Source organism: Cupriavidus sp. GW821-FHT02F09, assembly GCF_059421605.1.
Genome location: NZ_JBWKVH010000045.1, coordinates 1 through 57393, shown reverse-complemented (window position 1 = coordinate 57393; position 57393 = coordinate 1). Strand labels below are relative to the sequence as shown.

Genomic DNA, 57393 nt, shown 5'->3' with positions numbered 1-57393 from the left:
CGCCTTTTTTGCCTACTTTTTTGGCAAGACAAAAAAGTAGGTCGCCGCCCCGCAGGGGTGGTGAAACTGCAGTTGAAGTTGACGTTAAGCCGTTGCAGTTGTAGCTGCAGTTGCAGGCCAGCAGTGTCCGCAGTATCCGCCCCACACCCTAAAACAACTTCCCAATCACCAACGCCACCATCGACAACAAAACCGTCGAAGCAAACGGCAACACAAACTCCCGCCCAAACAACCGAAACCGCAAATCCCCCGGCAGCCGCCCCAACCCCAGCTTCTGCAGCCAGGGCAGTGCCGCGGACAGCACGATGACGGCCAGGAAGATGGTGAGGGTCCAGCGCAGCATGTGGGCGTGCCTAAAGGATGAGGTGAGATGCGCGGACTATAGCGCGTGGCTGCGATCGCCGCGTGCGAAGCCTGCCAGCGGCAGCGCCGCATCAAAGTCGCGGGTCAGCGCGATCACCTTGAACAGTTCGCCCATCTCGGCCTCGGACAGCAGCTTTTGCACCGCGTTGGCGGCGGGCAGGAAGTTGCGCGTGTCGTTGGGGTCCAGCGCCATCAGCAGCTCGGTGATGCCGGCGTTCATCAGGAAGCGCGCCTGCGAGGCGAAGCCGGCCACCGTCAGCCCGGCATCGGCCGCGGCGTGGGCGATGCCGCTGAAGTTGACGTGGGCGGTGATGTCCTGCAGGCCAGGGTAGAGGAAGGGGTCCGGGTGGGCGTGATGGCGGTAGTGGCACATCAGCGTGCCGCCGACACGCTGCGGATGGTAGTACTCGGCAGCGGGGAAACCGTAATCGATCAGGAACACCGCACCCCGCGTGAGCATCGTGCCCACTGCGCGCATGAAGCCTTCGGCCTCGGCGTGGGTTTCGGTGACGATGTCATGGTCTCCGGCCACGGCATGCAGGGATGCGGGCAGGGCGTCGGCCGCCACAGGACGGTCCGAGAAGCCGAAGGCTGCATCGGATGTGTCAGATGCGTCAGCATCGCTGTCCCGGCGGGCTACGCCGCGCTCCAGCCAGCGGCCGTGGCTGCGGGCGAACAGCCGCACTGGCATGGCGTCCAGCACTTCGTTGCCGACCACGATCCCTTCGAAATGCTCGGGCAGCGTATCCAGCCAGGCGACGCGTGGGGCCAGATGCGGCGCGCGCGTGGCCAGCGTGGCCTGCTGGCGCGCGCGCAGCTCGCCGGAGAGCTCGACGATGGCGTAGCGCTCGGGCAACTGGCCTTCCTGCTCCAGGGCCAGCAGCAGGTCGGCGGCGAGCCGACCGGTGCCGGCGCCGAATTCGAGGACCTGCGACAGGCCCTGCGCCAGCAGCGGCGCGAACTGGCGCGCGAGCGTACGGGCGAAATACGGGCTGAGTTCGGGGGCGGTGATGAAGTCGCTGCCATCGCGCGCGTCGCGGCCGAACTTGGCCGCGCCGCCGCTGTAGTAGCCCAGCCCGGGCGCATATAGCGCAAGCGCCATATAGCGGTCGAAACCGAGCCAGCCGCCCGCGTCGTCGATAGCCTGGCCGATGTGCGCGCTCAGCGCGGCGGACGCCGACAGCGCGTCGGCGGGGGGAAGGGGTAAACTAGCGCCTTTGTGCATACCGCGATTGTAGCAATGCCAGCCTCCGAATCCCCTGACTCCGCATCGCCTGCCGGCGCTACCGTTGCCGCCGCAGCCTCCGCTACCCCCGCGCGCGGTATCGCGCTCGTCACCGGCGCCGCGCGCCGGCTCGGGCGTGTGATCGCGCTGGAACTGGCCCAGCGCGGCTGGGACGTGGCGGTGCATTGCCACCGCTCCGTGGCCGAGGCCGAGGCGCTGGCCGAGCAGATCCGCGCCGGTGGCCAGCGTGCCGCCGTGCTGCAGGCTGACCTGGCCGACGAGGCGTCCACCGCCACGCTGATCAAGGCGTGCACCGATGCGCTGGGCGTGCCGACCTGCCTGGTCAACAATGCCTCGCTGTTCCAGTACGACGTGGCCACCAGCTTTTCCTATGCCTCGCTCGATACGCATATGCGCACCAATGTGGCCGCGCCGCTGCTGCTCGCGCGCGAAATGCACCGTGCCATGTCGGACACGCAGCGCGGCGTGGTCATCAACCTGCTCGACCAGAAACTGGATAACCTGAATCCGGACTTCCTGTCGTACACGCTGTCCAAGGCGGCGCTGCAGACGGCTACCGTGCAGCTGGCCCAGGCGCTGGGACCCAAGCTGCGCGTGGTGGGCGTGGCGCCCGGCATTACCATGGTCTCGGGCGACCAGTCCAGCCCGGGCTTCCGGCGCGCCCACCGCATGACGCCGCTGGGGCAGTCGTCCACGCCGGAAGACATCGCGCAGGCGGTGGCCTACCTGGCCGAAGCGCGCGCCGTGACCGGCACCACGCTTTACGTCGACGGCGGCCAGCACCTGATGCCGCTGGCGCGCGACGTGATGTTCCTGACCGAATGATCGAATAACGTACCCGGCGCGCGCGCCAAGTCCGCGCGCGCCCTCTCCCTCTTTTTTCCTCTCCCCATCATGACCATGCTCGCCGCCCTCACACATCCCAGCCTGCAAGACTGCCGCCGCATGTTCTTGCGCAACTACGAAGTGCAGATCAATATCGGCGTGCACGAATTCGAGAAAAAGGGCGAACAGCGCGTGCTGATCAATATCGACCTGTTCGTGCCGCTGGCCCAGAGCACGCCGCAGGACGACAAGCTGCAGGAAGTGGTGGACTACGACTTCATGCGCAATACGGTCGCCGAGCGCATGGCGCAGGGCCACGTCCACCTGCAGGAAACCCTGTGCGACGACGTGGCGCGCGCCATGCTCAAGCACCCCAAGGTGCGCGCCGTGCGCGTATCGACCGAAAAGCCGGACGTGTACCCGGACTGCGATTCGGTCGGCGTCGAGGTGTTCCACATCAAGAGCGAGCCGGCTGGCCAGTAAGTAAGCCGCCCTGGCGGGCTGCCGGCGCAGGGTGGCGGCTCACGGTAAAATGCCGGGTTCTCCGGCCCCCGCAGCTTGCATGTGATGCAACTGCCGCATTGCGCGCCGTTTTGCCCTTGCTTTGCCGTACCCGATCGCCCCTTCGCCCCATCACCCCATCGCCATGACCGCCACCACGCATTCCAAGAACTTCTTCCGTCTGGAGACCTATCTCCAGTCGCAGACGGGCCGCGCCATCGGCGATTTCAAGATGATCGAGGATGGCGACACGGTGCTGGTGTGCCTCTCCGGCGGCAAGGACTCGTACACCATGCTGTCGGTGCTGATGGCGCTGCAAAAGCGCGCGCCGGTCAAGTTCAAGCTGATTGCGATGAACCTGGACCAGAAGCAGCCGGGCTTTCCCGCGCACATCCTGCCGGCTTACCTGAAATCGGTGGGGGTGGAGTACGTGATCGTCGACGCGGATACCTATTCCATCGTCAAGGAGAAGGTGCCTGAGGGCAAGACCACCTGCTCGTTGTGCTCGCGCCTGCGCCGCGGCGTGATCTACCGTACCGCTAAAGAGCTCGGCGCCAACAAGATCGCGCTGGGCCACCATCGCGACGACATCATCCAGACCTTCTTCCTGAACCTGTTCTTCGGCGGCAAGATGAAGGCGATGCCGCCCAAGCTGGCCACCGACGACGGCCAGCACATCGTGATCCGCCCGCTGGCCTATTGCCCTGAAAAGGACATCGCCAGCTACGCGCGCGCGATGGAATACCCGATCATCCCGTGCAACCTGTGCGGCTCGCAGGAAAACCTGCAGCGCAAGAAGGTCAAGGAGATGGTGCTGGAGTGGGAGCGGACCAATCCGGGGCGCACCGACAATATCTTTGCCGCGCTGCGCAGCGTGGTGCCGTCCCATCTGGCCGATACCGATCTGTTCGATTTCAACGGGCTGGCAACTGGACTGGCCAAGGTGGACGAGGCATCGCTGTTCGGCGAGACCACCTTCTCCCAGCAGCCGCTGGTCTTTGCGGGCGGCATGGAAGAGAACAAGCTGGAATTCGTGCGCTTCGAGAAGTCCGCGCCCGCCAGCCCGGCGCAGCCTGCCGCCGAATAGGCCACGGGCCGGCCTCCCGGCCTCCTGGCCCCTGTCAGTTCTCAGCGCGCGTTGGCCGGGGCGCCGCCGCATTGGCGGTGCCATCGCGCATCAACGCGTTCGCGTCATCGATCCATTTCTGGAAGCGATCCGCCGCGTGGGCTTTTTGCTCCGGTGTGGTCAGGTTGGCAATGGTGGCGGTCAGCGCCAGCCCGGCCTCGTTGTTGGCGTCGTAACGGGCATTGCGCTCCCGCGTGGGCGGGTTCTGCCAGTGATCGCCATAGCGCCTTAGCATCTCCACGACCTGGGCCTTGGGCGGATGCTCGGCCTGCACCTGGCGCACCAGCGCTAGCCATTCCTGCTGGCGCTTGACGCGTTCCGCATAGCGCGCCTCGGCGCCTTGTACCACGGGCGCCATGGCGCGGCGGATAGTGGCCTCCTGGTCACTCGAGAAGCGCCCATAGACCAGCCGCGCGTAGTCCATCACCTTGTCGAACCGGGCTTCCTCGCGGGCCGCCGGGTCGGGGCGCAGGTATTCCTTGCGGTATTTGGCGTTGGCATCGGCGAATTTCTTCTCCATGCGGGAGATCTGCTCAGGGGTCAGCGTCAGCAGCAGGTCGGCCACGTCGGGCGTGGAGCGATCGAAGGCAACGCGTGCCAGGCGCTGGGCGTCCTCCTGGATCTTGCCTACCGCGGCGGCGGAGACCGGCTGCTGTACCTCGCTCTTGGCCTGGCGCAGCAGGCCGGCGATCTCAGGCAACTGGTCCTTGCGATGCCAGGCAAAGAAGCGGGCGATGGCATCGCGGGTGAGGGGTTCCTGGCTGGCGGAGACGTCGACGTAATTGTCGATCCACCAGTAGGCGAGCCGGTCGCCCTGCTGGTAGCCTAGCTTCAGGGCATTGCAGGCCGTCAGGGCGACCACGGCTGTGACCAGAAGGAGACGCTGGATACGGTCCCCGCGCAGGAAGGGATAAGCGGTCAAACGGTGCAAAACCCCCATGATAGAATCCTTTTCCGCGCGTTTTGGCAGCTGATCGTGCCCGCGATTCCCAACCGTTGCTGGCTTTGCCGCCGGTTTCGGGGTTCGGGCCAGGACCCTGGCCAACGCTGCTGGCCCCCGGGCTCGCCGAGGGGGTGAATCATACTGTTTGCTGGACACACTCACTTAGGACCCTCCTTGTGAATATCGTCATTCTCGCTGCAGGAATGGGCAAGCGGATGAACTCCGCGTTGCCCAAGGTCCTGCATCCTCTCGCTGGCCGGCCGCTGCTTGCTCATGTGATTGAAACGGCACGAAAATTGTTGCCGACCCGGCTCGTGGTGGTGGTTGGGCATGGCGCCGACCGCGTGCGCGAGGCGGTTGGCGCGCCAGACGTTGCCTTCGCCCTGCAGGCAGAGCAGCTTGGCACCGGCCATGCCGTGGCGCAGGCGCTCCCGCTGCTCGACGACAGCCAGCCTACGCTGGTGCTGTACGGCGATGTGCCGCTGACCGAAGCCGCCACGCTGCAGCGCCTGGTGGCCGCGGCCGGCAGCGAGCGCTTCGGCATCCTGACGGTCGAGATGGAGGACCCCACCGGCTATGGCCGCATCGTGCGCGAGGCGGGCAAGATCGTGCGCATCGTCGAGCAAAAGGATGCCAGCGAGCCGCAGCGCACTATCCGTGAGATCAACACCGGCATCATCCTTGCACCCACCGGCCCCCTGCGTCGCTGGCTGTCCACGCTGCGCAATGACAACGCCCAGGGTGAGTATTACCTGACCGACGCCGTTGAGCGCGCGGTGGCGGACGGCATGGAAGTGGTTTCCGCGCAGCCCGATGCGCTGTGGGAAACGCTGGGCGTGAACAGCAAGGTGCAGCTCGCCGAGCTCGAGCGCATCCATCAGCGCAACCTGGCGCAGCGCCTGCTTGAAGCCGGCGTGACGCTGCTGGATCCGGCGCGCATCGATATCCGCGGCGAGCTTACCTGCGGGCGTGACGTCACCATCGACGTGAACTGCGTGTTCGAAGGCCGCGTGCACCTGGAAGACGGTGCCCATATCGGCGCCAACTGCGTGCTGCGCAACAGCACCGTGGGCGCTGGCGCGCGGGTGCAGCCGTTCTGCCATTTCGAGGATGCCAGCGTTGGCGCGGCCGGCCGCATCGGCCCGTACGCGCGCCTGCGTCCCGGCACGGTGCTGGGCGAGGATGTGCACATCGGCAACTTCGTCGAGGTCAAGAACAGCCAGATCGCCGCGCACAGCAAGGCTAACCACCTTGCCTACGTAGGCGACGCCACGGTTGGCTCGCGCGTCAACATCGGCGCGGGCACCATCACCTGCAACTACGATGGCGCGAACAAATACCGCACCGTCATCGAGGACGATGTCTTTATCGGTTCCGATACGCAGCTGGTCGCGCCGGTGACCGTGCGCCGCGGCGCCACCATTGGCGCCGGCACCACGCTGACCAAGGAGGCGGCGGCCGACAAGCTGACGCTGTCGCGCTCCAAGCAGATGACGCTCGACGCGTGGCAGCGCCCGGTCAAGCAAGCCAAGAAATAAGCCCCGCCGCCGCCTGGCCGGGATACGGCCGGGCGGCAATGGCAACTCGCGGGAGACGGCAGCGCCGTCCTCGCGCCAATCATCCGGTGCGGCCGTGTCCGCGCCCTGTGGGAGAAGAATATGTGCGGCATCGTCGGCGGGGTTTCCTCGCGCAATATTGTTCCGGTCCTGATCGAAGGACTGCGTCGCCTCGAGTACCGTGGCTATGATTCCTGCGGCGTAGCGGTAGTGCGCGACAACGCGCTCGAGCGCGCCCGCACGGTCTCGCGCGTGGCCGACCTGGACGAGCAGACCCGCGCGTCCGGCCTGACCGGCATGACCGGCGTGGCGCATACGCGCTGGGCCACGCATGGCAAGCCCGACACCACTAACGCCCACCCGCATTTCTCGGGCGAGTCCATCGCGCTGGTGCACAACGGCATCATCGAGAACTACGAGCCGCTGCGCGAAGAGCTGCGCGCCGCCGGCTATGGCTTCGAGTCGCAGACCGACACCGAAGTGGTGGCCCACCTGATCCACCAGGTCTACACCTACCCGAGCAGCGCCACGCGCGGCGACCTGTTCGCCTCGGTGCGTGCCGTGACCAAGCGCCTGCACGGCGCCTACGCCATTGCCGTGTTCTCCAAGGACCATCCGGAACGCGTGGTCGGCGCCCGCGCCGGCTCGCCGCTGGTGGTGGCGCTGGGCGACAACGAATCCTTCCTGGCTTCCGACGCGCTGGCCGTGGCGGGTACCGCCAACCGCATCATCTACCTGGAAGAAGGCGACGTGGTGGAACTCACCCGCGAAGGCGCTACCATCCGCGACGTGCACGACCACCTGGTCGAGCGCGAAGTGCGCGTGGTCGAGACGCACGCCGCGGCGGTAGAGCTGGGCCCGTACCGCCACTTCATGCAGAAGGAAATCTTCGAGCAGCCGCGCGCGCTCGGCGATACGCTGGAAGGCATCGACGCCATTACTCCGGAACTGTTCGGCGAGACCGCCCAGAGCGTGTTCAGCGAGATCGACAGCGTGCTGATCCTGGCTTGCGGCACCAGCTATTACTCGGGCTGCACCGCCAAGTACTGGCTCGAATCCGTGGCCAAGATCCCGACCCAGGTCGAGGTGGCAAGCGAGTACCGCTACCGCGAAACCGTGCCCAACCCGCGCGCGCTGGTGGTGGTGATCTCGCAGTCTGGCGAGACCGCCGATACCATGGCTGCCCTGCGCCACGCCAAGTCGCTGGGCCACACGCATACCCTGGCTGTGTGCAATGTGTCCACCAGCGCCATGGTGCGCGAGACCGTGCTGCGCTTCCTGACGCGTGCCGGCACCGAGATCGGCGTCGCGTCGACCAAGGCCTTCACCACCCAGCTCGCCGCGCTGTACATGCTGACCCTGGCGCTGGCCAAGGTACGCGGCAGGCTCACGGCCGAGGCGGAAGCCGCGGCGCTGACCAACCTGCGCCACCTGCCCGTGGCCCTGCACGGCGTGCTGGCGCTGGAGCCGCAGATCATCTCCTGGTCCGAGGACTTCGCCCGCCGCGAGAACGCGCTGTTCCTGGGCCGTGGCCTGCATTACCCGATCGCCCTGGAAGGCGCGCTCAAGCTCAAGGAAATCTCGTACATCCACGCCGAAGCCTATCCGGCCGGCGAGCTCAAGCACGGCCCGCTGGCGCTGGTGACCGAGGCCATGCCCGTGGTCACGGTGGCGCCCAACGACGCGCTGCTGGAAAAGCTGAAGTCCAACATCCAGGAAGTGCGCGCCCGCGGCGGCCGGCTGTATGTGTTCGCCGACAGCGACACCCACATCCATTCCACCGAAGGCATCCAGGTGATCCGCCTGCCCGAGCACTACGGCGACCTGTCGCCGATCCTGCACGTGGTGCCGCTGCAATTGCTGGCTTACCATACCGCCTGCGCGCGCGGCACCGACGTGGACAAGCCGCGTAACCTGGCCAAGTCGGTCACGGTGGAGTAACGCAAGGGATAGCTGCGAGCCGCGCCGCACGGCATGGCCAGGAACGCCTGGCCGGCCGGGCGGCATGGCCGGCATGGGTAAGCACGTATTCATGCCAGTTGCCGGTGGAGGGCGCGCGGCCAGGTGGCCGGTTCCGCGCCGATGCTGGTTTCAGCATGGCCTTTTGGCTCGCCGCCCGCTATCGGTGAGTTGCCTACTTCGCTATCGGCTAACGCCGCGGGTTCGCCTCGTCCGTTTGGCTGACTTGAATAATCCCGGCCAATAGCCAAAAATCTCGCTCGGTTGCGTTCTCGCCGAAGACGTGCCCGGCACCGGGCCTCCTGCAGATCCAGATCAGCAGATCAGCAGATCAGCGGGAAGAAGACAAAAAGATAAAAAGATAAAACACCAAATACGATAATGCGGACCAGGTGCTCTAGGAGTCCCGCCGCACACCTTGCCTCGGGAATGACTGAAGATTGGCTTGCCGGGCGGCTCCTCAGCCACCCAGAATTGCTGGCGCGCCCAGTCGGCGGCGTCACGCGCCTGCAGCCTCGCAATTCTCGTAATTCTTGCTGTTCCAGCATCCCGGCAGCGGACGGTCACGGCCATGCGCCACGCAGTGCCGCAGGATCGGTCCTGTGATCCGGCTGCCTGGTTTCGCCGCATGAGCGCAGCCAACCCGCCCTGGCACCACGGCGCTGGCGTCATGCTGACCCGCCGCCTCCATGCGGCCGGTCTCATCGGCATGCTGGCCTGGCTGCTGGTGGCGCGGGCCTGGGCCTCCGATGCCGGCCCGCTGCCCCTGCAAAACCCCGACGTGTCCTGGTTGCGCGATCCGGGCGGGCGACTCACGATCGCGCAGGTTGCCGCGCATGCCGATGGATTCCAACCATTGCGCGGTGGCCTGAACGAGGGTTTTACCCATGACGTGGTCTGGCTCAAGGTGGTGCTGTCCGCGGCGGCCCAGGGTGGCGAGCGCTGGCTGGAGATCTGGCCGGGGGCGCTTGACGATGTGCGCCTGTACCAGGCAACAGCGAACGGCGCCTGGGCGGAGCGCCGCAGCGGCAACGCGCTGCCCTTCGATGCCCGCGACGGACCCGATGGGCGTAGCCGCAACCTGGCCTTCCGGCTTGTGCAGCCGCAGCCGGGGGATGTGCTCTACCTGCGCATCCGGACCACCGGCACGATGGCGGTGGCGTTGCGGCTGTGGCATGGGTCCGAGCTGCGCGTGGCAAGCGCGGCCGCCAACATCGGCTATGGCATGCACCTGGGTTTCATGGCCACGGCGGTGCTCTTCTACCTGGCAGGCTGGCTGCTGACCCGCCGCGCGCTCTACGGGGCTTTTTCCTTGCTCGTGGCCGTGGCTACCCTGCGCTGGTTTGCCGCTGACGGCCTGGCCAGCCAGTTTCTCTTTCCGCACGATGCCACCGTGCCGCTATTGGCCGCCAAGGCCCTGGTGGGGCTTCAATGGGCATGCGCCAGCTTGTTCGTGATCTGCTTGCTGCAGTTGCGCGAGCGCGCGCCGCGCCTGCTGCGCTATCACCGGGGGCTCATGCTGACGGGTCTGGTGGTCGCCTTGTCGTCATCGAGCGATCACTACGGTACCGCGGTTTCCGTGCTCTATACCGGGGTGTTGCTGGGGCAATTGTTCTCGATTCCCGTCTATCTTCACCTGTGGCGCACCGGAGGGGCTTCCGGACGGCTGGTCGTGGCTTCGCTTTTGCTGTATTGCCTCATCATCCTGCCTGGCTGCCTTGGCGCGTTCGGCCTGTTGCCGCTGTGCGCCATCACCACGCAAAGCGTACACCTGCTCGACCTGCCGCTGATGCTGGCGCTGCACCTGACCATTGTGCTGCGCGTGCGCGAAGCGGAAAGCGAGCGCAAGAGCGAGCGGCAGCAGGCCCGCGAGGCCATGGCGTCTTCCCTGCGCGAGCGGCGTGCGTTCGAGGAGCAAAGCCGTTTGCTCGCGATGATGACGCATGAGGTCCGCACGCCGGTGGCGGTGATCGATGCCGCGGCCTATAGCCTGCGCCTGCTCGATGACATCGGCGGCGACCGCGTGCAGCGCGAGAGCCGCTACCAAAGCATCCAGCTGGCCGTGCGGCGGCTGAAGCTCCTGATGGAGCTGGCCGAGGCGCGCGAGCGGCTGGTGCCCGGCGAACAGCACCTCGACACTGCGCCGTTCGGCTTCGCCGAACTCAGCCGGGACGTGCTCGCGTCGATCGAGCCGCAAGCGGCGGCCCGGGTATCCCTGGAGGCCGGCGCCGGGTTGCCCCAGCTCGATGGGGATGTCCGCCTGCTGCACTTCGCCTTGCTCAACCTGCTCGACAACGCGCTCAAGTACGCTTACCCGGCCAGCCGCATCCTGATCGACATCGCCGCTGGCATGCGCGAAGGCGTGCGCGGCGTGGCCTGGCGCATTCGCGACCAGGGGCCCGGTGTGCCCTTGGGCAAGGAAGACGTGATCTTCGAGAAATTCCGCCGGCTCGGTGAGATTGCCGACCAGCCCGGCCTCGGGTTGGGCCTGCCGCTGGCGCGCAAGATCATGGAGCTGCATGGCGGGACCCTGTGCTGCGATCAGGGCTGGCGCGAGGGGGCCTGCTTCGTGGCGTGGCTGCCGGAGGCCGCATGACTGTCGCCGCCGCTTCCGATGCCGCCGCAAGCAGGATGTCCGAACGGGTTTCCATTGCGCTGGTCGAGGACAACGAGCGCCTGCGCACGGAGCTGGCCTTTCACTTGACCCACGCCGGCTATGCCGTCGCGAGCCTGGCCGATGCAGCCGCGCTGGACGCGCACCTGGCCAGCCAGCCGTGCCGGCTGCTGATACTGGACCTGGGTCTTCCGGATGAGGACGGGTTGTCGATCTGCGAGCGCCTGCGCCGGACCCGGCCCGACTTGGGCATCGTCATGCTGACCGCGCGCGGCATGGCCCACGACCGGCTCGCCGGGCTGCGCGGCGGCGCCGATGGCTATCTCGTCAAGCCGGCGCGCACGGAAGAGCTGCTGCTGGTGATCGCCAACCTGCTGCGCCGCCTCGGTCCCGTGACGCCTGATCTGCCTCCGCCGCCGCTGGCCGGTGCGCCCGCGCCGGCCTGGTGCCTCGATGCGCGCCGTCTCATGGCCATCACGCCGGATGGCAACCCGCTCCTGCTCACGCGCATGGAAGGCCAGCTGCTGCAGGCCTTGCGGCGCAGCGCGCCGGATCCCGCCGGCCGCCGCCAATTGGTGGAAGCGCTGGGTGGCAACTACCTTGACTTCGACGAGCACCGGCTTGAGGTCGCCATCAGCCGGCTGCGCGGAAAGCTCTCGCAGGCTTGGCCGCATGGCCCGGCGATCCGCACGGTGCGTGGCGTCGGCTACCTGCTGGCGCAGCGCTGGCTGGGCCAGGCTGAGGGATAGCGCTGGGAGGCCGGCGGCGAGCGGTTTTGGGCTTGTCGCGTGCTTGCGAGTATTTGTGCGTATTTGTGAGTATTTGTGAGCTTTGCCGGCGTGGATTTTTGTATGCTCACCCCCCGTCACGGGGCTGGCCGGTTGGCTTAAAGGTGTCGTCGGCCGCGCGGGAAACCTCGATGCCCGCCACACCCGGGAAGAAGCATCAGAAGCATAAGTAGCGTGGAGCAAGAATGAGGCAGAGCGAGCTATTGGGAAGAGTGGCCAACGGGGCGATCCTGCGCATCGCTCGCGATCCCTGGGGCAGGCTCTTGCCAAGCGTCGTGCTGATGGAACCTGGCGCGCAAGGCAATGACGAGGTCGTTCACCGCTGGCAGATCCGCAAGATGATGGATTCAGGCTTGCTGCAGCACGACGGCAGCACGGCCGAGGACTCCAGCATGTATGTCCCGACTTCCGCCGGGCTTGCGATTGGCAATGCGTGGAACCGCGCGAAGGCGAGAGCCGCGGCGGCCGGGGCACCTGCCGCCGGCCCGGCGCAGGGCTCGGGCTAGATCAGTCCTGGCTCGCCACGCAGTTCCTGCCCGCGGCCTTGGCCTGGTAAAGGGCCTTGTCGGCCGCTGCCAGCACATCGTCCAGCGTGCCCCCGGCGCCAGGCAGCGTGGCGCAACCCAGACTTACCGTACAGCGGATGTCCACGCCATTGAAGTGGAACGCGTGCTGCTCCACCGCTTGCCGGATGCGCTGTGCCGTCGCCCTGGCGCCATCCGCATCGGTCGACGGCAGCAGCAGGGCAAACTCCTCCCCGCCCAGCCGGGCAATGATATCGATGGCGCGCAGCACGCCCTGGCAGCAGGCGACCAGTTCCTTGAGGACATGGTCGCCCGCCGCGTGGCCGAGGTTGTCGTTGATGGCCTTGAAATGGTCGGCGTCCAGCATGACGACCGACAAGGGTTGCCGCAGGCGCCGGGCACGCACCACTTCTGCCTCGCCGACGTCGAAGAAATGCCCGCGGTTGGCGGCCCCCGTCAGATGGTCCCTGGTGAGCAGCTCCTTGACCTTGTCGATGCTGAGCTTGCGTTCCGTGACATCGCGCAGCACGACCGAGTAGCCGGAAACCTTGCCGTCGATCTCCTCCAGTGCCGCCACCAGCAACTGGCCCCAGTAACGCCGGCCGTCACGGGTGACGCACCATAGCTCTTCCACATGCCAGCCGCTTTCGCGCGTGAGCCGGAGCTGCTCGTCGAGCCGCGCGGGGAAGTCGCTGTCCGGATGGCAGAACAGGCGCAGCGTGGCGCCTTCCACGTCCTGCGTTTCGAAGCCGGTCTGGCGCTGGCCGGACTGGTTCCAGCTGTCGATCCGGCCGGTGGCGTCCAGGGAGAAGTACGCGAAATCATTCACCGCCGAATAGACCGCGGCGAGCCAGGATTCGGTCTGCTTGAGGTTGCGCTCCTGCGCGACCACCTTCGAGATGTCCGTGAGCACCACCATCGTGCAGTCCTGGGCGACGCGCAGCATGGAGCAGGACAGGACATTGGGCTCCTGCTGTTTGCGCGTGGGCAGGAAGATGCGATGGTTCTCGCAGATATAGCCGCGCTCATGCGCGAACGTGGCCGCCATGCTCCTTAGCTCAGGAGCCAGGTCCTCGAATACGGCAAAGAGATTGTCCAGGCTGCCCGTGCGCGAGATGGGCATCAACACCTGGGCTGCCTTGGGGTTTGCCATCGCCACGTTGCCGGCTGCGTCGATGCGCAGGATGCCTGCCGGAGACATATAGAGGAAGGTCAGCAATTCCTCGTTCTCGGCCGCGAGAGCGGCCAGGTCGCCCTGGCTCTCCCCGGGATGTGCCATTGCCATGGCGCGCCTATCGCTGGATCAGCACATAGAGCCGGTCGCGGCCGGGACTCTTGAGCAAGCGGAGCTTGACCGGCGTGGGGCGCATGCGCAGGGTGAGGACATAGTCGATGGTTTCGTCGAGCGAATCGGCATCCTCGAAGCGCTGGGCCACCATGAAATTGTTCATGCAGATGGCCACCTCGGCAAAGAAATGCCGGCCAAGCACCCGTTCCGGGGACAATCCCGCGAGCCGCGATTCGGTGGCGTTGTAACGCTCGACGATGCCCGTCGACGCAAAGCCGATGGTGCCGAAGGGCAGTGCGTCGGCGTCCTGTGCCGAGAGGCTATCCAGCTGCTCCAGCGAAATCTCCGAAAAAATCATCCTCATCCTAATTTTTCAATCCGGGGGTAACAATGCCTGCGGCCAGCACCGCGCCTACCTGTGCTCGGCAGACCTGAGGAAGCTCGCCGAGATCTCCCGCGTCAGCAGGCTGATGGCTTCCATCTCTCCATCGGACAGCCCGCCCGTGCAGGCCGTCGGGCCCCAGTCTCCGCAGATCATGGCGACGCAGCGATTCTTGATCATCACGGGCGCCAGCAGGATGGAGCGGGCATCGGGCATCTGTTCCCGATACCAGCGGGGCACGCGGTGCGCCACCTCTTTGTCAAAGGAGTCTTCGAACAGCAGCGGCTTGTTGCCGATGGCGGCGAAGTGAAAGATATCGGGGACGAAGCCCTCTTCGAAGGATAGCGCTTCCATCTTCTCGCGCATGCCCTCGCCAAATCCAACCCGTGCGCCAAAACGCTTCGCCATGGGGTTGAGCAGCATGAGGAAGCAATGCGAGAAGTTCAGCGCCCGCATGGCCGATTCGAGCACCAGCGGCGCCAGCTCGGAGACCGGCAGCTCGCCGCCCTCGCGCTGTACTTCCTGCAGGCTTTGCTGAAGGCGCTTGAGGGCATCCTTCGGCTTACCGGCATTCAGGGCGGGGGTGGCCTTGGCCGCTTCGGGTGACTCCGCATTGGTCATGGAGACGTTCAGTGCCAGGGCCTGCAGGACTGCGCCATCCACCGCACCTGCTTGCAGGCCCAGTGCATCGGCGTGATCCAGCAGCAAGGCCTGGACCTCTTCCTGCGGCGCGTCCCTTGCCACCAGCGTGGCGGCCCGGGAGGAGATGTTGGCAATCGCGCCCAGCCAGTCGGCGTGGGATTCCAGCACCGAATCCGAGTCGAAGCGCTGGCAGCGCATCGACGTCGCGATCAGGCTGGGCAACTTCCATTTGATCGCCGCCGCTGCCGCGATGTCTTCGAGGGTGACGCCCAGCACTTGCTGGCACGCTTCGCTTTCCTTCTCGGAATCGCCCTTGCACAGGGCCTGGATCTGTTCCCACTCCTCGGCAAAGTAGAAGACCAGAAGCAGGCGGCTCATGTGGTGCATCAACGTGCAGACCACGGCTTCTTCCGCCTGCCTGATGCCTTGGGCGTTGCTGAGCGCGCGCGTGAACTCGCCGGCGATCAGGGCCTGCTTCAGTTCAGTGGTGGCCTGCGGCCGGTTGATGGCTACCCCGGAGAAATAGTCCAGCAACTGGACCCCGAGCGTGAGGTGGCTGATCGCTTCAACCCCCAGGACCAGGATGGCGCGCGACACCGTCGTGACTTCGCCCCCGAACGAGCGATACATGGCGGAGTTGGCCAGGCGTATGACCTTTTGCGACAAACTGAAATCGCAGAGCACGCCCGCAGCCATCTCGCCGACGCTGGTGTCGCTGTTGAGCGTCTTGAAAACGTTGTCGATGCAGAACTGCAGCGTGGGGAAATCCCCTTGCTGCGCCATGCGGCTCCATAGTGTCTCGAAGAGCGTATTGCTTTCATTGTTTGACATGGCGGCGCCTACTTCGAGAACACTTGGGCATTGCCAAGCTGCAGCGTGCCGGCTTGCGCCAGGTCCACGAACTGGGCCGGGCTCATTGCCTTTGCATAGCGCCAGCCCTGCACCAGCTCACAGCCTTGCTCGGCCAGCAACTGGCTTTGCTCGTCCGACTCCACGCCTTCGGCGATGGCCACCAGCCCGAGTTCCCGCGCGAGCGACAACACGGCAAACACGATGGTCCGCGCATGCGGGGAGTCCATCATGTCGGCCACAAAGCTCTGGTCGATCTTCAGTGCCGAGAGCGGGAAGCGGCGCAGGTACGACAAGCTGGAATACCCCGTGCCGAAGTCGTCGACCGCGAACCGCACGCCCAATGCGCGCAACTCCGTCAACAAGTCTTGCGCTGCCTCGGGGTCGGTCATCAACGCGCCTTCCGTGATTTCCAGGACCAGCCGGTGCGAGCTGACGCCGGCATCTTTGATGGCCCGCCTGACGCTGTCCGCGAAGCCGGGGTGCCTGAACTGGACCGGAGAGACATTGACCGATATGTATCCCACGTCCAGCCCGAGCGCGTCCCAGCTGGCCAGCTGCGCACAGGCGCAGCGCAGCGCCCACGCCCCGAGATGGTTGATGAGGCCGTTATGCTCCGCAACCGGGATAAACACGCCCGGCGGGATGGACCCCGTCGGGTGTTGCCACCGCATCAGCGCCTCGACCGCGCAGACCTTGCCGGAGCCGGGCCACACGATCGGCTGGTAGTGAAGCAGGAACTCGCCGTTCTGGACGGCCTCGAACATGTTCTGTTCGATCCGGAACTGCTCGTCCAGCCGATGCTCCAGCTCCGGCGTGTAGACACAGTATCGATTCTTGCCCTGCGCCTTGGCGTCATACATGGCCAGGTCCGCACGCTTGAGCAATTGCGACTCGGACTGATGGGCCAGCGTGCCGAAGGTGAGCCCCAGGCTGGTGGTGACGCGGATCTGGCAACCGGCCAGGTGAAAAGGCTGCCTGCAGACATGGATCACCTTCTCCACGATGCCGATGGCGGCCGCTTCCGAGGCGATCCCGTCGAGCAGCAGCACGAACTCATCGCCGCCCAGCCGCGCGACCATGTCCGTCGGGCGAACCGCCCCGAGCAGCCGCACGCTGACTTGCTTGAGCAAGGCGTCGCCAAATTCATGGCCGAGCGAGTCGTTGACCTTTTTGAACCCGTCGAGGTCCATCAGGGCAAGCGCAAATGGCGCCTTTGCCGTGCCATCTTCGGCAAAGTACCCGGCAATGCGTTCGCGCACCATGGCGCGGTTGCCTACGCCGGTGAGCGGGTCGCGAAAGGACGCCTCGATGAGCCGTTCTTCGTTGTCGACCCAGTCGGTCACGTCGTAGCCAAACAGCAGCAAGCTCGGGTTGCCGTCCTCGTCGGCATGGCGGCACACGCGCAGGTCCAGCCAGCGGCTTTCGCCGACGCCGCCGGAGAAGCGGATGCGGCCGGTCTTGCACGGCGCTTCCTGCTCGCAGGCACGCAGCAGCCCGGCGAGCTGCTCGCGCTGCTCGAACGAGACGACATCCAGGATCGAGGATTTAAGAAGGTATTCCCGGGGATAGGCAAGCAACTGCGCCGAGGCTTCGGTTGCCAGGATGATGTTGCCCGCGACATCGATCTGCAGGGCGAGCGCGCCCGAAGCCTCGAGCAATGCCCAGGCATCCCGCGCCGATCCCCCGGCGGATAACAGTGGGTTCCGGTCGGAGGATGGCCATTCAGGGGGCTCGTCCGCTAGAACTGCGTCATACGTAAACGACGTCATGGAACTCTGGTTGAAGCTCGGGCCGAATTGAGCGTCTGGTAATCGAGTGCCGCCAGCGCAACCGTGCCAGGCTGGCTCGCGCATTAATGTGATTTTAGGTGCATGTTAACCATGCTGCGCATGCCAGTTTAACGCTTAACCGCAACATCCGATCACCCGAATGCGTTGCCTGGCAAGAGTTTGTGGCGCCGTTGCACAGTGGGATCCGATACATCGATGGCCCAAGCGTGGCCGCCCCGAATCGGCCGGGCACGCGCCGCCCCGCGAACGTCCGCGGACTACTGCCTTTAGAATGCAGCACAAACCAATCGGAGACCGTGCATGCTGTGGAAATCACCCCCCTCCCTGAAAGACCTCCAGGCTCGCCACAAGGACACCGCTGTCGAGCAACTGGGCATCGAGTTCACCGAGATCAGCGAGACTTCGCTCAGTGCACGCATGCCGGTGGACCGCCGCACCGTGCAGCCGCATGGCATCCTGCACGGCGGCGCTTCGGTACTGCTGGCGGAGACGCTGGGCAGTTGCGCCGCCAGCCTGTGCCTGGATAGCGAGACCCAATATTGTGTCGGGCTCGACATCAATGCGAACCATGTGCGCGCGGCGCGCACGGGCTATGTCACCGGCACCGCCACGCCGGTGCATATCGGCCGCACCACCCATGTATGGGCCATCGAGATCCGCAACGAAGAAGGCAAGATGGTGTGCGTCTCCCGGATCACCATGTCCATTCTTTCGCGCTGATCGCCCCGGCCTTCGGCAAGCGTGCGGGCGCCGTTGTGCGCCCCGTGCAGAGTTTCTCATTTCCGGCTAAACTGCGCCCCGCACTGTAAGTGGGCGCCAAAGCGCGGCGTCCCGGCAGCGGCGGGGTGGCAGAGTGGTTATGCGACGGTCTGCAAAGCCGTACACGGCGGTTCAATTCCGTTCCCCCGCCTCCAGTATTGCGGTCATGGCCAGGGCGATCGCGCCATGCAGCCGGGCGCCGCGATACTTCGCGCTCCTTTCCATTTCCCTTTGTTCTTTCCCTTTCCCGTCAAGCTATTTTGCCTTGGCCCCGCCTCATTCATTCGGTGGATAAGGCGCTGCTTATGCCGTTTTCCCCGCTGGAACAAGTCGCTCGAATCATGTAGTGTGAAGTCAGCGCAGTCCATCCATGACAACCTCCGCCATCGTGCGTGGCGGGGAGATAATTGCAATGACAAGAGATCTGCGTATCCGCGCCGCACAACCGGCCGATTGGCCGGCAATCGCGGAAGTCCTTGAAGCATGTGGCCTCGCCAGCGCCGATCTCGATCCCTCGCTGGCGTTGTTCCATATTGCGGTGCTCGACGGCGGCATTGTCGGTTGCGCTGGCGCCGAAGGCTATGGCGACACCGTGGTCGTGCGCTCGGTCGCTGTGTTGCCGCCTTATCGCGATCGCGGCATCGCCTCCCATATGGTTTCCGCCGTGCTCATGCGCGCCCGCGCCAACGGCTGCACGCGCGCCGTGTTGCTGAGCGCCAGTTGCCCCAGCTACTTTGCCCGCTACGGCTTCTCGCTGATCTCGGCGGATCGCCTGCCGCCGGAAGTACGCGCGTCGCGCGAGTTCCGGCAGCAAGAAGGCGCGCTGCCGCTATGCATGTGTTGCGAGCTGAAATGATCTACCCGACGAACCAGACCGAACCGACCCAGCCGCCGAGCACTGTCCCCTTCGATTGCCTGGTCTATATCGGCCGTTTCGAACCCTTCCACAATGGTCACTTCGCCATGTTGCGCCAGGCGCTGGCGCAGGCCAGCACGGTGATCGTGGTGCTGGGTTCCGCCGGCGGCGCCCGCACCGTCAAGAATCCGTTTTCCGCGGATGAGCGTCGCCAGATGATCGAGGGCGCCGTCGCGGCATGGGACGCCGCGCGCGTTGCCGACCTGCGCTTTGTGGTGGTGCGCGACTACTACGAAAGCGCGCGCTGGACAGCGGCGGTGCGCGCCGTGGCGGGCGCGGCGATCGAGGCTTGCGCGCAAGGCACGCCGCGCGTTGGCCTGTTCGGGCATTTCAAGGATGCCTCGTCGGGCTACCTGAATGACTTTCCCGGGTGGGAGCTGGTGCCGCAGCCCAGCTTCGGGCAGCTCAACGCCGCCGACGTGCGCCGGCAATGGTTCGAGCAGCAGGGCGGGCTGGAGGGGTTGCAGAGCGTGCTGCCGCAGCCGGTGGCCGCCTTCCTGCGTGAGTTCGCCGGGCGCGAAGCATTTGCGGCCTTGCTGGCCGAGTACCGCTTCCTGCAGGACCACAGCCGCCGCTGGGCCGCCGCGCCGTATCCGCCGGTCTTCGTGACCGTGGATGCGGTGGTGCGCTGCTGCGGCCAGGTGCTGCTGATCCGCCGCGGCGGACAGCCCGGCCGCGGCGCCTGGGCGCTGCCCGGGGGTTTCCTCGACCAGCATGAGCGCGTGGCCGACGCGGTGCTGCGCGAGCTCGACGAGGAGACGCGCTTCGGGCTGCCCAAGTCGGCGTTGCAGCAATCCTTGCGCGACCAGGCGTTGTTCGATCATCCCGAGCGCAGCCAGCGCGGGCGCACGCTGACCCACGCTTTCTTCTTCGACCTGCCGCTCGATGCGCTGCCTGCCGTGGCCGCCGCAGACGACGCCGCCGCGGTGCGCTGGGTGCCGCAACAGGAGCTGCTGGCGCTGGAAGGGCAGATGTTCGAGGATCACCTGCTGATCCTCGATCGCTTCCTGCACCTGTTCGACGGCGAGGCGCAGCCGGCGGGCTGAGCGGTTCGCCGCCGGGTTCAGTGCCCGCCCAGGTACGCCTGCGCCAGCGCGGGATCCCGCGCCAGTTCGTCCGCCGGCCCGCTGGCCACTACGCGGCCTTCCTCCATCACATAGCCGCGATCGGCCAGCGCCAGTGCCAGCGCGGCCATCTGGTCCACCAGCAAGATGCTGATCGAGGCCTCGCGCAGCTGGTCCAGCGAGGCGAACAGCTCCGCGATCACCTTGGGCGCCAGGCCCAGCGATGGCTCGTCGAGCAGCAACACGCGCGGGTTCGACATCAGCGCGCGCCCGATCGCCAGCATCTGCTGCTCACCGCCGGAGAGCAGGCCGGCACGCTGATGCTGGCGCTCGCGCAGCCGCGGGAAGCGGGTCAGCATGGCTTCGACCCGCTTGACCATTTCCATATGGGACAGCGGACCGGACGGAAACGCGCCCAGCCGCAGGTTGTCGAGCACGGATAGCTCGGGGAACACCTGCCGGCCTTCCGGCACCAGCACCACGCCCATGGCCGCGATGCGCTCGGCGTCCAGCCGCGCCAGGTCCACGCCGTCGAAGGTGATGCCGCCCTGCACCGGGCGGTGCAGGCCAGACAGCGCACGCATCAAGGTGGATTTGCCCGCGCCGTTGGCGCCCAGCAGCGCCACCAATTCGCCTTCGCGGACCTGCAGCGCCACGTCGTGCAGCACCGGCGCTGCGCCGTAGCCCGCGCTGAGTGCATTTACACCCAGCACTTCGCGCAGCGCGTCGGACGGCACCTTGCGCGGGCGGGCTGCCTGGGCGCTGTCTTGCCCGGGCAACACCGTGGCCTCGCCCAGGTAGGCGCGGCGCACGTGCGGATCGCTGCGGATGGCCGCCGGCGTGCCCGCCGCCAGATGCTGGCCGGCATCGATGACGACAATGCCGTCCGACACGTCCATCACCAGCGACATATCGTGCTCGACCAGCCCCACCGCAATGCCGCTGTCGGCAATCCTGCGCAGCAACGCACCCAGCCGCGCCTTGTCCTCGCGCGACAGCCCGGCGGCGGGCTCATCGAGCAGCAGCACCGCGGGGCGGGTGGCCAGCGCGCGCGCAATTTCCACCAGGCGCTGGTCCACGTGCGCCAGGCCTGCCGCACAGGCGTCCGGGTCGCCGGCATAGCCGCACGCGGCAAGCAGGTCCAGCGCTTGCTGGCGCACCGCCGGCGCGGTGAAGCCCGCGATACCCAGCAGCGCGCCAAGCCGCCCGCGCCGCAAGGCGATGGCCACGTTGTCGGCCGCGCTCATGCCGGCGAACAGCTGCGAGGTCTGGTAGGTGCGGGCGATGCCGTTGCGCGCGCTATGGCAGGCGCCGCGCGCGGGCAGCGCGGCCTGGCCCAGGCTGCGGCCGCCGGCGCGCGGGCGGTAGTAGCCGGACAACAGATTGAGCACCGTGGATTTGCCCGCGCCGTTGGGGCCGATCAGGCTGGTCACCGCGCCGGCGGGCATGACGAAGGAGAGATCGTCGACCGCGCGCACGCCGCCGAACACCATGGACAAGCCCTGCGCGGAAAGCCCGCGCTGCCTGGCGGCGGGCAGGGCGGCCAGGGAGGGGAAGGCGGGCAAGCTGGCATCGGCACCTTCACCCGAGGCACGATGCCGCGCACGGGCGCGTTGCCATAGCTGGCCGATCACACCGGCGATGCCGCCCGGCGCAACCCACAGGACCAGCAATAGCAGGCCGCCGAAAAACAGCAGGCGCAGGTTCTCCAGGCTCGACAGCAGCTCCGGCAAGACGCCCACCACCACCGCGCCCAGTACCGGCCCGGCCACCGTGCCCGCGCCGCCGATCATGACCACCAGCACGAACAGGATCGATTGCAGGAAGGAGAACATGCCCGGCGTGACCATGCCCTGCAGCGGCGCGAACAGGCCGCCGGCCAGCCCGGCGAGCGCGGCCGAGAAGGCAAAGCCCACGGTCTTGACCACGAGAGGATCGATGCCGATGGACGCCGCCGCCGTCTCGCTGTCGCGCACCGCGCGCATGGCCGCGCCCCAGGCGCCGCGCGAAATCCGCGCATAGGCCGCGAGGGCAATCGCCAGCACCGCCAGCGCAATCAGCGCGAGCGCGCGCTCGCCGCCATCCACGCCCGGCAGCGAAGGCTGGGCGATACCCATCAGGCCGTTCTGCCCGCCGGTGAGCGCGCGCCACTCGACCGCGCCGTGCTCCACGATAAAGCCGAAGGCGATGGTCACCATCGCCAGGCCGGGCCCTTTCACGCGCAACGCCGGCAGCGCCAGCAGGGCGCCAGTGACCGCGGCGATCAATGCGCCCACCGGCCACGCCGCCCAGAAGCTCCAGCCGGCCGGGCCGGTGAGGATGGCCACGGTGTACGCGCCAATGGCATAGAAGGCCACGTGGCCGAACGAGATCTGCCCCGTCAGCCCTAGCAGCAGGTTCAGGCCCACGCCGCAGATCGCCAGCATGGCCACCCCGGCGATGACGAAGACGAAGTAACCGTTGACCAGCAGCGCGGCGGCACCGGCCACGATGAGGGCCAGCGCCATCGCGCTTACCTGCAGCGGCGTGCCCAGGCCCAGCAGCGGCGAGCGCGCGCTCGCAGGCGCGGCGTGCGGTGAGGCGGTGCGCGGCGCGCCACCGCGCGTGGATGTCAGCGTGGAATCGTTCATACCTTGCGCACCTCCGCGCGTCCGAACAAGCCGTCCGGCCGCATGGCCAGCAGCAGGATCACCAGGGAGAAGGTGATGATCTGGGTGTAGCCGGAGCCGAGCGAGGCCGTCACCAGCGCCTCCGCCACGCCGAAGATCAGGCCCGCCACCATCACGCCCCAGGCGCTGCCGAGCCCGCCCAGGATGGCAACGGCGAAGGCCTTGAGGCCAAACACCGTGCCCATGTCGGACTGCACGTTGAACAGCGGCGCGATCAGCACGCCGGCGATGCCGGCCAGCAGCGTGGACAGCGCGAACGCCGCCGCTACCAGGCGCCGGATCGGAATGCCCATCAGCCGCGCGGCGTCGCGGTTCTGCACCACCGCCAGCATCGCCACGCCCCAGCGCGAGCGGCGCAGCACCAGGTGCAGCACGCCGGCCAGCGCAAGCCCGATCACCGGGATCAGCAACTGCAGCGGATACACCCCGAGGCCCGTGTCGCCGAGCCGCATCGCGGAGGTGGCAAGCGGCGAGGGCAGGCTGCGCGGCTCGGTGCCGAAGGTCAGCATCACCACGTTATCGAGCACGATGCCCAGCGCCACCGTGGCCATCAGCCAAGCGTTGGAGCCGCGGCTGGCAAACGGGCGCACCGCCAGGAACTCCACCGCCAGCCCGTACAGCGCGCACAGCGCCAGTGCCAGCACCACCGCCAGCGGCATCGGCCAGCCCAGCGTCTGGGCGAAGGTGTAGGTCAGCACCGCGCCCAGCATCATCGAGCTGCCCTGCGCGAAGTTGACTGTGGCCGAGACCGCGTAGGTAATGTGAAAGCCGAGCGCCATCAGGCCGTACATGCTGCCCAGGCCGAGGCCGCTGATCAGGGCGGAGATCCATAACATGGTGAGTCCTTGTTGTGACGCCAGCATCTTGTTGAAATGACCGCTTACTTCGCCACCGGCACGATCCGGTTGTCGATGAACTGCGCCCACACATAGTCGTTCTCGCTGAGCGCGTCGTGCGACTCGAGCGAAAACGGTTTCACATACGTCTTGATCAGGCCTTCATAGCGGTCGATTTTGTAGAAGCCCTCGCGTACCGCGTCGCCCTTGGTCGAGCCGGCGCGCGCAATGGCCAGCGCGGCAAGCTGCGTGGCATCGTAGGCATTGGCCACGCCCACGGCCGGCGTGATGTCGTCCGGACCCTTGATGTCGCTGTACTTCGCCTTGAGTTCCGCCACCACGCGCGTGCTGACCGGCGAGGGCGAGCCGAAGAAGCTATACGTCTGCACGAAGTGCACGTTCCTGGCATTAGGTCCGGCCAGCTCGGTGAAGCGTCCGCCGGCGGGGCCCCAGTGCGATACCACCGGCACCTTCCAGCCCATGCGGTCCAGCGACTTGACCACCTGCGCCGACGGCCCCACGTTGCCGACCATGAACAGCACGTCGGCGCCGGCCGCTTTCAGGCGTCCGAGCTGCGGCACCACGTCCACGTCGTTGGCCTCGAACTTCTCGATGCCCGCGGGCTTCATGCCCTTGGCGGACAGCGCCGCCACGATGCCCTTCTCGTTCGATTCGCCCCAGGGGTTGTTGACGAGGATCAGGCCGGGCTTGCTGGCATTGAAGCGCTTCTGCGCGTACTGCAGCATGGCCTTGTCCACGACCTCATCGACTGCCGAGACGCGGAAGGCGTAGTTGGGGTTGGCGCCATTGCGCGTGATCGGCGTGCCCGCTGCCCACGGACCCATGAACGGCACCTTCTCCTGGTTGGCGACCGGCACGATGGCCATCGACACCGGCGTGTCCAGCCCGCCGAACAGCACCGCCACCTTCTCCTTGTAGATCAGCTCGCGCGCGGCCAGCACGCCCTTGGCGGGATTGCCTTCATCGTCGCGCCGCACCAGCTCCAGCTTGCGCCCGCCCAGCAGGCCACCCTTGGCGTTGATCTCGTCGATGGCGATGGTCATGCCGCGCGTGAGCGACTCCCCAGCGCGGGCGGACTGGCCGGACAACGCGGTGACCAAGCCGATCTTGATGGTGTCGGCGGCCAGCGCGGGCAGGGCCGGCATGGCGCAGGCGGCAATGGCGGTGGCGGCGAGCAGGGCGCGGCGTGAGACGGTGGACATGGCGGTTCTCCGGAAAGGAATGCGGCAAGAGGGAAGGGTCGGCGACGCGTGGTGTCCCGCTCGCAAGAGCCATGCCATACGTCGACAAACCACTCGAATATCGTTCAGCGATAGTGAAATCAATGTGTCTACGATATGGCCTAATTTTTGCGAACGATATGCATGACAACTTGCATACGATCAACCCGGTGCCATGCCTGCACGATGTCGGTGCCGGATGCCCCCGGATGTCCCCCCGATGCCCCGGATGGCGCCAAAGCGGGGCATGGCCGGCGCTGGCGGTTCCCCTGCATTGGCAAAGACGCATTGAGGCGATCCAGAAGATGACGCATAACCCGACCCCTTCCGCCGCCCAGGCACCCGGCGGCCCCCACGGTGCGGCGCCCGGCCCCGAGTACGGGCCGCTGCGCACGCACGGGCGCTTTGGCTACCGGCCCATCACCGATGTGGACGCCTACCGCTGGCCCGGCGGCGCCAACCTCGCGGTCTACCTGGGCTTCAATATCGAGCACTTCGCTTTTGGCGAGGGGCTGGGTGCCAACCTGGGACCGGTCGCGCCGCAGCCCGACGTGCTCAACTACAGCTGGCGCGAGTACGGCAACCGCGTGGGCGTGTGGCGCTGCCTGGAGTTGTTCGACCAGCTGGCGCTGCCGGCCGGCGTGCTGATCAACACCGCGCTCTACGATCATTGCCCTGAGGTGGTCAGCGCTTGCCTGGCACGCGGGGACGAACTGATCGGGCACGGCCACACCAACGCACGCCGGCAAAGCGACCTGGACGAAGCCGGCGAGCGCGCGTTGCTGCTGCATTGCCGCGAGCGCATCGCCGCGCACGCAGGCGCCGCGCCATCGGGCTGGCTGTCGCCCTGGATCGCCGAGACCGCACTCACGCCCGACCTGCTGGCCGAGACCGGCTACCGCTACACGCTCAACTGGTGCCACGACGACCGCCCGGTGCGCATGGAAACGCGCGGCGGCCCGCTATGGTCGATTCCCTATCCGCAGGAGCTCAACGACATCCCGATGATCGTGGGCCGCCATCTGGACGGCAGCGCTTTCGCCGACATGATCATCGACCAATTCGACGAGATGCTGGCGCAGGCCTGCCACGCGCGGCATCCGCAACCGCTGGTGATGGGCATTGCCTTGCATCCCTACCTGGTGGGCCAGCCGTATCGCCTGCGCCACCTGCGCCGCGCGCTGGCGCATATCGCCTGCAGCCGCCGGCAGGGCAAGGTGTGGTTCACCACGCCCGGCGCAATTTGCGACCACCTCGACCAAGTGGCGCCGCTGGCCGCCGCTTCGCGCTAACATCATGCGCTCCATGTCCCCGACCAACGTCATGCCTCGCATCGCCTCGCCCCGCACCGCCCAGCCGAAAGCGGCAACGCCAAAAGCCGTCAGACAGAAGCCCGACGCGGCGCCCGTTGCTGCAACCTCGAAGGACGCCGGCGCCGAGCTCGGCGGCGACGCTGACGCGCGCATCTACCAGTCCATCTTCGATGGCGTGCTCAACCACCGGCTCACGCCCGGCACCAAGCTGCCAGAGCCGGAGTTGTGCCAGTTGTTTGGCGTAGGCCGCGCGGTAGTGCGCCGCGTGCTGGAAAAACTGGCGCACGATGGCATTGTCGACCTGCGCCCCAACAAGGGCGCGGTCATCGCCGAGCCCACGCCGGCCGAGACCAGCCAGATCTTCGAAGCGCGCCGCGCCATGGAGCGCGTGCTGGTGGAGCTCGCCGTGGCTCGCGTCACGCCCGCCGACCTGCGCGAGCTACGCCAGCAACTGGCCGCCGAGCACGAGGCCATGCACCGCTTCGACCAGCCCTCATGGGCGCGGCTGGCAAGCGGCTTTCACCTGCGCATCGCCGCGCTCGCGCGCAACCCCGTGCTGCAGCGCTACCTCACTGAACTGGTCTCGCGTTGCTCGCTGATCGTCGGCCTGTACGAGCCGCCGGGCCATGCGCCCTGCGAGCACGACGAGCACGCCGCCATCGTGGACTGCATCGAGCGGCGCGACGCCACCGGCGCCGTCGAACGGATGGAGTCGCACCTGCGCGAGCTGGAGCAACGCATCGAAACGTCCCGCATGCAGGGCGAGAAGAGCCTTGCGCAGATGCTGGGCCTGGCCGGGGAGTAAGGCCGAATCACAGGAAACAAGCATGGAAATCGATTTCGAGGCCATCACCGAATACCAGCGCTACAAGCTGATGGCCAGCCTGATCGTGCCGCGCCCGATCGCACTGGTCACCACGCTGTCGGAAGACGGCACCGTCAATGCCGCGCCGTTCTCGATGTTCAACATGCTGGGCGAGGAGCCGCCCATCGTGATGATCAGCATCAACCGCCTGCACGACGGCGCGCTCAAGGACACCGCGGCCAATATCGTGCGCACCGGGGAGTTTGTCGTGCACCTGAGCGATGAAGCGATGGCGGAGAAGATGCATGGCTGCGGCGAGCGCTTGCCGCCGGAGCAGAGCGAGCTCGCACGCGTGGGGTTGACGTCGCTGCCATCGAGCGCGGTGGCGCCGCCGCGAATTGCCCAGGCGCCGGTGGCGTTCGAGTGCACCCTGTGGGAAACGCTGGAGACGACCAGCCGGCAGATTTTCATAGGCCGCGTGCTGCGGCTGCATGCGCGCGACGATCTGATCGATACGCAGGCCTGGCGCGTGCGGCTGCAGAACTACTTTCCGGTGGGACGATTCGGGGCCAGCTTCTACGTCACCACGCGGGATCGGTTCTCGATGGAGAAGGAAGCGGGCGTGGTGACGGCGACCACGGCGGTGGACGAGATGTGAGCTGGCTGCTCTTGCAACAAGGATCAATGGCTATGCATAAGATGTCAGATGAAGACTACTTCGAATCGAGCGATGGTTCGATAAGGATCTGGATCGAGCAAGATTCGTCCATCCAGATCAAGGTGGTTGCTAAACATGATGACCCCGTGGAGCTTTCGGCGCAGGAGGCTATTGCGTTGGCAACCGTGCTTCAAGCGTTTGCGGGGCGGATCTAGCCCAAGCGCAGGCCAATCACATCCGCCCGACCGGCACTGGCAGCTAGTGGCTGATCATCCAAGGACGCCCGGCAGGATTCCCCTTCGGCGCATTTGCCGCCGCCGCCGGCGCCCCGGCCAGGTTCACCTTTTTCCCACAACAGCCACACCCCGCCCCATGCCCACCGCGCGCCGACTCCCTCGGCGCAGCGGCACTGCGTTCATTAATCGCATGCGCTCGCCGCGATGCGGCCGGCATGCTGGCCAGCGATGGCGCCGCAACCAGCGCCCGTTCAGAGAAGCTGCCGCATGACGGGCAAGCGCAAGGCTCATCGCGCCGAGCGATGGGCCGCATCACGGCAAATACGCCGCAATCCTGGCAGCGGTAATCGTAGGTCGGCATCCGGCACTCTCCGCTAGTTGTTTCATGACAGGCAGCCGGACGCGCCATCGCGCGATGGCGCGTCCGGCAGGGCATCACACGTCCTGCGAGATCGGCAGATCCACATCGCCCCCGATGTGTTTGACGGGCCCTTGCGCGCTAGGTCGGATATCGAAGTCGAAGATCTGCGTCGGCAGCCACAGCGTGGCGCAGGCGTTGGGGATGTCGACCACGCCGCTGATGTGCCCTTGCACCGGCGCCGTCCCGAGGATCGAATAGGCCTGCGCCCGCGAGTAGCCGAACTTGGTCATGTACTCGATGGCATTCAAACAGGCTTGGCGATAGGCCACATGCACGTCCAGGTAATGCTGCTGGCCGGCTTCGTCCACCGAGATGCCCTCGAAGATCAGGTAGTCGTTGTAATTGGGCGTGATGGGGCTGGGCTTGAAGATCGGGTTCTTGATGCCGTACTTGGCCATGCCGCCCTTGATCAGCGACACGCGCATATGCACCCAGCCGGCCATCTCGATGGCGCCGCAGAAGGTGATTTCGCCATCGCCTTGCGAGAAGTGCAGGTCGCCTACCGACAGGCCGGCGCCATCGACATAGACCGGGAAATACACTTTGGCGCCGCGCGAGAGGTCCTTGATGTCGCAGTTGCCGCCATGTTCGCGGGGGGGCACGGTGCGGGCGCCGTGGGCAGCTGCCTGGTCGCGTGCGTCGCCTTGCAGGCGGCCCATGTGGGCGGTGGCGGCGAAGGGCGGGTTGGCCAGCGGCGGCACGCGGTCGGGTTCGGTGGCGATGAAGTCGATCTCGCGCTTGTTCCACGTCTCCAGCAGCGCCTTGTCCGGCATGCAGCCGATCAGGCCAGGGTGGATCAGGCCGGCGAAGTTGACGCCGGGGATGTGGCGCGAGGACGTGTAGAGGCCGTGGAAGTCCCAGATGGATTTTTGCGCGAGCGGGAAATGGTCGGTGAGGAAGCCGCCGCCGTTCTGCTTGGAGAAGAAACCGTTGAAACCCCACTGGCTCTCCGCCTTGGCGCCGATATCTAGCAGGTCCACCACCAGCAGGTCGCCGGGCTCGGCGCCTTCCACGCCGACGGGGCCGGTCAGGAAGTGGACGATGGACAGATCGATATCGCGGACGTCGTCGGCGGAGTCGTTGTTCTTGATGAAGCCACCGGTCCAGTCGTAGGTTTCCAGGATGAAGTCCTCGCCAGGCTTGACCCAGCAGGCCATCGGGATGTCCGGGTGCCAGCGATTGTGGACGTTGGGATTCTCGTACGGGGATTCGGCCAGATCGACCTTGATCAGTGTGTCCGTCATGACATGCCTCCTGATGGGTGTTGGGTGTGAAGAAGGTGAAGAAGGTGAGGAAGGTGAAGCAATCGCAGAAAAACGCCGCTGCCTAGACCGACAGCAGTTGCCGGATGCGCTCGACATCGGTGGCGTCGCGGTGCGTCTCGTGCACGAAGCGGCCCCCTTCGATCACCAGCAAGCGGTCCGCCACGTCGAGCGCAAAGCTGAGCACCTGCTCGGAGAGGACGATGGTGATGTCGCGCGTGCGGCGGATCTCGTTGAGCGCACGCGCGATGTCCTTGATGATCGATGGCTGGATGCCTTCGGTGGGCTCGTCCAGCAGCAGCACCTTGGGGTTGGCCACCAGCGCGCGCGCAATCGCCAGTTGCTGCTGTTGCCCGCCGGAGAGGTTGCCGCCCTTGCGCCGGCGCATGTCGAACAGCACCGGGAACATGGCGAAGATATCCTCGGGGATACGGCGGCTCCTGCCTTGCTCCATGCCGGTGAGGATGTTCTCTTCCACTGTGAGGTGCGAGAAGATCATGCGGCCTTGCGGCACGTAGGCCAGGCCCGCGCGCACGCGACGGTAGCTTTCGTCCTGCGCCACGTTGCGGCCATCCACGCAGACCTGGCCGGAGCGCACGGGCAGCATGCCGATCATGGCCTTGAAGAGCGTGGTCTTGCCCATGCCGTTGCGACCCACGATGGCGATCGTCTCGCCCTGCGCGGCGGCGAAAGACACCCCGTGCAGCGCTTCGCTTTGGCCGTAGTTCACGACCACGTTGTCGACTGTGAGCATGCTAGCTCTCCTAGGGTTCGGTGTCAGATCAGTGGCCAAGATAAACGTCGATCACGCGCGGATCGTTCTGCACCTGCTCCATCGAGCCTTCGGCGAGGATCTTGCCCTGGTGCATTACGGTGACCTTGTCGGCAATGCGCTTGACGAAGTCCATGTCGTGCTCGATCACGATCACCGCGCGGCCTCGGCTGATGCGCTTGAGCAACTCGGCGGTCTGCTCGCGCTCGCGCACGCTCATGCCGGCAATGGGCTCGTCCAGCATCAGCAGTTGCGGCTCCTGCATCAACAGCATGCCGATCTCCAGCCACTGCTTCTGTCCGTGCGAGAGTTGCGCGGCTTCGCGCTCCAGCGCATCGGCCAGGCCGATCTCGGCGGCTACGTCGGCCACGCGCTGGCGCACCTCGGGCGTGGTGCGGAAGCTCAGCGCGCCGAACACACCACGGCTGCGGGGGAACGACACGGCCAGGTTCTGGAACACGCTCAAGTTCTCGTAGATGGAGGGTGTCTGGAACTTGCGGCCCACTCCGGCGCGCACGATCTGGTATTCGGGCAGGCCGGTCATCTCGCGGTTGCGGAATTTGATGCTGCCGCCGGTGGCGCGGGTCTTGCCGCAGACCAGGTCGAGCAGCGTGGTCTTGCCGGCGCCGTTGGGGCCGATGATCACGCGCAGTTCGTCTCGATCCACATAGAGCGTTAGCTTGTCGATGGCGCGAAAGCCATCGAAGGACACGGTCAGGTCCTCCACCGCCAGCATGAAATCGGTATTGCTCATGGTGTCTTCCTCGCTTCGGACGGATGGCTTCAAGCGGTACGGCCGGGGATGTCTTCGGCGGGCGGCGTCGCCGTGGCCGGCTCGGCCGAATTGGCAGAATTGGCCGGCTGCGACGGGCTTGCGACGGCTTTGCGCCGCGACATGTATTTGCTATAGAGCCCGGCCAGCCCGTCGGGGAAGGCCACCACCACGCCAATAAACAGCGCCGCCATCAGGAACAGCCACAGGTCGGGGAAGCTCTCGGAAAAATACGTCTTGCCAAAGTTGACCAGCAGCGTGCCCCACACCGCGCCCACCAGGCTCATGCGCCCGCCCACCGCCGCGTAGATCACCATCTCGATGGAGGGCACGATGCCGACGAACGACGGCGACATGAAGCCCACCTGCAGCGTGAACAGCGCGCCGCCCACCGCGGACAGCGCCGCCGCCAGGCAGAACACGAAGACCTTGAACATCGCCACGTCATAGCCGGAGAAGCGCACGCGGTCTTCCTTGTCGCGCATCGCCAGCAGCAGCACGCCGAGCTTGCTGCGCTGGATCCAGCGGCACAGGGCGATGGCGCCGAACAGCAGCACCACGTTGGCGAAGTACAGGATCACCTTGGCGCTGTCGCTGCGGATGTCCCAGCCCAGCATGGTCTTGAGATCGGTGATGCCGTTCACGCCGCCGGTAAAGCCTTGCTGGCCGATGATCAGCACCGAGAGGATCAGCGCCACCGCCTGCGTGATGATGGCGAAATACACCCCGCCCACGCGCCGCCGGAACATGGCAAAGCTGACGATGAAGGCGAGCGCCACCGGCACCGCGATCACGCCGGCCAGCGCGAGGGGCAGGTGGCGGAACGGCTCCCACCACCAAGGCAGCGCGGTGATCTGGTTCCAGTCCATGAAGTCAGGAATGCCGGGCGTGGACTGGATCGCGGTGCTCTTCACGTCGGACGCTTCGAGCTTAAGGAACATCGCCATGGCGTAGCCGCCCAGGCCGAAGAACACGCCCTGGCCAAGGCTCAGCACGCCGCCGTAGCCCCACAGCATGACCAGGCCTATGGCGACGAAGGCGTAGCTCAGGTACTTGCCGACGAGGTTGAGGCGGAACACGTCGAGCGCCAGCGGCATGATCACCAGCAGCACTACGGCCAGCACCAGGTGGCCGGCGAGTTCGCCGCGCAGAAATCGGCGTGCCGCAGGCGCGGCGGAAGAGGAGGGTGACATCACAAGCTCCTGTGCAGTGCTTAACGTCTTGTTGAGGGGTGTTGTCAACGCCGCACCGCCGGCGCAAACAGGCCTTGCGGGCGGATCATCAGGATCGTCACGATCAGCAGCAGCGTCAGCACGCGCGCCATCGAGCCGGTGAGGAAGAACTCGCTGATCGATTGCGCCTGGGCAATGCCGAAGGCCGACGCCACCGTGCCGAGCAGGCTCGCCGCGCCGCCGAATGTGACCACCAGGAAGGAGTCGACGATGTAGAGCGAGCCGCTGGTGGGCCCGGTGGAGCCGATGGTGGTAAATGCCGCGCCCGCCACGCCGGCGATGCCGCAGCCGATGGCAAAGGTGAGGCGGTCGGTGCGCCGCGTGTTGATGCCGGCCGCGTTGGCCATGGCGCGGTTGAGCGTGGTGGCGCGCACCCGCAGGCCCCAGCGCGAGCGGTACAGCGCCAGCCACACCATGCCGGTGACGAACAGCGTCAGCGCCATCACGAACATGCCGTTGATGGGAATATCCAGCCCCTGCGCCGGCGCCCACGAACCCATCAGCCATTCGGGCAGGGTGGGGCTGACCTCCTTGGGGCCGAAGGTGGAGCGGAAGATCTGCTGCATGCCGAGTGACAGGCCCCAGGTTGCGAGAAGGGTATCGAGCGGGCGGCGATAGAGGTGACGGATCAGCGCCCATTCGGCCAGCCAGCCCGCGCAGAACGCAAGGGCGAACGCCGCGCCGATCGCCAGCGGAAAGTAGTAAGGCATCCACGACGGCGCAAGGCGCTCGGTCAGCGTGGAAGCCAGGAAGATGGTGTAGGCGCCGATCGTCATGAACTCGCCGTGGGCCATGTTGATTACGCCCATCTGGCCGAAGATGATGGCCAGGCCCAGCGCCATCAGCAGCAGCACCGAGAACAGGCTCAGGCCGGCAAAGCCCTGCATGAGGCCGATATTCAGCATGTCGGATAGGTTCATCGTGCGCTCCGCCATCGGTAGAAGATAAGTTCGCCAGCTGTGCAAAACGAAGCCGGCAAGATGCGCCAAAGCCGTCTGCCATGACGACGGCTTTTACTCCTTCTCCCCTCAAGGGGGAGAGGGAGTAAATCAACGTGGACCAATCCGCTTACTGGTAGCCCTTCGGGAACGGATTGGGCGGGATCAGCGAAGGCGATTCCGCCACCACCTTGAACTGCCCGTCCAGCTGCGCCAGGCCCACGCGCGTCTTGCTCCACAGGTGGTGGTTGGGGTCGACCTTCACATAGCCTTCCGGCGCGGTCTTCAGCTCGATGCCGGGGGAAGCGGCAACCACCTTGTCGATGTCGAAGGAGCCGGCCTTCTCCACCGCGGCCTTCCACAACCAGGGGCCGAGGTAAGCGGCCTGCGTCACGTCGCCGATCACGGACTTGGCGCCGTACCTGGTCTTGAACGCATCGACGAAGGACTTGTTGTTGGCGTTGTCGAGCGACTGGAAGTACTTCATGGCCGCATAGAAGCCGGCGATGTTCTCGCCGCCGATGCCCAGCACTTCATCCTCGGTCACAGAGATGGTCAGCAGGAACTGCTTGTCGGCGGTGATGCCCGCGGCCTTGAGCTGTTTGTAGAAGGCCACGTTGGAGCCCCCCACCACGATGGCGTAGATGCAGTCCGGCTTGGCGATCTTGATCTTGTTGATCAGCGAGTTGAAGTTGGTGTGGCCGAGTGGGTAGTACTCCTCGCCCACCACCTTGAGCTTCTGGAAGTTCTCGATGTGCTTGCGCGCGATCTTGTTGGAGGTGCGAGGCCAGATGTAGTCGGAGCCGATCAGGAAGAAGCTCTTGGCGTTCTTCTGCTTTGCCGCCCAGTCCAGGCCCCAGATGATCTGCTGCGTGGCTTCCTGGCCGGTGTAGATGACGTTTTTCGATTGCTCCAGCCCTTCGTAGAACGTCGGGTAGTAGAGCAGGCCGTTCTCCTTTTCGAAGATCGGCAGCACGGCTTTGCGCGAGGCGGAGGTCCAGCAGCCGAACACGGCCGCCACGCGGTCGTTGACCAGCAGCTTCTTGGATTTCTCGGCGAAGGTGGGCCAGTCGGAGGCGCCGTCTTCCTTGATGACCTTGATCTTGCGGCCGAGGATGCCACCCGCCGCGTTGATCTGGTCGATGGCCAGTTGCTCGGCCTGGATCGAGCCGGTCTCGGAAATCGCCATGGTGCCGGTGGCCGAGTGCAGCTGGCCCACGGTGACCTCGGTGTCGGTGACGGCCAGCCTGGTGGTGTTGGCAACGGCGGTCGGCACCGCCGCGCGTGCCGAGCCGCTGAGGCCGGCCACGCCGGCGAGCGACAGGGCCGGCAGCGCGGCCAGGCCCTGCATCATGCGCCGGCGCTGCCGCGAGACCGCGCCGGCGGCATCGGTACGGGTATCGGCATCTTGGGAAGAAAGGGACCCGTTCGTTTCTTTGTCACGCATGATCGACGCTCCTTGGAGGCGTGGTGAGGTAAGACGGCGTTGGCCGGTTAGCGGTGGCTGTGAATGACCCTGCGGCTGGATCATGGTGCAGCGCAGCGCTAGCTTCCATACGTCATTCAACGTACGTGCATGCGCCCCCCGGGCGAGTGACGGGCGTTACGATTGGTGCCCTTCACCACGGTGCTCGGCACAGCTCTTGCATCTGCCGACACGCCCACGCGCGCACCCTCCGGAGTCACCGCCCCCATGCCAGCCGCCAGCCAGCCCGTACAGCGCATCAGCAAGATCCGGCGCGACTACAACCGCTGGGTCGCCGACGAGACGCTGGAGGACTACGCGCTGCGTTTTGCACCAAGGACGTTCCGCAAGTGGAGCGCATTTCGCGTGGCCAATACCGCTTTTGGTGCAGTGGCCTTCCTGGCGCTGGAGGCGATCGGTGCGGCCATCACGCTGAGCTACGGCTTTACCAATGCGATGTGGGCCATCGGCGTGGTGAGCCTGGTGATCTTCCTGACCGGGCTGCCGATCTCTTATTACGCGGCCCGCAACGGCGTTGACATGGACCTGCTGGCGCGCGGCGCGGGTTTTGGCTATCTCGGCTCCACCATCACGTCGCTGATCTACGCCAGCTTCACCTTTATCTTCTTTGCGCTGGAGGCGGCCATCATGGCGCAGGCCTTCGAGCTGCTGTTCGGGCTGCCGCGCGCGCTGGGCTACCTGCTGTCGGCGATGGTGGTGATCCCGCTGGTCACGCACGGCGTCACGCTGATCTCGCGCATCCAGTTGTGGACCCAGCCGGCATGGCTGTTGCTGCTGGCGCTGCCCTACGCGGTGATCTGGTGGCGCGAGCCGGGGCTCTACACGGATTTCCTTTCCTTCAACGGACGCCTGGCCGAAGGCGATGGCTTCTCGTGGCATGCCTTCGGCGCCGCCGCCACGGTCACCGCCGCGCTGATCGCGCAGATTGGCGAGCAGGTGGATTTCCTGCGCTTCATGCCGGAACTCACGCCGAGCAACCGCTGGCGCTGGTGGAGCGCGTTGATTGCCGCCGGCCCGGGCTGGATCGTGCTGGGCGCGGCCAAGATGGCGGGCGGGGCATTTCTCGCCTTTGTGGCGTTGCAGGCCGAGGTGCCGATCTCGCACGCGCTGGAGCCCACGCAGATGTACCTGGCCGGTTTCTCGCGCGCGCTTGGGCGAGCGTGGCCGGGCTGGGTGGCGGTGGTGCTGACCGGGCTGTTCGTGCTGCTGTCGCAGACCAAGATCAACATCACCAATGCGTATGCCGGATCGCTGGCGTGGTCGAACGTGTTCGCGCGGCTCACGCACAGCCATCCCGGCCGCGTGGTGTGGCTGGCGTTCAATGTACTGATTGCCGTGATGCTGATGGCCATGGGCGTGTTTGAGGCGCTGGAGCAGGTGCTGGCGCTCTACGCGCACCTGGCGGTGGCGTGGGTCGGCGCCATCGTCGGGGATCTCCTCATCAGCAAGCCGCTCGGGCTGTCGCCGCGCACCATTGAGTTTCGCCGCGCCTACCTGTTCGATATCAACCCGGCTGGCTTCGGCGCCATGATGATGGCCTCGGCAGGATCGATGCTGGTCCACCTGGGTGCGTTCGGCGAGACGTTGCGCCCGGCGTCGATCGGGGTGGCGCTGGTGCTGGCCATCGTCATCCCGCCGCTGATCGCGTTCGCCACGCAAAGCCGCTATTTCATCGCGCGCACACCAGTGGATTTTGGCCCGCGCCACAAGGTGGTCCGCTGCACCATCTGCCGCAATCCGTTCGAGGTGGAAGACGTGGCTGCCTGCCCGGCGTATCGCGGGCCGATCTGCTCGCTGTGCTGCACGCTGGACGCGCGGTGCGGGGACCGCTGCAAGCCCGGCGCCAGCGCGCAGGAGCAGATCGTCACCGCGCTCACGCGGGTGCTGCCGGTCGGCACGCCGCCGGTGATGGCGCGCCGCATCGGCCAGTTCTGCCTGGTGCTGGCCGGCATGGTGTTTGTGTTCGGCACCTTCCTGTGGCTGCTGTACACGCAGGAGCAGTTGTCGGGCGCGCTGGCGGCGTTGCCACGCACGGGGCTGTTCATCAAGATCTTCGCCGGGCTGCTGCTGTTCGCGGCGGTGGCCGCGTGGTGGCTGGTGCTGGCCAACGAGAGCCGGGGCGTGGCGCAGGAGGAGTCGGAGCGGCAGAACATGCTGCTGCAAAAGGAAATCGATGCGCACCGCCACACCGATGCGCTGCTGCAAGGTGCCAAGGAGGTCGCGGAGAAAGCCAACCTGGCCAAGAGCCGCTTTATCACCGGCATGAGCCACGAGATGCGCGCCGGGCTGAACTCCATCCTCGGCTACTCGCAACTGCTGTTGCGCGCGGGGCCGCTGCCGCCCGCGTTGCGCGAGGACGTGCGCACCATCGGGCGTGCGGGAGAGCATCTTTCCAGCTTGGTCGATGGCTTGCTGGAGCTGTCTCGCATCGAGGCTGGCAAGCTGCGCCTGGCGCAGGAGGCGGTGGCGCTGGAGGGCTTGTTCGGCGAACTGGTGCGGATGTTCCGGCCGCTCGCTGCGGCGCGCGGGCTGGCTTTTCACTACCGCGTTGAAGGCGTGCTGCCAACGCACGTGCACGGGGATCCGAAGCGGCTGCGCCAGATCGTCATCAACCTGGTCAGCAACGCCATCAAGTTCACCGAGCAGGGTGCCGTCACGCTGGCCGTGCGGCACCAGCGCGAGATGGCCACCATCGTGGTAAGCGACACCGGCCCCGGCATCGACGCCGCGGACCAGGAGCGCATCTTCGATCCCTTCGAGCGCGCCGGCGGCCACGACGACCGCGATGGCATCGGGCTGGGCCTGGCCATCGTGCGGCTGCTGGCCGACCTGATGGGCGGCGAGATCCGCGTGCGCAGCGCGCCCGGCGCCGGCAGCGAGTTCACGGCGCGGCTCTACCTGCCGACGGTGACGGCGCCGGTGGCGCGTAGGCCCGCAGCGGTGGGCACGCGGTTGCCGGCCGATGCGCGCGTGCTGGTGGTGGACGATCGCGCGGCGCATCGCGCGGTGCTGCTCGGTTTCCTGGCGCCGCTGGGGCTCGTGGTCGATGCGGTGGGCGAGGGCGCGGCGGTGCTGCCCGCGGTGCAGCGCCTGGACCCGCAACTGGTGCTGCTGGACCTGAACCTGCCCGATGCATCCGGCTGGGACCTGTGCCGCCTGCTGCGCGCGCTGCCGCGTGCCCCGCTGGTGGTGATCGTCTCGGCCAACGCGCACGAGAACACCGAGGAGGCGCGCGCCACGCACGGCTATTTTGCCTTTGTCAGCAAACCGGTGCGCGAGCCCGAACTGATCGAGGTGGTGCGGCGCGCGCTGGCCAGCGTGGCGCTGCGCGAGAGCGCGGCGGCTGCATTGCCATCCTCGGAGCTCCTGCGCGAGTTGCTGCTGCTCGGGGCCACCGGCCGCCAGCGCGCGCTGGAGGCGCAGCTGTCCGAGCTGGCCGAAGGCACGGACGCAGCCGCCGCATGGGCGGCGCGCATGCTCGCGCTGGCACGCATCGACGGCGCTGCACTGACACATTCACTTGGCGAGGCGCTCCATGATTCCCGTTCCTGAGCTGCAGACCCGCGTGCTGGTGGTGGACGACAACGCCGACGCGCGCGGCTTGCTCACCCGCGCCCTCGGCGGCGAAGCCATGGCGGTGCACGCCGCCCACAGCGGCAACGCCGCGCTCGACGCGCTGGCGTTCTTCGAGCCGGACGCGGTGCTGCTCGACGTGGACATGCCGGGCATGGATGGCTTTGCCACCTGCGCGGCGCTGATGGACCGTCACGCCGATCTGCCGGTGATCTTCATGACGGGGCTGGGCGAGACCGGTCACATCGTGCGCGGTTTCGAGGTGGGCGCGTGCGACTACGTGACCAAGCCGGTGGCGATTGCCGAAGTGGTGGCGCGGGTGCGCTCGCACGCGGCCAAGGCGCGGCTGGCGCGCAGTGCGCGCGCGGCGGTGCTGAGCAGCACGGTCGCGATGCTGGCGGCGGATGCGGGCGGGCAGCTGATGTGGATGAACGCTAGCGCGGCAGCCCTGCTGCAGACACAGGGCTGGGCGCAGGGGCTGCCGGGCGAGATGTTGCCAGCGCAGCTGGTGGCTACGCTGTGGGCATTGCAGGAAAACGCAAGCATGCAGGGCCTGCCGCTGGGCGGACTGCGCCTGCGCAGGCTGACCGCCGTGACGGCAGGCGTGATGGTGGTGGAACTGGCCGCGCAGGCGGCAACGAGCGAATCGGCGGCGCCAAGCGAGTTGACTCCACGCGAGGCGGAGGTGATGGTGTGGGTGGCGCGCGGCAAGACCAACCGCGACGTGGCCGAGATCCTGGGCATGAGTCCGCGCACGGTCAACAAGCATCTCGAGCACATCTACGAGAAGCTCGGCGTGGAAACCCGCACAGCTGCCGTTGCGGCCGCGCAGCGCGCTCTGGGCTAGGTCAGAGCTTCCGGTGTGAGCAGGTGTGATCAGGCGTGGCGGTGGTGCGCCCTGGCCGCGCCGTCATGATCGCGGGCCGTATCCTCCATGCGGCCGCGTGGGTGATTGGCAGCATGCTGACACAAGCCTCTGCTATCTTTAGGCACCCAGCCCGTTGCTGGACACCATTCCCACATCGGCTCCCATGCAAGCTACGACCACCACGCCAGACACCGCCGCCCCGGCCGCCATCACCTTGCGCCAGGCATTCTGGTACTGGCTCAAGCTGGGCTTCATCAGCTTTGGCGGCCCGGCCGGGCAGATCGCCATCATGCACGAGGACCTGGTCGAACGGCGACGATGGATCTCCGAGAGCCGTTTCCTGCACGCGCTTAATTACTGCATGGTGCTGCCCGGGCCAGAGGCGCAGCAGCTGGCAACGTATATCGGCTGGCTGATGCACCGCACCTGGGGCGGGGTGATCGCGGGCGGGCTGTTCGTGCTGCCCTCGTTGCTGATCCTGATGCTGCTGTCGTGGATCTACATGCGCTTTGGCGAGGTGCCGGCGGTGGCGGGGGTGCTGTATGGCATCAAGCCGGCGGTAACGGCCATCGTGATGTCGGCGGCGTGGCGCATCGGCTCGCGGGCGCTGAAGAACAGCTGGCTGTGGGCGATCGCGGCGGCTTCGTTCGTCGCCATCTTCGCGCTGGAATTGCCGTTCCCGGTCATCGTGCTGGTCGCGGCCTTGATCGGCTACGCGGGCGGCCGGTTCGCGCCGGCGCGCTTTGCCAGCGGGGGTGGCCATGGCGCGGGCAAGACCGGTTTTGGCCCCGCGCTGCTGGACGACCACACGCCCACGCCGCAGCATGCGATGTTTACCTGGAAGCGCTTCGGGCTGGTGCTGGCGGTGTTCCTCGCGATCTGGGGGCTGGCGCTGGGCGCGCTGGCCTGGCGCTACGGCTGGCAGGGCACGCTCACGCAAATGGGCTGGTTCTTCACCAAGGCCGCGCTGATGACCTTTGGCGGTGCCTATGCGGTGCTGCCCTATGTCAACCAGGGCGCGGTGGCGCACTACCACTGGCTTAGCGCGCCGCAGATGATCGACGGCCTGGCGCTGGGCGAAACCACGCCTGGCCCGCTCATCATGGTGGTGGCCTTCGTTGGCTTCGTCGGCGGCTGGACGCAGGCGGTGTTCGGTGCCGATGCGGTGGTGGCGTCGGCCGTGGCGGCGGCGACGGTGGTGACGTTCTTCACCTTCCTGCCGTCGTTCCTGTTCATCCTGCTGGGCGGGCCGTTCGTGGAGAGCACGCACGGCAACCTGAAGTTCACCGCGCCGCTGACTGCCATCACGGCGGCGGTGGTTGGCGTGATCGTCAACCTGGCGGTGTTCTTTGCCTATCACGTGCTGTGGCCCGCCGGGCTGCAAGGGCGCTTCGAGTGGCCGTGCGCGCTGATCGGACTGGCCGCGGCGGTGGCGTTGTTCCGCTTCAAGGCCGGCGTGATCCCGGTCATCCTCGCTTGCGGAGGCGCCGGGCTGGCGCTGGTGTTCGCGCGCGGCATGGCCTGAGCGGGCTACCAGCCACTATAGGGCGCGCCCGCCATCCGGTGGGCCGCGAAGTGCTCCGCCAAAAAGTCCACGAACGCGCGCACCTTGGCCGTGAGGTGGTCGCGCGTGAGGAAGACGGCGAACACATCGGCTGGCGGCGTTTCCCAGTCGGTCAGCACCTGGCGCAGCCGCCCCGAGCGGAGCATCGGCGCCACCTCCCATTCCGAGCGCATCAATATGCCGTGGCCCTGCAAGGCCCAGCCGAGGGCCACTTCGCCATCGTTGGTGCTGGCCGGCCCGCGCACCTTTACGGCTTCGTGGCGGCTGGCCGAGCGCAGGTGCCAGGTGCCGTAGGTGGCGTCGCTCTCCCGGATCACGATGCAGCGGTGCTGCTGCAGCTCGCGCGGCGACGCCGGTTCGCCGTGGCTGGCCAGGTAGCGCGGCGCGGCGCATAGCAGGCGGCGGTTGTGCGCGATGGGCCGGGCGGTGAGGCGCGCATCGGGTAAATCGCCCACGCGAATGCCGACATCGAAGCCCGCCTCGGCCAGGTTCAGCGGCCGGTCCGTGAGTTCCAGCTGCACCTCCACCTCCGGGCAGGCCAGCAGGAAGGCGCCCACCGCCGGCGCCACGTGGCGCCGGCCGAAGCCCAGCGTGGCGTTGACCCGCAGCAGCCCGCGCGGCGCCACCCGGCTGCCGCCAAGCCCTTGCTCCAGTTCCTCCAGCTCGGCCAGGATGCGCGCGCCCTGCGCCAGGTAGGCCTCGCCCTCCTGCGTGACGCTCAGCCGGCGCGTGGTGCGGTTGAGCAGGCGCACGCCGAGCCGCGTTTCAAGCGCCGTCAGCCGCTTGCTGGCGGCCGACGGCGTGATGCCGAACTGCTGGGCCGCGCCGGCCAGGCTGCCGCGCTTGACCAGGGTGACGAAGAAGGCGAGGTCGGAGAAGTTATCCACGATGCGGTCCGAGGCCTGATTGGTGAATTGGACGACTGAATGAAAGTCTTTGGATGAAATTATAGCGGTGGGTTCAATGGTTAAACTGGCATCTCCAATCTCAATAAGCGCGGCGGCGTCGGGGGCGTTCCCTGGCAGCCAGCCTGCCACCCAGGAGACCCCACATGAACCGCTTTATCGCCATCGCCCGCCGGATCTGCCGGATCGGCCGGATGCCGCTCGCCATGAGTGCTGTCGCCTTGTCAGTTGCGCTCGCGCCGGCGGTGGCCTCGGCCGAGACGTTTCCCGCGCGCCCGATTCGCCTGATCGTGCCGTTCGCTCCGGGCGGCAGCGTCGACATCGCCGCGCGGCTGGTCACCGAAGCGTGGGGCCGGCAACTCGGCCAGCCCGTGGTGGCGGACAACCGTGCCGGCGCCTCGGGCAATATCGGCATGGACCAGACCGCCAAGGCCAGGCCCGATGGCTATACGCTGGCCATCAACAACGTGGCGCTGGCGGTGAATCCTTCGCTCTTCGCCAGGCTGCCGTTCGACACCGAGCGCGACCTGACGTCGGTTGGCACCATGGGCACCTCGCAGCATGTGCTGGTGGTGACCAACGGCCTGCCGGCCAAGAATGTGAAGGAACTGATTGCGCTGGCCAAGAGCCGCCCCGGGCAGCTGAGTTTTGGCTCGGCGGGCACCGGCAGTACCTTCCACATGGCGGCGGAGCTGTTCAAGTCCGAGTCCGGCACGGCCATCCTGCACGTGCCGTACAAGGGCGGCGGCCCGGCCATGGTCGATACCATCGCCGGCCAGGTGCAGCTCAGCTTCCCGGTGCTCTCCGCCGCGCTGCCGCAGGTGCAGGCGGGCAAGCTGCGCGCACTGGCGGTGACCGGGCCCAAGCGCTCTGCGCTGCTGCCCGATGTGCCCACCATTGCCGAGGCGGGCCTGCCCAACTACACCTTCGAGACCTGGTTCATCGTCAGCGCGCCGGCCGGCACGCCCAAGGAGGTGATCGCCAAGCTCAACCAGACGCTGAACCAGGCACTGGCCGCGCCGGAGATCAAAGCGCGCCTGCTCAAGGAAGGCTTCGAGCCGCTGACCATGAGCCCGTCCCAGGCCGACACCATGCTGCACAAGGAAATCAAGCGCTGGGCCGCGCAGATCAAGCAGGCCGGCATCACGCCGGAGTAGGCGCGGTGCTTTCTGCCGCGCATTTTTTCAACGCATATCAAGCAGGCTGTCCCATGTCAGGCCTTACCTACTATCGCAAGCTGGTGGATTCGCACACCGTGGCCGCGCTCGATGCCGACCACGTGCTGCTCTACGCGGATCTGCACCTGATGAACGAATACACCAGTCCGCAGGCTTTTGCCGGGCTGGCCGCGCAGGGCCGGGGCGTGCCGTCGCCGGGCCAGCAGGTGGCGGTGGTGGACCACATCATCCCCACCCACGCCGAAAGCCCGCGCCGCATCCAGGATCCCGCCTCGGCGCTGCAGGCGCGCAACCTCAAGCGCAACTGCGACCAGCACGGCATCGCGCTGTTCGATACCGATGACGCGCTGCAGGGCATCGAGCACGTGATCGCGCCCGAGCACGGCATGATCCGGCCGGGCATGGTGGTGCTGTGCGGCGACAGCCACACCACCACCTACGGCGCGCTGGGCGCGCTTGGCTTTGGCATCGGCACATCCGAGGTGGAGCACGTGCTGGCCACGCAGACGCTGGTGTACCGCGTGGCGAAGGACATGCGCATCCGCGTGGACGGTGTGCTGCCGCGTGGCGCCACCGCAAAGGACCTGATCCTGCATATCATCAGCCGCATCAGCGCGCAGGGCGCGCGCGGCTATGTGGTGGAGTTCGCCGGCAGCGCCATTGCCGCGCTGTCGATCGAGGCGCGCATGACCTTGTGCAACATGACGGTGGAAGCCGGCGCGCGTGGCGCGCTGATCGCGCCGGATGCGGCGGCCATCGAATACGTGCTGGCCCGCGCCGCCGATATCGATGCCACGCTGCGCGAGCGCGCGCTGGCCTGCTGGCGGGCGCTGCATTCCGATGCGGATGCCAGGTTCGACAGCGAACTGGTGTTCGACGCCAGCAGCGTGGCGCCGTATGTGAGCTGGGGCACCAGCCCCGACCAGGCGATCCCCATCGACGCGTGCGTGCCGCCGGTGGAGGATGCCATCGACGACACGGCGCGCAGCGCTGCCGCCAAGGCTCTCGACTATATCGGCCTGCAGGCGGGGGCCACGCTCGAAGGCCTGCCGGTGCAGCGCGTGTTCATCGGTTCCTGCACCAATGGGCGCATCGAAGACCTGCGCGCTGTGGCCGCCATCGTGCGCGGGCGCAAGGTGGCCGAAGGCGTGCGCGCGATGGTGGTGCCGGGCTCCGGCGCGGTGCGCCAGCAGGCCGAGGACGAAGGCATTGCGCAGGTGCTGCTGGACGCCGGCTTCGAATGGCGCAAGCCGGGCTGCTCGATGTGCCTGGCAATGAACGACGACGTACTCGCGCCCGGCGAGCGCTGCGCCTCCACCACCAATCGCAATTTCGAGGGACGCCAGGGGCGCGCCGGGCGCACCCACCTGATGAGTCCCGCCATGGCCGCCGCGGCGGCGCTGACCGGCTGCATCACCGATGTGCGCCGCCTGGAGCAAACCAATGCCTGATGCCATGCCTGACTACGATTCCGACCTGATCGCCGCGCTTGGCGCGCCGCTGCCCATCGGCAACCTCGACACCGACCAGATCATGCCCAAGCAGTTCCTGCGCATCATCGACAAGGCCGGGCTGGACCGTGGCCTGTTCTACGATATGCGCTTCGACGCGCAAGGCGTGCCGCGCCCGGAGTTCGCGCTCAACCAGGCGCGGTACCAGGGCGCGGGCGTGCTGGTGGCCGGTCCGAACTTTGGCTGCGGATCGAGCCGCGAGCACGCCGTCTGGGGGCTGCAGCAATACGGCATTCGCGCGGTGATCGCGCCCAGCTTTGGCGAGATCTTCTACTCCAACGCGATCAACAACCGGCTGCTGCTGGTGATGTTGCCGCAGGCAGAAGTGGATGCGCTGATGGCCGCGGTGTCGGGCGGCGCGCCTGCGCGGATCGAGATCGACCTCGCGGCGATGTCGGTGAGCGCCGGCGCGCTGCGCTTTGCCTTCACGCTGGCCGAGCGCCACCGCACCATGTTTCGCCAGGGACTGGACATGATCGGCGCAACGCTGGCACAGTCGTCCCAAATCGCCGCGTTCGCGCGGCGCCATCACCAGTCGCAGCCCTGGCTGCAGGACGTCGCCGCCAAGACCATGGCGCGGCTGTCCGCCTGAAGGAGGACGGAACGTGTTCGAAGGATTCACGCAGCATCGCATTCCATGTGGCGACGTCGAGATCCACGCTGTCGTCGGTGGCCGGGGCCCGGCCTTGCTGCTCCTGCATGGCCATCCGCAAACGCATGTGATCTGGCATAAGGTGGCCGCCACGCTGGCAAGGCATTTCACGGTGGTCGCCACCGACCTGCGCGGCTACGGCGATAGCGGCAAGCCGGCCGGGCTGCCGGACCACGCCAACTACAGCAAGCGCAGCATGGCGCAGGACCAGGTCACGGCGATGCGCGCGCTGGGCTTCGAGCGCTTCCTGGTGATGGCGCATGACCGCGGCGGGCGCGTGGCGCACCGCATGGCGGTGGATCATCCGGATGCCGTGCAGCGGCTGGTCACGCTGGATATTGCGCCCACGCTGGCGATGTACGAGCAGACCAGCCTGCAGTTCGCGCTGGCCTACTACCACTGGTTCTTCCTGATCCGGCCCGCGCCGTTTCCCGAGACGCTGATCGAGGCCGATCCGGCGCTCTACCTGCGCAGCACCATGGGCAGCCGCAGCGCCGGCCTGGCGCCGTTTACCGAGGCGGCCATGGCGGAGTACCTGCGTTGCCTTAGCCTGCCGGGCGCGGCGCACGGGCTGTGCGAGGACTATCGAGCCAGCGCGTCGATCGATCTCGAACACGATCGTGCCGACCTCGCCGCCGGGCGCAAGGTCGAGTGCGAGATGCTGGCGCTGTGGGGCGAGCAGGGCGCGGTAGGCCGCTGCTTCGCGCCGCTGGAAGAGTGGCGCAAGGTGGCGCGCAACGTGAGCGGCAAGAGCCTGCCGTGCGGGCACTACATGGCGGAGGAAGTGCCGGCGCTGCTGCTGGACGAGACGCTGCCCTTCCTGCTGGGCGCAGGTTAGGGATGCAACGGGCGAATGCGCTGCGAGCCGGGCTGGCTTACACTCGCTGTCTTCGCCCCTGTGCCCAACCGAACGCTTTCCCCAGTCCATGCCGCCCCGCAAGAATCCCGCCGCTGCCACCGAGACGCTCGATAGGCTCGAAACACTCGCGCAAGGCCGCGCTGCCAGCGACCAGGCCATCCAGCTGCTCGACGGCGCCGTCAACCACGTGCTGGAGCACGGCATCGGCGACTTGTCGCTGCGCCATATCGCCGAGGCGCTCGGCACCAGCCACCGCATGCTGATCTATTACTTCGGCTCGGCGGACCAGTTCTGGGAGGCGGTGCTGCGCCGCATCCGCCATGCCGAGCTGGATGCGCGCGCCAGCCTGGCCGCCAGCGAGTCCGATCCCGCACGGGCGCTGGAGGTAGCCTGGGCGCGCTACTCGGCGGACAACTACCTGCCCATCATCCAGTTGCTGTTCGAGATTTACGGCCGCGCCATTCGCGATCGCGAACGCTTCCAGGTGTTCCTCGACGATGTGATCGGCAGCTGGACCGGCGCGCTGACCGAGCGCTTTCACAAGCAGCTTGGATTGAGCACGAGCGAGGCGAAGCTGCGGGCTCGCATCGAGGTCGCCACCGTGCGCGGCCTGTTGCTGGATCTCGTCACCACGGGCGATCGCAAGGGCACCACTGCCGCGCTGAAATACTTCGCGCGCATGCTGAATGCGCCTGGGGCCCCGGGCGCGAAATCCGCACCCGAAGCCTGATCCGTATGCGGCGCCGGCGTCGGCGCCGCAGTCCCGAAAATTTTTTTCCCTCCTCATGTACCACATGGTACAGTAAACCGCATGCACCTCGATGCGAGGGTGCCGCTCAAGGGATGCGAGAGGAGATCGAAGTGAACAGACGCACACTGATACTAAGCGCCGCGCTCGCCGTGGCGGGCATGGCATGTGGCGCGGCCGGCTGGGCGCAGGACTGGCCGCAGCGCCCGGTCAGGCTGGTCGTGCCGCAGGCCGGTGGCACGGGCAACGACGTGCTCGCGCGCGCGCTGGCCGAAACGCTGGGCAAGCGCTGGGGACGCAGCGTTGTTGTGGAAAACAAGCCCGGCGCCAACGGCGTGCTGGCCATCAACTATGTGCTGCAGCAGCCGGCCGATGGCTACACCCTGTTCTTCGCGGGCGTGTCCAACCTGGCCTTCAATCCCTTCCTGTATCCCACGTTGCCCTATGTGCCGCAACGCGACCTGACCGGCGTGGCGATGCTGGCCAACTCGCCGTTCGTGCTAGTGGTCGCGCCGGCGATGCACGCCACCAGCTTTGCCGAATTCGTGCGGCTCGCCAAGGCGCGGCCGGGCGGCATCAGCTACGCCTCCGGCGGCATCGGCAACTCCACGCACCTGGCCATGGAGCTGGTGGCCGAGCGCGCCGGCATCAAGCTGCAGCATGTGCCGTTCAACGGCGCCGGCGGCTCAACCAGCCTGATGTCGGGCGAGACGCCGGCCATGATGAATGTGGTGGCGGGCGTGCAGCCCTATATCGCCGGCAAGAAGCTGGTGGCGCTGGCCGTGACCGGCGAGCGGCGCCTGGCCGCGCTGCCCGATGTGCCGACTTTCAAGGAGCTTGGCTACGACGTGGCGGTGCCGGGCTGGTACGCCATCGTCGCAAAGACCGGCACGCCGGCGGCGCTGGTGCAGAAGATCAACGCCGACATCAACGCGGCCATGGACGAGCCGGCATTCAAGGACAAGCTGGCCAACCAGTTCCTCGACCCGATCAAGGGGCCACCGGCCGAAGTGGAGCGCCATATGCAGCGCGACGCGCAGGCCTGGGGCCCCATGATCCGCAAGCTCGGCATCGCCCTCTGATCCCGGGCGGATGTGTCCGCACCCGCCCGCACCCGCCCGCACCCGCCCGCACCCATTACCAAGGAAGCAAGGAACCAAGGAGACTAGACATGCCCCAGATCACGACCGCCGTGCGCGACTATCGCCTGGCAATGATGCACGCGCTGATGGACCGCATCCGCGTTGACGCGCTGGTGTTCAGCACGCCGGACTTCTTCCAGTTCGCCACCAATTTCCAGCTGGATGTCTGGCCGTGGGAGCGCCCCGTTTTCGTGTTCGTGCCGCGCAACGGCGAACCCTTCGCCGTGATGAACGAGCTGTCCACCAACCACATGCGCCTGTGCACGGAAAAGCACAAGGTCTGGCTGCGCGACGTGACCTACTACGCCGAGCATCCGCGCGTGTCGCAGCGGCTGGCGCTGGCGCCGCAGTTGCCCGAGGTGGTGGCGTCGCTGCTGGCGTCGCACGGGCTGGGCGGCTCGCGCATTGCCGTGGACGTGGCCCACCCGATTCTCGCGGCGGCGCAGCGCTACCTGCCGGAGCTCGCGCTGCGCCCGGCCATGGCGGAGATGCGCGCCATGCGCTGGGTCAAGCATGCGGAAGAACTGCAGGTGATGCGCGAGCTTGGGAGCCTGACCGACTGGGTACAGGACCGCTACCGCGAGAACATTCGGCCGGGGCGGCTGGTGCAGGAGCTGGACCATGCCATGTCGGCGCTGATGGTGGAGGAGGCCGCGCGCCGCTTTCCCGGCGAGGATTTCGATATCCTCAAATGCTGGACGCTGACGGGGCCGGCCTCGGCCTCGCCGCACGGCGACGGCGCCGCGTGCGGCGCGCGCATCGCGGCTGGCGATACCATCGTCAACCTGATCCTGCCGCGCCTGAATGGCTACTACGTGGAGAACGAGCGCACGTGGTTCTGCGGCAAACCGGACGAGCGCCAGGCACGCTGCTACCAGGTTGCCGCCGAGGCCACCGACGCGGCGGTGGCGGCCGCGGTGACCGGCCGGCGCGTCTGCGACATGGACGCCGCCGCGCAGGCCGTGATCGAGCGCGCGGGGCTGGGCGAGTACATCTTCCACCGCACCGGCCACGCGGTCGGGCTGATGCTGCACGAGTATCCGGAGGACATGGCCTTCAACACGCGCGCACTGCTGGACGGCGAGGTCTACTCGGCCGAGCCGGGCATCTATGTCTATGGGCTGGGCGGCTTCCGGCTCGACGATACGGTCGTGGTGGGCGAGCGCCCGGAGGTCATCGTGAAGACGCCAAAGACACTGGAGTACGCAACCGTGGCGTGACGCCAGCGACAAGCGGGGATAGCGGGGATAGCGGGGGGATAGTGGGGGGATAGTGGGGGGAAACCGTATGTGACCGGGGGGCATCGTGGCGGGCACTGGTGCGCAATCCTTGGGCCAAAGGCCCGCGCCGGCATACCGGTGCGGGGTGTTCGAGGATAAAATGCGGCCGACGCCTGCCACCTGCCGCCTTGTCAACCGTGATTCATGCGGTGCTCGGACGACCCCCTCGACATGGACGACTCTCCCCAGCGCGCGCCACTTTTGCCCTGTCATGCCAATCCCACGAGCACGCCGCCCGCCGGGGCGTTGCCCACGCATCTTGCCGCGATGCTCGATAGCGTCGCGGATGGCGTCATGTCGCTCGACCGCGAGTGGCGATTCGCCTACGCCAACCAGACCATGGAGCGCTGGCTCAAGCGCACCCGTAAGGATCTCGACGGGCGCGGCATCTGGGAGTGCTATCCAGACCTGATTGGCTCGGCGTATTACCGGACGTTTCATGAGGCTGCTGCCAGCGGCGCATCACGCACCTGTACCGCCTACTATGCCCCGCTGGCATGCTGGTTTGAAGCGCGCGCCTTTCCCGATGCCAACGGCCTTACCGTGCTCTTTCGCGACGTCAGCCGCGAACGGCAGCAGTCGGCCCAGCTGGAATACCATGCCGACCACGACTACCTGACCGGCCTGCCGAACCGCCGGCGCTGCACGCAGGTGCTGGCGCGCGCGGTGGCGCAGGCTGCAGAAGCCCAGGTAGCCGTGCTGCCGGCCGGCATGCAGGCGCAAGCGCCGCAAGCGGCCGGGGTGGTGGTGCTGTTCGTCGATCTCGACCGCTTCAAGGAAGTCAACGACGCCTTTGGCCATGCCGTGGGCGACACGTTGCTATGCAAGGTCGCCGAGCGCTTTCGCGCGCTGCTGGCGCCTTCGGCTTTTGTCGCGCGCGTCGGCGGCGATGAGTTCGTGTTCATCTTGCGCGACGCGCGGCCGGGACAGGCCGAGCGCTTTGCCGGCACCATCCTGGCCGGCGTGTCGCAGCCATTCCAGGTGGACGGCCACACGCTGCTGCTGGGTGCCAGCGTAGGGATCGCGCAATGGCCCGAGGCTGGCGACACCGCTGACACCCTGTTGAACCACGCCGATGCCGCCATGTATGCGGCCAAGGCTGCGGGGCGTTTCCAGTTCCGCGTCTTCCACCTGGACCTTGCCCAAGGCTTGCGGCAGCGCCTGCAGCTGCGCGCCGACCTGCATGCCGCGATGGCCGACGACCAGCTGGTGCTTCACTTCCAGCCGCAGTGGTCGCTGCCGGATGGCAGGCTGGCGGGCGCGGAGGCGTTGTTGCGCTGGCAGCACCCAACGCGCGGCCTGCTGCCTCCCGCCGCCTTTCTCGATGTGCTGCTGGAGTCCCCGCTGGAGCCGGCGGTGGGGCTGTGGGTCATGCGCGCCGTGTGCCGCCAGATAGCGGCCTGGCGGCGTGCCGGCCTGACGGTGCCCAGGATCTCTCTCAACCTGTCAGCGCGGCAGCTGGTCATGCCGGGGCTCGCTGGCTTGCTGGCGGACCTCGCGCGCGAGCACGAGGTGCCATGCGGGCTGCTGGACGTGGAAGTCACCGAGGACACCCTGATGACCGACCTCGACAGTGCCGCGGCGGCGCTCGACGAGCTCAGGCACTGCGGCATCAGCGCCTCGCTGGACGATTTCGGCTCCGGTTACTCGAGCCTGGCCTACCTGACGCGCCTACCGGTTGCGACGCTCAAGATCGACAAATCGTTCGTTGCAGTCCTCGGCAGCGCACCCGAGGCCCTGGCGGTCATTCGCGGGGTCATCGCGCTGGCGCGCTCGCTGGGCATGAGAACCCTGGCGGAAGGTGTGGAGACCCAAGCCCAGCAGCGCTTGCTGGCCGAGGAGGGCTGCGACGCGGCGCAAGGCTACCTGCTCGGCCGGCCGATGCCGGCAACGGATTTCGCCGCGGTCATGGGCCAAAGCGCCGTGGCGCGGGGGGATTGACGCGGCGTGGCAACAGCCCCGCGGTGCCGCAAGCATGTGCCGTCCCGGAGGTGCATAATCGCTCACCGATACGTTGAGCCCTAGCCCGATTTCTCCTGCCTCAACATACATTCATGAACGGATGTATAATTCCGTAATGATTCGCTTGTCCCTAAGCGATTGTTGCGGAAATTGACCATGACTTACCGATTTATTGCCGGGTGCCTAAGCGCCTGGCTCGCGATCTGCGTGACCGCGGGCTGGGTGGTGGAACGCCTCTGGTCCTGAGTACGGGTGGTCGGCTTTGCCGCTGGGAGGTGGCAAGGTTTTCGCTAGGACTTGCCATTCTTCGCGGTAATTACCACCCACCATGCACATGACCATCGATAAGAAGAACGCCGGCCTTGCCCGTCGGCTTGCAACACGTATCAAGGCGCTTGGCGCCATGGCTGCCCTCGGCGCATGCGCTGCCGCGCACGCCGATCCAGGGGTGCACGTGGCCTTTGGCCGCGATCCCGGCCACAACATCGACAAGTACGAAGTTGGCGTGAACTGGGACTCCGGCTTTGCCTGGGGCAACCCGCAGGGCTGGCTGGCCAAGCTGCAGTGGGAGGCCGAACTGGCCGAATGGAACGCCCGCAGCGGCACCAATCACCAGAATGTGACCGAATTCGGCTTCTCGCCGATCCTGCGCGTGGAAAAGCGCGGCGGCTCGCTGGTGCCGTTCCTGGAAGCCTCCGTCGGCGTGCGCATGATGAGCCATAAGGCCACCTCCGACGAGCACCGCTCCGGCAGCCTGTTCCAGTTCTCCGACATGATCGGCGTGGGCATGGCCTTTGGCCCCAAGACCGCGTACGAAGCCGGCTTCCGCTACCAGCACGTCTCCAACGCCGGTATCAAGCAGCCCAATCCGGGCAGCGGTTTTTACACGGGTTACGTGCGTTATCGCTTCTGATCCTGCAAACGTGGCTGGCTTGGCCTGAAGCCATGACGCTCAGGCCAGCCTGACCATGCCTGCGCGCGGGGCGCGCAGGCCGCGGGAGGTGGATTCCGTTTCCGCGCCTTGCGCCTGCCTGCTGCGCAGCGCGTCAAAAAATCGCCACAGCGCGGGTTCATCGCTGGTTGCCACGTTGAACCGTATCCACGGCGAGTCGCCTTCTTCCGGTTCAAAGTAAGACCCTGGCGCCAGCCAGATGCCATGCTCCAGCGCCAGCGTCGCCAGGCGGTTGCCCGACAGCGCGGCCTGGTCGCCGCCGTCTTCCGGCCGCATCCTTGCCCAGGCGAACATCCCGCCTTCCGGGCGCAGCATCACCTCCAGCCCGTGGGCTTCCATTTTCTCCGTGATCCGGTCCTGCTGGGCGCGCAGCCGTTCGGCCAGCGCCGCCACATGTCGGCCATAGTGGCCGCTGGTCAGCACCGAGTACACCAGCCGCTCGGTCACTTCCGATGACGTCAGCCCCACGGCCATCTTGGTGCGTGCGAGTGCCTTGGCCAGCTCCGGGCTGGCCGCGAGGTAGCCAACCCGCAGCGATGGCGTGATGGTCTTGGAGAACCCGTTGACGTAGATCACGTGCGAAAGCCCGTCCATGGCCGCCAGCATGGGTGAGCCGGGCGGCGCCAGCTCGCGGTAGATATCGTCCTCCACCACCAGCAGCCGGTACTGCTCGGCCAGTTGCAGCACGCGGTGCGCGTTCATGCTGGTGAGCGTGCCGCCGGTGGGGTTCTGCAGCACCGTGTTGACGAACAGCGCGCGTGGCGCGTGGGTGCGGATGGCGTGGTCGAGCGCGTCGGTGTCGAGCCCGCTGGCGGTGCGGCGCACGCCAACCACCTGCAAGCCGGCAAGGCGCAGGATCTGCAGCAGATTGCAGTAGCAGGGGTCTTCCACCAGCACGGTGTCGCCCGGGCGCAACAGCGTGCGGACCACCAGGTCCAGCGCTTGCGTGGCGCCCTGGGTCAGCACCACTTGCTGGGCCTGCACCGGCATGCCGTACTGGCTGAGCCCGGCGGCGATATGCTCGCGCAGCGCGGCGAAGCCGTACGGGTGGCCGTAGCCCGAGACCTGCGCCGCGGGCACCCGCGCTGCGGCGCGCATGGCCTGGTGCAGCCCTTCCTCGTTGAGCCAGTCGCCGGGCAACCAGCCCGCACCCGCCTTGATCGGCACGGAATGATCGGCGAACACATCCGACAGCAGCCACGCGGCGTTGAGCCCCGGTGCCTCCCAGCGTGCCGCCGGCGCCTGGCCGGCGGGGGCATGGCGGTGTGCCACCGTGTAGCCCGAGCCCACCCGCGCGCTCAGGTAGCCCAGCGCGGTCAGGCGGCCGTAGGCCTCGGCCACGGTGAAGGTGCTGACCCCATGCTGCTGGGCAAAGCGCCGCACCGACGGCAGCGCCGCGCCGGCGCGCAGCACGCGCCGGTCCACCAGGCTGGCGATGCCCGCCACGATCTGCTCGGTGAGGGTGTCGCCGCTGCGCCGGCTGCGGACAAGATCGAGGTTAAGCATGCGTGACATGTAAGGATGGACCTGTACAGTTTAATGGCCGTACCGGTTCGGTGGGAAGCCTCACGGCGGCGCGGGGCTTTGCAGCGCTGCAACGTGAATCCGGCAGCTGGCGGGACTTTGGCCGCTGTGGCGAGCGGGGTGGCTGGATCCGCGGCTGCGGTCGCCCGGTTCGAGCAATTCTTGATCTGTACAGTTGTCTCACTCTTAACTGTACGGTAAGGCGATGTTCTGTCGACCGTATATTCTTTAAGCCGGGCCGGGCCGCTACAGTGGCCGCATTCACCAGAATCACCTGACAACCCGGGCGGCGCCAGCCGCCGCCCAAGCCAATGCCAATTGCTCCTGAGGAGGATGTATGGATGCCGCCAAGACTGTGATCCCTGATCTCGATGCCCTGTGGATGCCGTTTACCGCCAACCGCCAGTACAAGGCGGCCCCGCGCCTGCTCGACTCCGCCAGCGGCATGTACTACACCTCGCATGACGGCCGCCAGATCCTCGACGGTTGCGCCGGCCTGTGGTGCGTCGCTGCCGGCCATTGCCGCCAGGAGATCGCGGACGCGGTCGCCCGCCAGGTGCAGACCCTGGACTACGCGCCGCCGTTCCAGATGAGCCACCCGCTTACCTTCGAGGCCGCCACCAAGGTGGCCGCCATCATGCCGGCCGGGCTGGACCGCATCTTCTTCACCAACTCGGGCTCGGAATCGGTCGACACCGCGCTGAAGATCGCGCTGGCGTATCACCGTGCCCGTGGCGAAGGCCAGCGCACCCGCGTGATCGGGCGTGAGCGCGGCTACCACGGCGTTGGCTTCGGCGGCATGGCGGTGGGCGGCATCGGCCCCAACCGCAAGGCCTTCTCGGCCAACCTGATGCCCGGCACGGACCACCTGCCGGCCACGCTGAATGTTGCCGAAGCAGCTTACTCCAAAGGCCAGCCGACCTGGGGCGCGCACCTGGCCGACGACCTGGAACGCATCCTGGCGCTGCACGACCCGTCCAACGTCGCCGCCGTCATCGTCGAGCCGCTGGCCGGCTCGGCCGGCGTGCTGGTGCCGCCCGTGGGCTACCTGGAAAAGCTGCGCGAGATCACCAGCAAGCACGGCATCCTGCTGATCTTCGATGAGGTCATCACCGCCTTCGGCCGCCTGGGCGCGGCCACCGCCGCCGAGCGCTTCAAGGTCACGCCGGACCTGATCACCATGGCCAAGGCCATCAACAACGCAGCCGTGCCGATGGGCGCGGTGGCGGTGCGGCGCGAAGTGCACGACACCGTGGTCAACGCCGCGGCGCCGGGTGCCATCGAGTTCCTGCACGGCTATACCTATTCCGGCCACCCGCTGGCGATGGCCGCGGCCATCGCCACGCTGGATATCTACAAGAACGAGAACCTGTTCGGCCGTGCCGCCGAGCTGGCGCCGAAGTTCGAAGCCGCGGTGCATGCCGTGCGCGGCGCGCCCCACGTGAAGGACATCCGCAACCTCGGCATGGTCGCCGGCATCGAGCTGGAGCCGCGTCCCGGCCAGCCCGGCGCGCGTGGCTATGAGGCCTTCCTGAAATGCCTGGAGCGCGGCGTGCTGGTGCGCTTCACCGGCGACATCCTCGCTTTCTCGCCGCCGCTGATCATCACCGAGGCGCAGATCGAAGAGATGTTCGACACCGTGAAGAAGGTGCTGCAAGAACTGAAGTGATTGCAGTGATTGCAGCGAATGCTGTGGCCGCAGAGACAAGACAAGGAACACTGACGTGAACATCGCAGAGAACCGGCAGATCGCCGACATTGCGCACTACATTGGCGGGACTGTGCGCGCCGCCTCGTCGGAGCGGTTTGCCGACGTCTTCAACCCGGCCACGGGCGCCGTGGCCGGGCGCGTGGCGCTCGGCTCGGCGCAGGACGTGGACGCCGCTGTGGCTGCGGCCCACGCCGCGTTCCCGGCCTGGTCCGAGACCGCGCCGCTCAAGCGCGCGCGCATCCTGTTCAAGTTCAAGGAGCTGCTCGACCGCCACCATGACGACCTCGCCGCGCTGATCACGCGCGAGCACGGCAAGGTGTTCTCCGATGCCAAGGGCGAAGTCACCCGCGGTGTGGAGATCGTTGAGTTTGCCTGCGGCATTCCCAACCTGCTCAAGACCGACTTCACCGACAACATCGGCGGCGGCATCGACAACTGGAACCTGCGCCAGCCGCTGGGCGTGGTGGCCGGCATCACGCCGTTCAACTTCCCGGTGATGGTGCCGATGTGGATGTTCCCGGTGGCGCTGGCCTGCGGCAACACCTTCGTGCTCAAGCCGTCCGAGCGCGATCCCTCGCCCTCGCTGCTGATTGCCGACCTGCTCAAGCAGGCCGGCCTGCCGGATGGCGTGTTCAATGTGGTGCAAGGCGGCAAGGAAGCCGTCGATGCGCTGCTGGCGCACAAGGACGTGCAGGCCCTGTCCTTCGTCGGCTCCACGCCGATCGCCGAGTACATCTACACTGAAGGCACCAAGCGCGGCAAGCGCGTGCAGGCCCTGGGCGGCGCCAAGAACCACCTGGTGGTGATGCCCGACGCCGACCTCGACCAGGCCGTGGACGCGCTGATCGGCGCTGCCTATGGCTCGGCCGGCGAGCGCTGCATGGCCATCTCGGTGGCTGTGGCGGTGGGCGATGTCGCCGACAAGCTGGTACCGCGCCTGGCCGAACGCGCGCGGTCGCTGAAGATCCGCAACGGCATGGAAGATGATGCCGAGATGGGCCCGCTGGTGACCGCCGCGCACAAGGCCAAGGTAGAAGGCTATATCGCCAAGGGTGTGGAAGAGGGCGCCAAGCTGGTGACCGACGGCCGCGGCCACAAGGTCGACGGGCACGAGAACGGCTTCTACGTGGGCGGCACGCTGTTTGACAACGTCACGCCGGACATGACCATCTACAAGGAAGAGATCTTCGGCCCGGTGCTGTCGGTGGTGCGCGTGCATGACCTGGCCGAAGCGGTGGACCTGATCAACGGCCACGAGTACGGCAACGGCGTGTCCTGCTACACCAGCGACGGCGGCGTGGCACGCGCGTTCTCGCGCCAGATCCAGGTGGGCATGGTGGGCATCAACGTGCCGATTCCGGTGCCGATGGCGTGGCATTCCTTTGGGGGGTGGAAGCGCTCGCTGTTTGGTGATCATCATGCCTACGGCGAGGAAGGTATCCGCTTCTATACGCGCTACAAGAGCATCATGCAGCGTTGGCCGGACAGTATTGGGAAGGGGGCGGAGTTTACGATGCCGGTGGCTAAGTGAGGGGGGCGGTGTTTCTTTGAGCGGCGTTGGCCTTTGCACCCAACAGCCATACGACATCCCCCTGCGGGGGCTGCCGGTCACTCTTCTTTGCGTCGGCAAAGAAGACTAACGAGAAGAAAGCCGACCCTGCCGGGCGCAGAGCAATAAGGCTGTCCGGCCTCGGTGGTTGCGTCGTACGGCCCGGAGTGCCGGCGGGCTTCTGCCGGTACCGGCTTGACCGGCCACGAACCTGCCAGCCTCCGGGATTCGTGGTGAGGCCCCCGGTAGCAGACATCACTTGCTTCAAGCCGTCTGTCGCTCGCGGCGTGCCCGGCCACGAAGTTGCAGGCGCACCGGTTCCGTCGTGGGCGCGGTGGCACCGGGTTGATATGCCCGAGACCTTGACCACCGCGCCCGCCCCACCACGAAACCACTGACGGGCGATGTGTCGTGGTGCTTCGCGCCGGTAACGGCAGATGTGGGAATGGTCACCGCACACGAGGTCAGGGGCCCCACAACGAAACCCATGTGCCATGCCATTGCGATGCCCTACAAACCGGTGCCGGCAGATGCCAGCAGAACTGTGGCCGCACGACGAAACCACAGCCCCACATAAGCCTGATTGCTCTGCCCCCGGCAGGGTCGGCTTTCTTCTCGTTAGTCTTCTTTGCCGAC

At 66.9% G+C, this 57393-nt stretch carries 48 protein-coding genes and 1 tRNA gene; 30 read left to right on the top strand and 19 right to left on the bottom strand.

Annotated elements, in window-relative coordinates; all coding sequences use genetic code 11:
• Positions 1 to 148: 148 nt before the first annotated feature.
• Both AC07XB_RS32500 and AC07XB_RS32495 read right to left on the bottom strand, forming a co-directional pair.
• Positions 149 to 343, bottom strand: a complete 195-nt coding sequence (locus AC07XB_RS32500) for a DUF2905 domain-containing protein (protein WP_150992005.1) — start codon at positions 341 to 343, stop codon at positions 149 to 151.
• Between the two features lie 36 nt (positions 344 to 379).
• Entirely contained in the window at positions 380 to 1588 is a 1209-nt protein-coding gene (locus AC07XB_RS32495; RefSeq protein ID WP_492810374.1) for a class I SAM-dependent methyltransferase, read from the bottom strand.
• Between the two features lie 15 nt (positions 1589 to 1603).
• Between AC07XB_RS32495 and AC07XB_RS32490 the strand changes: the two genes are divergently transcribed.
• The 3 genes from AC07XB_RS32490 to ttcA all read left to right on the top strand — a co-directional run bounded on the left by AC07XB_RS32490 (position 1604) and on the right by ttcA (position 4022).
• Positions 1604 to 2434 carry an SDR family oxidoreductase gene (locus AC07XB_RS32490; RefSeq protein WP_492828817.1) on the top strand — a complete coding sequence of 277 codons (831 nt, stop codon included), beginning with the start codon at positions 1604 to 1606 and terminating at the stop codon, positions 2432 to 2434.
• 69 nt (positions 2435 to 2503) lie between these two features.
• Positions 2504 to 2917: a dihydroneopterin aldolase gene (locus AC07XB_RS32485; RefSeq protein WP_459372687.1), complete on the top strand. Its 414-nt coding sequence runs from the start codon at positions 2504 to 2506 to the stop codon at positions 2915 to 2917.
• A 163-nt stretch (positions 2918 to 3080) separates the two neighbouring features.
• On the top strand, positions 3081 to 4022 hold the full coding sequence (gene ttcA / locus AC07XB_RS32480) for a tRNA 2-thiocytidine(32) synthetase TtcA (protein WP_150992013.1): 942 nt from the start codon (positions 3081 to 3083) through the stop codon (positions 4020 to 4022).
• A 34-nt stretch (positions 4023 to 4056) separates the two neighbouring features.
• Here the strand turns inward: ttcA and AC07XB_RS32475 are convergent, their stop codons facing one another.
• Entirely contained in the window at positions 4057 to 5001 is a 945-nt protein-coding gene (locus AC07XB_RS32475) for a DUF6279 family lipoprotein (protein WP_492828815.1), read from the bottom strand.
• Between the two features lie 179 nt (positions 5002 to 5180).
• Here AC07XB_RS32475 and glmU point away from each other — a divergent pair, with 179 nt between their 5' ends.
• From glmU to AC07XB_RS32450, 5 genes are all read left to right on the top strand, one after another.
• On the top strand, positions 5181 to 6542 hold the full coding sequence (glmU, locus tag AC07XB_RS32470) for a bifunctional UDP-N-acetylglucosamine diphosphorylase/glucosamine-1-phosphate N-acetyltransferase GlmU (RefSeq protein WP_492828813.1): 1362 nt from the start codon (positions 5181 to 5183) through the stop codon (positions 6540 to 6542).
• A gap of 120 nt (positions 6543 to 6662) precedes the next feature.
• On the top strand, positions 6663 to 8501 hold the full coding sequence (glmS, locus tag AC07XB_RS32465; protein WP_492374753.1) for a glutamine--fructose-6-phosphate transaminase (isomerizing): 1839 nt from the start codon (positions 6663 to 6665) through the stop codon (positions 8499 to 8501).
• Between the two features lie 646 nt (positions 8502 to 9147).
• Positions 9148 to 11115: a sensor histidine kinase gene (locus AC07XB_RS32460; protein ID WP_492828811.1), complete on the top strand. Its 1968-nt coding sequence runs from the start codon at positions 9148 to 9150 to the stop codon at positions 11113 to 11115.
• Positions 11112 to 11882 (top strand): response regulator transcription factor, encoded by a 771-nt coding sequence (locus tag AC07XB_RS32455; RefSeq protein ID WP_492374755.1) that lies wholly within the window; start codon positions 11112 to 11114, stop codon positions 11880 to 11882. Before AC07XB_RS32460 ends, AC07XB_RS32455 begins: the two co-directional genes overlap by 4 nt.
• A 224-nt stretch (positions 11883 to 12106) precedes the next feature.
• A complete protein-coding gene (locus AC07XB_RS32450) occupies positions 12107 to 12427 on the top strand; it encodes a hypothetical protein (protein ID WP_492828809.1) in 321 nt (106 codons plus the stop codon).
• Position 12428: 1 nt separating this feature from the next.
• Here AC07XB_RS32450 and AC07XB_RS32445 read toward each other — a convergent pair whose 3' ends face one another.
• The 4 genes from AC07XB_RS32445 to AC07XB_RS32430 are packed head-to-tail and all read right to left on the bottom strand — an operon-like array spanning position 12429 to position 17378.
• Positions 12429 to 13730 (bottom strand): sensor domain-containing diguanylate cyclase, encoded by a 1302-nt coding sequence (locus AC07XB_RS32445; protein ID WP_492374757.1) that lies wholly within the window; start codon positions 13728 to 13730, stop codon positions 12429 to 12431.
• A 7-nt stretch (positions 13731 to 13737) separates the two neighbouring features.
• Entirely contained in the window at positions 13738 to 14097 is a 360-nt protein-coding gene (locus AC07XB_RS32440; protein WP_492374758.1) for a phosphonate transporter, read from the bottom strand.
• A 48-nt stretch (positions 14098 to 14145) separates the two neighbouring features.
• Positions 14146 to 15588 carry an HDOD domain-containing protein gene (locus tag AC07XB_RS32435; protein WP_492828806.1) on the bottom strand — a complete coding sequence of 481 codons (1443 nt, stop codon included), beginning with the start codon at positions 15586 to 15588 and terminating at the stop codon, positions 14146 to 14148.
• 8 nt (positions 15589 to 15596) lie between these two features.
• The gene (locus AC07XB_RS32430) at positions 15597 to 17378 is read right to left on the bottom strand and encodes a putative bifunctional diguanylate cyclase/phosphodiesterase (RefSeq protein WP_492374760.1); all 1782 of its coding nucleotides are present in this window, start codon (positions 17376 to 17378) and stop codon (positions 15597 to 15599) included.
• 321 nt (positions 17379 to 17699) lie between these two features.
• Between AC07XB_RS32430 and AC07XB_RS32425 the strand changes: the two genes are divergently transcribed.
• The 4 genes from AC07XB_RS32425 to AC07XB_RS32410 all read left to right on the top strand — a co-directional run bounded on the left by AC07XB_RS32425 (position 17700) and on the right by AC07XB_RS32410 (position 20120).
• Positions 17700 to 18119: a hotdog fold thioesterase gene (locus tag AC07XB_RS32425; RefSeq protein ID WP_492374761.1), complete on the top strand. Its 420-nt coding sequence runs from the start codon at positions 17700 to 17702 to the stop codon at positions 18117 to 18119.
• 119 nt (positions 18120 to 18238) lie between these two features.
• Positions 18239 to 18313 (top strand) — tRNA-Cys (locus tag AC07XB_RS32420).
• Between the two features lie 257 nt (positions 18314 to 18570).
• Positions 18571 to 19014, top strand: coding sequence for a GNAT family N-acetyltransferase (locus AC07XB_RS32415; protein WP_492374762.1), 444 nt, complete (start codon positions 18571 to 18573; stop codon positions 19012 to 19014).
• A complete protein-coding gene (locus AC07XB_RS32410; protein ID WP_492374763.1) occupies positions 19011 to 20120 on the top strand; it encodes a bifunctional nicotinamide-nucleotide adenylyltransferase/Nudix hydroxylase in 1110 nt (369 codons plus the stop codon). Before AC07XB_RS32415 ends, AC07XB_RS32410 begins: the two co-directional genes overlap by 4 nt.
• Positions 20121 to 20137: 17 nt before the next feature.
• On the opposite strand, the gene AC07XB_RS32405 is transcribed toward AC07XB_RS32410, so the two are convergent.
• The 3 genes from AC07XB_RS32405 to AC07XB_RS32395 are packed head-to-tail and all read right to left on the bottom strand — an operon-like array spanning position 20138 to position 24866.
• Entirely contained in the window at positions 20138 to 22768 is a 2631-nt protein-coding gene (locus AC07XB_RS32405; protein WP_492810392.1) for a branched-chain amino acid ABC transporter ATP-binding protein/permease, read from the bottom strand.
• Positions 22765 to 23643: a branched-chain amino acid ABC transporter permease gene (locus tag AC07XB_RS32400; RefSeq protein ID WP_492374765.1), complete on the bottom strand. Its 879-nt coding sequence runs from the start codon at positions 23641 to 23643 to the stop codon at positions 22765 to 22767. Before AC07XB_RS32400 ends, AC07XB_RS32405 begins: the two co-directional genes overlap by 4 nt.
• Positions 23644 to 23687: 44 nt before the next feature.
• Entirely contained in the window at positions 23688 to 24866 is a 1179-nt protein-coding gene (locus AC07XB_RS32395; protein ID WP_492374766.1) for an ABC transporter substrate-binding protein, read from the bottom strand.
• A gap of 323 nt (positions 24867 to 25189) precedes the next feature.
• Here AC07XB_RS32395 and AC07XB_RS32390 point away from each other — a divergent pair, with 323 nt between their 5' ends.
• The 4 genes from AC07XB_RS32390 to AC07XB_RS32375 are packed head-to-tail and all read left to right on the top strand — an operon-like array spanning position 25190 to position 27875.
• A complete protein-coding gene (locus tag AC07XB_RS32390) occupies positions 25190 to 26176 on the top strand; it encodes a polysaccharide deacetylase family protein (protein WP_492374767.1) in 987 nt (328 codons plus the stop codon).
• Between the two features lie 13 nt (positions 26177 to 26189).
• Positions 26190 to 27002: a GntR family transcriptional regulator gene (locus tag AC07XB_RS32385; RefSeq protein WP_492374768.1), complete on the top strand. Its 813-nt coding sequence runs from the start codon at positions 26190 to 26192 to the stop codon at positions 27000 to 27002.
• A 22-nt stretch (positions 27003 to 27024) separates the two neighbouring features.
• Positions 27025 to 27660: a flavin reductase family protein gene (locus AC07XB_RS32380; RefSeq protein WP_492374769.1), complete on the top strand. Its 636-nt coding sequence runs from the start codon at positions 27025 to 27027 to the stop codon at positions 27658 to 27660.
• Positions 27661 to 27692: 32 nt separating this feature from the next.
• Positions 27693 to 27875, top strand: a complete 183-nt coding sequence (locus tag AC07XB_RS32375) for a hypothetical protein (protein ID WP_492374770.1) — start codon at positions 27693 to 27695, stop codon at positions 27873 to 27875.
• A 43-nt stretch (positions 27876 to 27918) separates the two neighbouring features.
• Here AC07XB_RS32375 and AC07XB_RS32370 read toward each other — a convergent pair whose 3' ends face one another.
• From AC07XB_RS32370 to urtA, 7 genes are all read right to left on the bottom strand, one after another.
• Positions 27919 to 28257 (bottom strand): zinc ribbon domain-containing protein, encoded by a 339-nt coding sequence (locus AC07XB_RS32370; protein WP_492387185.1) that lies wholly within the window; start codon positions 28255 to 28257, stop codon positions 27919 to 27921.
• Positions 28258 to 28331: 74 nt separating this feature from the next.
• Positions 28332 to 29561, bottom strand: coding sequence for a formamidase (fmdA, locus tag AC07XB_RS32365; RefSeq protein WP_492374772.1), 1230 nt, complete (start codon positions 29559 to 29561; stop codon positions 28332 to 28334).
• An 82-nt stretch (positions 29562 to 29643) separates the two neighbouring features.
• The gene (gene urtE / locus AC07XB_RS32360) at positions 29644 to 30333 is read right to left on the bottom strand and encodes an urea ABC transporter ATP-binding subunit UrtE (protein ID WP_492828803.1); all 690 of its coding nucleotides are present in this window, start codon (positions 30331 to 30333) and stop codon (positions 29644 to 29646) included.
• A 28-nt stretch (positions 30334 to 30361) separates the two neighbouring features.
• Positions 30362 to 31105, bottom strand: coding sequence for an urea ABC transporter ATP-binding protein UrtD (gene urtD / locus AC07XB_RS32355; RefSeq protein WP_492374774.1), 744 nt, complete (start codon positions 31103 to 31105; stop codon positions 30362 to 30364).
• Positions 31106 to 31134: 29 nt separating this feature from the next.
• On the bottom strand, positions 31135 to 32316 hold the full coding sequence (gene urtC / locus AC07XB_RS32350; protein WP_492374775.1) for an urea ABC transporter permease subunit UrtC: 1182 nt from the start codon (positions 32314 to 32316) through the stop codon (positions 31135 to 31137).
• A gap of 44 nt (positions 32317 to 32360) precedes the next feature.
• Positions 32361 to 33275 carry an urea ABC transporter permease subunit UrtB gene (gene urtB / locus AC07XB_RS32345; RefSeq protein WP_492828801.1) on the bottom strand — a complete coding sequence of 305 codons (915 nt, stop codon included), beginning with the start codon at positions 33273 to 33275 and terminating at the stop codon, positions 32361 to 32363.
• 148 nt (positions 33276 to 33423) lie between these two features.
• Positions 33424 to 34647: an urea ABC transporter substrate-binding protein gene (gene urtA, locus AC07XB_RS32340; protein WP_492374787.1), complete on the bottom strand. Its 1224-nt coding sequence runs from the start codon at positions 34645 to 34647 to the stop codon at positions 33424 to 33426.
• Positions 34648 to 34986: 339 nt separating this feature from the next.
• Between urtA and AC07XB_RS32335 the strand changes: the two genes are divergently transcribed.
• The 3 genes from AC07XB_RS32335 to chrA all read left to right on the top strand — a co-directional run bounded on the left by AC07XB_RS32335 (position 34987) and on the right by chrA (position 40745).
• Positions 34987 to 38331 (top strand): hybrid sensor histidine kinase/response regulator, encoded by a 3345-nt coding sequence (locus AC07XB_RS32335; protein WP_492374777.1) that lies wholly within the window; start codon positions 34987 to 34989, stop codon positions 38329 to 38331.
• Positions 38315 to 39199 (top strand): response regulator, encoded by an 885-nt coding sequence (locus AC07XB_RS32330; protein WP_492374778.1) that lies wholly within the window; start codon positions 38315 to 38317, stop codon positions 39197 to 39199. Before AC07XB_RS32335 ends, AC07XB_RS32330 begins: the two co-directional genes overlap by 17 nt.
• 184 nt (positions 39200 to 39383) lie before the next feature.
• Positions 39384 to 40745 (top strand): chromate efflux transporter, encoded by a 1362-nt coding sequence (chrA, locus tag AC07XB_RS32325; RefSeq protein ID WP_492374779.1) that lies wholly within the window; start codon positions 39384 to 39386, stop codon positions 40743 to 40745.
• A gap of 5 nt (positions 40746 to 40750) precedes the next feature.
• Here chrA and AC07XB_RS32320 read toward each other — a convergent pair whose 3' ends face one another.
• Positions 40751 to 41671 (bottom strand): LysR family transcriptional regulator, encoded by a 921-nt coding sequence (locus tag AC07XB_RS32320; protein WP_492374780.1) that lies wholly within the window; start codon positions 41669 to 41671, stop codon positions 40751 to 40753.
• Positions 41672 to 41835: 164 nt separating this feature from the next.
• On the opposite strand from AC07XB_RS32320, the gene AC07XB_RS32315 reads away from it, so the two are divergent.
• The 9 genes from AC07XB_RS32315 (at position 41836) to AC07XB_RS32275 (ending at position 51934) form a co-directional block, all read left to right on the top strand.
• Positions 41836 to 42846, top strand: coding sequence for a tripartite tricarboxylate transporter substrate binding protein (locus AC07XB_RS32315; protein WP_492828799.1), 1011 nt, complete (start codon positions 41836 to 41838; stop codon positions 42844 to 42846).
• A gap of 53 nt (positions 42847 to 42899) precedes the next feature.
• Entirely contained in the window at positions 42900 to 44318 is a 1419-nt protein-coding gene (gene leuC, locus AC07XB_RS32310; protein ID WP_492828797.1) for a 3-isopropylmalate dehydratase large subunit, read from the top strand.
• On the top strand, positions 44311 to 44970 hold the full coding sequence (gene leuD / locus AC07XB_RS32305) for a 3-isopropylmalate dehydratase small subunit (RefSeq protein ID WP_492374783.1): 660 nt from the start codon (positions 44311 to 44313) through the stop codon (positions 44968 to 44970). Before leuC ends, leuD begins: the two co-directional genes overlap by 8 nt.
• Positions 44971 to 44983: 13 nt before the next feature.
• Positions 44984 to 45868: an alpha/beta fold hydrolase gene (locus AC07XB_RS32300; RefSeq protein WP_492374784.1), complete on the top strand. Its 885-nt coding sequence runs from the start codon at positions 44984 to 44986 to the stop codon at positions 45866 to 45868.
• An 88-nt stretch (positions 45869 to 45956) separates the two neighbouring features.
• On the top strand, positions 45957 to 46619 hold the full coding sequence (locus tag AC07XB_RS32295) for a TetR family transcriptional regulator (RefSeq protein WP_492374785.1): 663 nt from the start codon (positions 45957 to 45959) through the stop codon (positions 46617 to 46619).
• A 131-nt stretch (positions 46620 to 46750) separates the two neighbouring features.
• Positions 46751 to 47719 (top strand): Bug family tripartite tricarboxylate transporter substrate binding protein, encoded by a 969-nt coding sequence (locus AC07XB_RS32290; protein ID WP_492374786.1) that lies wholly within the window; start codon positions 46751 to 46753, stop codon positions 47717 to 47719.
• Positions 47720 to 47808: 89 nt separating this feature from the next.
• Positions 47809 to 48999 carry a M24 family metallopeptidase gene (locus tag AC07XB_RS32285; RefSeq protein WP_492828796.1) on the top strand — a complete coding sequence of 397 codons (1191 nt, stop codon included), beginning with the start codon at positions 47809 to 47811 and terminating at the stop codon, positions 48997 to 48999.
• 231 nt (positions 49000 to 49230) lie between these two features.
• Complete coding sequence (locus tag AC07XB_RS32280; RefSeq protein ID WP_492375590.1) at positions 49231 to 51000, top strand: putative bifunctional diguanylate cyclase/phosphodiesterase; 1770 nt, start codon at positions 49231 to 49233, stop codon at positions 50998 to 51000.
• Positions 51001 to 51355: 355 nt separating this feature from the next.
• Positions 51356 to 51934: an acyloxyacyl hydrolase gene (locus tag AC07XB_RS32275; RefSeq protein WP_492375591.1), complete on the top strand. Its 579-nt coding sequence runs from the start codon at positions 51356 to 51358 to the stop codon at positions 51932 to 51934.
• Between the two features lie 39 nt (positions 51935 to 51973).
• Here the strand turns inward: AC07XB_RS32275 and AC07XB_RS32270 are convergent, their stop codons facing one another.
• Positions 51974 to 53479: an aminotransferase-like domain-containing protein gene (locus AC07XB_RS32270; RefSeq protein WP_492828823.1), complete on the bottom strand. Its 1506-nt coding sequence runs from the start codon at positions 53477 to 53479 to the stop codon at positions 51974 to 51976.
• Between the two features lie 355 nt (positions 53480 to 53834).
• Here AC07XB_RS32270 and aptA point away from each other — a divergent pair, with 355 nt between their 5' ends.
• Together aptA and AC07XB_RS32260 are read left to right on the top strand one after the other, a co-directional pair.
• Positions 53835 to 55166, top strand: coding sequence for an omega-aminotransferase AptA (aptA, locus tag AC07XB_RS32265; protein WP_492828794.1), 1332 nt, complete (start codon positions 53835 to 53837; stop codon positions 55164 to 55166).
• 55 nt (positions 55167 to 55221) lie between these two features.
• On the top strand, positions 55222 to 56739 hold the full coding sequence (locus tag AC07XB_RS32260) for a CoA-acylating methylmalonate-semialdehyde dehydrogenase (RefSeq protein ID WP_492375593.1): 1518 nt from the start codon (positions 55222 to 55224) through the stop codon (positions 56737 to 56739).
• The last annotated feature ends 654 nt before the right edge of the window (positions 56740 to 57393 follow it).

Bases quoted from the DNA above. Each gene is read 5' to 3' on its own strand.
- AC07XB_RS32315 (WP_492828799.1), top strand. From the start codon at position 41,836: ATGAACCGCTTTATCGCCATCGCCCGCCGGATCTGCCGGATCGGCCGG.
- AC07XB_RS32435 (WP_492828806.1), bottom strand. From the start codon at position 15,588: ATGTCAAACAATGAAAGCAATACGCTCTTCGAGACACTATGGAGCCGC.
- AC07XB_RS32330 (WP_492374778.1), top strand. From the start codon at position 38,315: ATGATTCCCGTTCCTGAGCTGCAGACCCGCGTGCTGGTGGTGGACGAC.
- AC07XB_RS32495 (WP_492810374.1), bottom strand. From the start codon at position 1,588: ATGCACAAAGGCGCTAGTTTACCCCTTCCCCCCGCCGACGCGCTGTCG.
- AC07XB_RS32440 (WP_492374758.1), bottom strand. From the start codon at position 14,097: ATGAGGATGATTTTTTCGGAGATTTCGCTGGAGCAGCTGGATAGCCTC.
- AC07XB_RS32475 (WP_492828815.1), bottom strand. From the start codon at position 5,001: ATGGGGGTTTTGCACCGTTTGACCGCTTATCCCTTCCTGCGCGGGGAC.
- AC07XB_RS32490 (WP_492828817.1), top strand. From the start codon at position 1,604: ATGCCAGCCTCCGAATCCCCTGACTCCGCATCGCCTGCCGGCGCTACC.
- AC07XB_RS32280 (WP_492375590.1), top strand. From the start codon at position 49,231: ATGGACGACTCTCCCCAGCGCGCGCCACTTTTGCCCTGTCATGCCAAT.
- aptA (WP_492828794.1), top strand. From the start codon at position 53,835: ATGGATGCCGCCAAGACTGTGATCCCTGATCTCGATGCCCTGTGGATG.
- chrA (WP_492374779.1), top strand. From the start codon at position 39,384: ATGCAAGCTACGACCACCACGCCAGACACCGCCGCCCCGGCCGCCATC.
- urtA (WP_492374787.1), bottom strand. From the start codon at position 34,647: ATGATGCAGGGCCTGGCCGCGCTGCCGGCCCTGTCGCTCGCCGGCGTG.
- AC07XB_RS32445 (WP_492374757.1), bottom strand. From the start codon at position 13,730: ATGGCAATGGCACATCCCGGGGAGAGCCAGGGCGACCTGGCCGCTCTC.
- AC07XB_RS32380 (WP_492374769.1), top strand. From the start codon at position 27,025: ATGGAAATCGATTTCGAGGCCATCACCGAATACCAGCGCTACAAGCTG.
- AC07XB_RS32375 (WP_492374770.1), top strand. From the start codon at position 27,693: ATGCATAAGATGTCAGATGAAGACTACTTCGAATCGAGCGATGGTTCG.
- fmdA (WP_492374772.1), bottom strand. From the start codon at position 29,561: ATGACGGACACACTGATCAAGGTCGATCTGGCCGAATCCCCGTACGAG.
- urtE (WP_492828803.1), bottom strand. From the start codon at position 30,333: ATGCTCACAGTCGACAACGTGGTCGTGAACTACGGCCAAAGCGAAGCG.
- AC07XB_RS32275 (WP_492375591.1), top strand. From the start codon at position 51,356: ATGACCATCGATAAGAAGAACGCCGGCCTTGCCCGTCGGCTTGCAACA.
- AC07XB_RS32450 (WP_492828809.1), top strand. From the start codon at position 12,107: ATGAGGCAGAGCGAGCTATTGGGAAGAGTGGCCAACGGGGCGATCCTG.
- AC07XB_RS32415 (WP_492374762.1), top strand. From the start codon at position 18,571: ATGACAAGAGATCTGCGTATCCGCGCCGCACAACCGGCCGATTGGCCG.
- leuD (WP_492374783.1), top strand. From the start codon at position 44,311: ATGCCTGATGCCATGCCTGACTACGATTCCGACCTGATCGCCGCGCTT.
- AC07XB_RS32400 (WP_492374765.1), bottom strand. From the start codon at position 23,643: ATGTTATGGATCTCCGCCCTGATCAGCGGCCTCGGCCTGGGCAGCATG.
- AC07XB_RS32430 (WP_492374760.1), bottom strand. From the start codon at position 17,378: ATGACGTCGTTTACGTATGACGCAGTTCTAGCGGACGAGCCCCCTGAA.
- AC07XB_RS32295 (WP_492374785.1), top strand. From the start codon at position 45,957: ATGCCGCCCCGCAAGAATCCCGCCGCTGCCACCGAGACGCTCGATAGG.
- AC07XB_RS32385 (WP_492374768.1), top strand. From the start codon at position 26,190: ATGTCCCCGACCAACGTCATGCCTCGCATCGCCTCGCCCCGCACCGCC.
- glmS (WP_492374753.1), top strand. From the start codon at position 6,663: ATGTGCGGCATCGTCGGCGGGGTTTCCTCGCGCAATATTGTTCCGGTC.
- AC07XB_RS32335 (WP_492374777.1), top strand. From the start codon at position 34,987: ATGCCAGCCGCCAGCCAGCCCGTACAGCGCATCAGCAAGATCCGGCGC.
- AC07XB_RS32270 (WP_492828823.1), bottom strand. From the start codon at position 53,479: ATGCTTAACCTCGATCTTGTCCGCAGCCGGCGCAGCGGCGACACCCTC.
- leuC (WP_492828797.1), top strand. From the start codon at position 42,900: ATGTCAGGCCTTACCTACTATCGCAAGCTGGTGGATTCGCACACCGTG.
- ttcA (WP_150992013.1), top strand. From the start codon at position 3,081: ATGACCGCCACCACGCATTCCAAGAACTTCTTCCGTCTGGAGACCTAT.
- AC07XB_RS32390 (WP_492374767.1), top strand. From the start codon at position 25,190: ATGACGCATAACCCGACCCCTTCCGCCGCCCAGGCACCCGGCGGCCCC.
- urtC (WP_492374775.1), bottom strand. From the start codon at position 32,316: ATGTCACCCTCCTCTTCCGCCGCGCCTGCGGCACGCCGATTTCTGCGC.
- AC07XB_RS32460 (WP_492828811.1), top strand. From the start codon at position 9,148: ATGAGCGCAGCCAACCCGCCCTGGCACCACGGCGCTGGCGTCATGCTG.
- AC07XB_RS32395 (WP_492374766.1), bottom strand. From the start codon at position 24,866: ATGTCCACCGTCTCACGCCGCGCCCTGCTCGCCGCCACCGCCATTGCC.
- AC07XB_RS32455 (WP_492374755.1), top strand. From the start codon at position 11,112: ATGACTGTCGCCGCCGCTTCCGATGCCGCCGCAAGCAGGATGTCCGAA.
- AC07XB_RS32485 (WP_459372687.1), top strand. From the start codon at position 2,504: ATGACCATGCTCGCCGCCCTCACACATCCCAGCCTGCAAGACTGCCGC.
- urtB (WP_492828801.1), bottom strand. From the start codon at position 33,275: ATGAACCTATCCGACATGCTGAATATCGGCCTCATGCAGGGCTTTGCC.
- AC07XB_RS32405 (WP_492810392.1), bottom strand. From the start codon at position 22,768: ATGAACGATTCCACGCTGACATCCACGCGCGGTGGCGCGCCGCGCACC.
- AC07XB_RS32370 (WP_492387185.1), bottom strand. From the start codon at position 28,257: ATGCCGACCTACGATTACCGCTGCCAGGATTGCGGCGTATTTGCCGTG.
- AC07XB_RS32285 (WP_492828796.1), top strand. From the start codon at position 47,809: ATGCCCCAGATCACGACCGCCGTGCGCGACTATCGCCTGGCAATGATG.
- AC07XB_RS32425 (WP_492374761.1), top strand. From the start codon at position 17,700: ATGCTGTGGAAATCACCCCCCTCCCTGAAAGACCTCCAGGCTCGCCAC.
- AC07XB_RS32500 (WP_150992005.1), bottom strand. From the start codon at position 343: ATGCTGCGCTGGACCCTCACCATCTTCCTGGCCGTCATCGTGCTGTCC.
- AC07XB_RS32410 (WP_492374763.1), top strand. From the start codon at position 19,011: ATGATCTACCCGACGAACCAGACCGAACCGACCCAGCCGCCGAGCACT.
- urtD (WP_492374774.1), bottom strand. From the start codon at position 31,105: ATGAGCAATACCGATTTCATGCTGGCGGTGGAGGACCTGACCGTGTCC.